Genomic DNA, 57,671 nt, shown 5'->3' with positions numbered 1-57,671 from the left:
CACGCGCCATTATGAAAGATCCTCGATACAGGCGGCCAGCGTGACGATCGCGCTTGCACGGCTCGACCAGAAGCTGCCGTCACTCATCTCAGCGACCGCGACCACCACCTGGGAGGTCGCGAGCCGGATCCGCGTCGAGACGGTGGCGCGGCCCGAGCGCGGCCCGAGACGGAAAACCGCGACATTTGCCTCCGGGTTCTTCTCGTTGAAGACCGCGATGCGCCGGACATGATCGTCCGCGGTCATCGGGCTCTCGGCGGCGACCGTGATCCCGACCGCGTTGCCGTTTTCGACCAGAGGCGGCAGGTCGAGCCGGACGCGGCCGTCGAGAACGTCGGCTCCCCCGGTGAAGGTACGGATCGCTTCATCGAGGCTCGGACGGGCAACGGCCCAGCGCGGCAGGCTGATCACCAGAAGGCCGGTCATGCCGGCCCGAAGAAACTGCCGCCGTCCGACCAAGCCTCCATGAATTCGAAGCGGGTCTTCGCGCATAATCATCCCTTTAGCGTCGTGAGATAGGCGACGATATCCTCGATGTCCTCGCCGGTCAGGATCGGCTTGCTGCGCCAGGCGGTGGCGACGCGCCGGCCTTCCTCTTCCGCGACCCGGTAGTAGGAAGGCATGATGGTATTCGGCGCGAGCCGCTTCATGTCGACTAAGCGCAGCCGGATCTGGCCTTCCGAAAGTCTTGCCCCGACGCCGGTCAGGTCGGGCGCCAGCGTGCCATGCAGATGCGCATCGGGGAACGGCCCGCTGTGGCAGAGCGTGCAGAGGCTGCGCTGCCGGTCCGAGATCAGCGCGGCGCCGCGCGCCGGATCACCCTTGCCGCCGACCAGAGGCTCGATGATCGCATCGCCGGTCACGACGTAGGATCCCGCCTCCTCGCCGGCACCGGGCGAGGCCGCGAGCAGCAATCCCGCAACAGCGAGGCAAGCCGTCCTCATCATCCGAACACTTCGCTGGTGATCGTCCGGAACCAGTCCTCCGCATAGGCCGCTTCCAGTTCGCGGACAGAGGACGGTGCTTCGAGCGGGCTGGTACCGCCCGCACCCTCCACCTCGGCAAGCAGGCCGTCGCGCGGCTGGTAGACGCCTGCGATCGAAATGCCATAGCCGGGCGCGACCAGGCTGTAGCAGGTGTTGATGAGCTTCGGCTGCACCGGCTGCCGCTCCCTGACCAGCGCGACGACCGCCGCAGCGCAGGCTTTTGCCTGGGCGTTGGCGCTGAAGGCGGATTTCGGCATCGCCCCGCCGATCGCCGCGTCGCCGACGACGTGGATCGCCGGCTGCAGGCGGGACTCGAAGGTGACCGGATCGATCGGGCACCAGCCCGTCTGATCGGCGACACCGGCCGACTGCGCGATCCTGCCCGCGCGCTGCGGCGGGATCACGTTGGCGACATTGGCCTTATGGCTGCCGAACTCGGTGACCAGCGTCCTTGTCGTCTGGTCGACTTCCGTCACCCTGCCGCCCGAAGACAGCGGCACCCATTCGATCAAGCCGGGATAGAGCTCTCGCCACGCCGCTTCGAACAGCCGCTGCTTCGAAAAGGCGTCCTTGGCGTCGAGGATGATCAGTTTGGAGCGTGGCTTGCTGGTCTTGAGGTAATGCGCGATCAGGCTTGCGCGCTCGTAGGGGCCGGGCGGGCAGCGGAATGGATTGGCAGGCGCGGAGAGGATGACGACCCCACCGTCCGGCATCGCCGCGAGCTGGTCGCGCAGCAGCAGCGTCTGCGGCCCCGCCTTCCAGGCATGCGGCATGATTTCCGCTGCCGGCTCGTCGTAGCCCGGCAATGCGTCGAAGCGCAGGTCGACGCCAGGTGCCAATACCAGCCTGGCGTAGCCGATGTCAGTACCATCCTCCAGCCGAACGCGCCGGCGCTCGGCATCGACGGAGACAGCGCGCTTGCGGATGAGCCCGATGTCGCCGAACCGGTCATAACCGAAGGTCTGCGCCTCGATGCCGCGCAGCCCTGCAAGCACGGCATTGCTGAACGGGCAGGCCAGATAGGCTGTCTCTGGCTCGATCAGCGTCACGGCAAGGTCGCGATCGAGCTGTTTCAATGCGCGGGCGCAGCTTGCCCCGGCAAAGCCGCCGCCGACCACGACCACTTGGGGCTGCACCTGTGCGCGCACATGCGGCGCGGCAAGGACGGCCGCGGCGACGCTGGCCGCCGCGCCGCCGATCAAGGCTCTACGGCTGGGCATGGCGTGCCGCCTCCGGTTTGGCGAGCCATTCGGCGATGGCGCGCGTCTCTTCCTCGGTATATCCTCTGGCGATACGGTCCATGATCGTCGCCTCGCGCTCACCGGAGCGGAAGGCTTGCATCTGGACGACGATGTCGTCGGCGGCATGACCGTCGAGCGACGGGATGGCCGAGCCGAGCGCCGCCGGCCCGTGACAGCCGGTGCAGGCCGCAGCACCGGGCGCCGCGTCGGCCCATGCCGGCGCGCTGACCACTAGCACCGCAAGCAGGATGGGCGCGAACGATCGTCCGCGCCTGTTCTTTGGGCGCATCATGTCATGCGAGGTCATGGTTCTTCAGCGGCAGCGTGCGGATACGCTTTCCGGTGGCGGCGAAGATCGCATTGAGGACGGCCGGCGCGGCGACCGCGATGGTCGGCTCGCCGACGCCGCCCCAGAAGCCGCCGGACGGCAGGATGATCGTCTCCACATCAGGCATTTCGGCCATGCGCATGACCTCGTAGCTGTCGAAGTTCTCCTGCTCCATGCGGCCGCCATTGACGGTGCATTCGCCGTAGATGCAGGCGGAAAGGCCGTAGACGAAGGAGCCCTCGACCTGCCGCTCAACTTGTGCGGGGTTGACGACATGGCCCGGATCGGTGGCCGCCACGATGCGGTGGATCCTGAGCTGCCCATCGGTGACCGAAACCTCCGCTGCCGCCGCCACATAACTGCCGAAGCCCATGATCTGCGCCAGGCCGCGGTGAACGCCGGCCGCGGGCGGTGTGTCCCAGCCGATCCGTTCAGCAACCGCCTCCAGCACGGCGAGGTGTTTCGGATGCTTGGCCATAAGCTTGCGGCGGAAGGTGAGCGGGTCGACGCCGGCCGCATGGGCGAGTTCGTCCATGAAACACTCGACGTAGAGCGCGTTCTGGTTGAGGTTCACGCCACGCCAGAAGCCTGGCGGGATCGGCGGGTTGCGCATGGCATGGTCGATCCGCAGATTGTCGACCGTGTAGCCCAGTGTGCCTTCCGTGCCACTGAGGACGAGGCCCTGGAAGACGACCGGATCCATGCCGTTCTGCATGCCTTCCGGCCGCACCGCCGCAAGGATCGACTGGCCGGATATACGCATGTGTAGAGCGGTCAGGTTGCCGTCCGCGTCGAGCGCGCCCGTCAGCCGGCACCGCGTGGTCGGGTGATAGGCACCGTGCAGCATGTCCTCTTCACGCGACCAGATGAGCTTTACGGGTGCTCCCGGCACCTGCTTGGCAATGCTGACCGCTTGGCGCACATAGTCCTGGAAGTTGCCGCGCCGGCCGAAGCCGCCGCCGAGATGGATCTTGTGCACCTCGCATTGCTGCACCGGCAGGCCGGCGGCCTCGGCCGCTGCGGCAAGGCTCGCTTCGCCGTTCTGGGTCGGCACCCAAACCTCGCAGCGCTCCGGCGTGTAGAGCGCCGTCGCGTTCATCGGCTCCATGGTTGCGTGGTTCTGATAGGGATAGGCATAAGTCGCCGTGATCGTGCGGCCGGCAGCGGACAAGGCGGCACCCGCGTCACCTTGCTCGGCGCCAATGAAAGCGTCATTTGCGCCCAGGCCCTCTTCGAGCATCGCCGCAATCGAGGCGCTGCTGACTTGCCTGTTGGGACCTTCGTCCCAGACGACAGGCAGGGCATCGAGGGCGGTCTTCGCCCGCCACCACGTGTCGGCGACAACCGCAACAGCGGTTTCGTCGACCTGAACGACGGTGCGCACGCCGGGCATTTCAGCTACCGCAGCTGCGTCGAAGCTCTTCACCTTGCCGCCGAAATACGGGCAGGCCCGGATCGCCGCGTTGAGCATGTTCGGCAGCTTGAGATCGGCGCCGTAGATCTGGCTGCCGTTGAGCTTGTCGGCCGTATCAAGCCGCGGCAGCGGCTTGCCGGCTATGGTCCAATCCTTCGGGTCCTTCAGCGTGACATTAGCCGGCGGCGTCATCCGCGCGGCGGCGGCAGCCAACTGTCCATAAAAGGTGGCGCGATCCGATGCTGCATGCGTGACCATGCCCATCCTTGCGGTGCATTCGCTGGCCGGCACGCCCCATTCGGCGGCCGCAGCGGCAATCAGCATCTCACGCGCAATGGCGCCACCCATACGCACATATTCGTGCGATTCGCGGATGCCGCGGCTGCCACCAGTCGAGAAATTGCCCCACACGCGGTCGCGCGCGAGGTTTTGGGCCGGCGACGGATATTCGGTCGTGACCTTCGACCAGTCGCAATTCAGCTCTTCGGCGACGAGTTGCGCCAGGCCTGTCAGCGTCCCCTGCCCCATCTCGGAGCGGGCGATGCGGATGACCACCGTGTCGTCGGGCCTGATCACCACCCAGGCATTGATCTCCGGCGCGGTCTCGGCGCCTTCGGCAAGTGCGGGCTTGATGAACGGCACGTTGAACCCGAGGGACATGCCGCCGGCCGTGGAGGCCACGCCGATGATGAAGCTGCGGCGGGAGATGGAAATTATCGCGTTCATGACTGTTCTCCTCAACCGCGTTGCGTGGCTTCGCCGCCATTGGCAGCCAGCTTGATCGCGGCGCGCACCCGGTTGTAGGTGCCGCAGCGGCAGATGTTGGTGATCTCGGCGTTGATGTCCTCGTCCGTGGGGTTCGGGTTCTGCATGAGCAGACCAGCCACAGCCATGATCATGCCGGCCTGGCAATAACCGCATTGCGGTACATCGAGCGCCAGCCACGCCTGCTGGACTGGATGCGAACTGTCGGGCGAAAGCCCCTCGATAGTGGTGATCTGCTGATCCGGCCCGACCGCGCTCACCGGAAGCACGCAGGAGCGCGTGGCGGCGCCGTCAATATGGACGGTACAGGCTCCGCAGGCGGCAACCCCGCAACCGTACTTCGTCCCGGTAAGTCCGACTTGTTCGCGGATCACCCATAGCAGCGGCGTGTCTGGGTCGACCTCGATGTCACGTGGCGTGCCGTTGACGATCAATGTGGCCATTGTGCAATCCTTTCGATCAAAGGCTGGCGAGGACCACCGTCCGGATGCCGCCTGGCGTGGCCCGGCGGCAGAGACCGGAAATCCCGGCTAGCGACGAGGCCAAGTTAGCCAGGACCTGTCGCAGAACCTTGTCCCGATGACCGGCAGTTCATCGCAAGCTGTCGCAGGCGAAGCGTTCTGATACACTTCGTTACACTTCTCACGGTTTGTTGATGTCGTGCGAGATTGCCGCCATGGTGCGGAAGGTGATCATCCGTGTAGACGCAAACTAGATATCGTCGATACTGGCCGACTATTTGGCAGCGGCTTTGGAGCATTGCATGGAAGTGGCGCAGCACATCGCGGTCGTCGACGACCACCGGGACATCCGCGACCTCGTCGGGAAATACCTCACCCAGCAGGGTTATCGCGTCAGTGTCGCCGACAGCACCGCCGCGCTCAAGCGGTTGCTCGACCGCAGCCTGCCCGATCTCATCGTGCTCGACGTCATGATGCCCGGCGAGGACGGCATCGCCGCCTGCCGGCACGTGCGCGGGACGGTCGACGTTCCGATCATCTTCCTCACCGCCATGGCCGAGGAGATCGACCGGATCGTGGGCCTCGAGATCGGGGCCGACGACTACCTGACCAAGCCGTTCAATCCGCGGGAACTGCTGGCGCGGATCAAGGCTGTGCTCAGGCGCGTCCACAGCCTGCCGCCGCAGCGCGGCCGTCTCAAGTCGAACGCACTTCGGTTCGACCGCTGGACGCTGAATGTCGGCCGCCGCGAGCTGGTCGGGCTCGACGGCGTGGCTGTCGCGCTCAGCACGGCTGAATTCCGCCTTCTCACCGCCTTCATCGAGCATGTCGGGATCGTGCTTAGCCGGGATCAGCTGCTCGACCTTACGGTCGGGCGCACCGCCGACGGTTTCGACCGGGCCGTCGACAACCAGGTGAGCCGGCTGCGCAAGAAGATCGAGGCGGATCCGAAGAGTCCGATGCTGATCAAGACGCACTGGGGCGGCGGCTACTGCTTTACCGCCGAGGTGGCCCAGGCATGATGCTGTTGTGGAGACGCAGCCTGGCGGCCCGCTTCCTCATGCTGGTGCTGCTTGCGCTCGCCCTGTCGCAGGCGATCACCTTTTTGATCTCATGGGACGAGCGCGGCCAGGCTCTGCACGCGGCGGCCAAGGGCGAGTTCGTCAGCCGCACCTCCTCGCTGGCGCTTCTGCTGGACACCACGCCGCCATCGCTTCGGCCCGACATCCTCAACGTCAGCGGCACGGCCTATACGCGTTTCTGGACCTCGGACGACGGACCGAGCAACCCCCTCGCCTGGCAACAGGAGGCATTTACCCAGCTCGCCAAGCCGCTGCCCGGGATTGCCGGCAAATATGCCGCCTACATGAACGGACAGGCCTCGAACGCAGTCGATGCCGCCGATCCTTCCGTGCCGCCGCGCATGTTGGATTTGTCCGGCAATGGCAGGCCCTTCTCGCGGCCGGCCAAGTTTCTTTATATGGACGCCGCCCCAAACGGCATGGGCCTTTCCGTCCGGCTCGATGACAGCACCTGGCTGAATGCCGCCTACGCCAAGGCAATGCCGAACGCCTTCTGGACGACGCAATCGGCGATATCGCTGGCGCTCACCGCGCTCATCCTGTCCGCCATCGCGATTTTCGGGGCGCAGGCAATCGCGCGTCCGCTGCGACGGCTCGCCAATGCCGCCGAACTGTTCGGCCGTGGCGAGGCCGTGCCGCGGCTGCCGGAATCAGGACCCGACGACATCCGCCAGACCGCCGAGGCGTTCAACCGCATGCAGGAGCGCCTGCAGCGCTTCGTCGAGGACCGCACGCGCATGCTTGCGGCGATCAGCCACGATTTGCGCACGCCGCTGACCTCGCTGCGGCTGCGCGCGGAGTTTGTCCAGGATCACGAACTCCAGGAAAAGATGCTGAAGACCATCGAGGAGATCCAGACGATGACGGAAGCGGCGTTGGCCTTCGCGCGTGAGGACGCTGCGGTAGAGGCGACGCGCACCGTCGACCTTTCAGCACTGGTCGGCAGCCTCTGCGACGATCTCGCGGAGCTGGGCCAAAACGTCACCGTCAATGATGGGCCCAAGGTGCTGTATCGCTGCCGGCCGGACTCGCTGCGCCGGGCGATCCGCAACCTCGTTGAAAATGCCGTCCGTTACGGCGAGCAGGCCCAGGTGAGCCTGATCAGGAGTCCTGACAGCCTGGACATCGTAGTCGAGGACGCCGGTCCCGGCATTCCGCAAGGCGACATGGAACAGGTGTTCGCCCCCTTCTTCCGCCTGGAGCAGTCGCGCAACCGGGAGACCGGCGGCGTTGGGCTCGGCCTGTCAATTGCCCGCGCCATCGCCCGCCACCACGGCGGCGACATCGTGCTGGAGAACCGGAGCGAGGGCCTTCGCGCGATCATCAGGCTGCCACTGATCGACATGGCCAAGCAGCTTGCCCCGGCGCCCACGCCTGAGGCGAAACCTCCGACCGGACTGCGATCCCGAAACCGTCCCGCGATCGGAACTCCCGCGCTGCCGCGCCATAATTAGATCATCGCCGTCGCAGCGAAGGACAAGTGACGACCTGCATCCTCCCCGCACCTCCTCGACCCAGCCGCCGCTCCCGCAGATGAGCGGTTGGTTCCTGCCGGAAGCCTCCGGCCACCAGCGAAGCCCCCCGAACGTTCCGCAAAGGTCATCCGATGAGCCATTCACAAACCACGACACGAACCCACGTTTTCGCCGGAGTTGCGGCCGCATCCCTGCGGCCGTCTGTTATGCGAGCGCGTACGTCGCTGGCTGCGCTCTTGGCTGCCGCCGGCTTGCTGTTGCCGGGCGCCGCTTCCGCGCAGCAGGCCGACGGCGAGCGGCTGTTCCGGCAGCGCTGCGGGACCTGCCACAGCTTGGAGCCCGGCCAGAACAGAACTGGTCCGCATCTGTCGGGCGTCATCGGCCGCAAGGCTGGCAGCGTCGAGGGCGCCCGCTATTCGGCCGCGCTGCGGGAGTCTGATATCGTCTGGGAAGGCGGTACCCTTGATACCTTCCTTGCGGCGCCACGCCAGATGGTTCCGGGCACGTCGATGACAGTGGGCGTTCCCAACGCCGCCCAGCGCGCCGCGATCATCGGCTATCTGGAAGGTGCGGTCGCGCAATAGTGTCCGCTGATGAAGCCAAAGTTGCGTGCCTAGCTCTGTTCAATCGACCCTGCCCGGAGGCGTTTTGTCGGGAGCTTGCCCGTCGACGATGAAGTCACCGCGAGCACGGTGCGTCTCCACATGTCGCCAAGAAGTATCCTAGGCGCTCACATTTTCGTCAGGTGATGTCGTCTGAACGATCGCCCTCGGCGGCGACCCGCTTCTCGACCATCGCTCGTAAAGCATCATTAATACGGTCCTGCCAGCCCGGTCCGTCCCCCTGGAAATAATCCAGGACAGCTCGATCAATCCTGATCGAAACAAGCTCTCTGACACTTGGAGCAGCTGCGGCTTCGCGAACCGGTGGGACCGGCTTCTTGACTGGCTTGAAGGCGGCTTCGGCGGCAGCCATTGGATTTGTCGGTCGGCGCGGAGGATTTGCCATTGATGGTCCTGACTGGAGATAACGGCTGGGAGGAGACATGCAACGCAACGCGCATCGAAATGCCTCGGCCCACTGCCCGAAACAGTAATTAGAACGTCGACGCGAGAGGTGATAGTCTCGCCCTGGATCCTCGGGAGGAGGAAATGCGCGCCATTGCATTGTTTGCCGGCGTGTTGGTGGCTACGCCCTCGATGGCGGCGGAGCAACTGATCTTTTACACCGCCAGTTTTCCAGATGCCACCTCGGTTCAGCTCAGCGTCATGGACAACAGTGTCTCGCCATATGGGGATTATGACTTTGATGTCGCTATTGGCCTGGTCGAGACGGACGCGAACGGCGTCATCAGGTACAAAGATACCGGCAGGCATCATGCACGCGTTCGCTGTCATTATCCGGCATATGTGAGCGTAGGTATGCGAAAATATCCCATAGAAATGTCTCTGAACCGCTCCGCACATGACGACTGGAAAGAAAATCTCTGGAGGATTTTCTGCGCGGCCCCTTCATCCTAATTTCCGTACTCATGGCATTTTCGACAGCACAGCGCCGCGAGTTGATTTTTCAACCCGCGGCGCCGGTCCCGGATTATTTGATGCCGGTGACCGTGATGCGTCCGTTGACGCGGTCGGCTGTGAACTCGATCGACTGACCCGTTTTGACCTTATCGAGCATGCCCTGCTCGGCGACGACGAACACCATCGTCATCGCGGGCATGTCGAGATTGGTCAGCGGCTCGTGCTTGATCGTCAGCTTCTTCTGTTTGGCGTCGACCTTGATGACTTCGCCCTTCACGTATTCCTGCGCAAGCGCGCTCCCGCCGATGGCGAGCACGAGCGCGAGTGCCGAGAGTGTCTTTACCAAGAGTGTCATGATTAGCTTCCTTTGCGGTTTAGCAGTCAGTTGGCGACGGTGATGTCGCCCTTCATGCCGGAATCGTAGTGGCCCGGGACCAGGCAGGCGAAGCCGAATTCGCCGGCATTGGCGAACGTCCAGATGATCTCGCCTCTGGCGCCCGGCGCCAGCCGGATCGCGTTGGGATCGGCGTGCTCCATCTCGGGGAATTTCTCCATCAGCGCCTTGTGCTCCATAATTCCGTCGTGGACGTCCATGACGAACTCGTGATCGATTTGGCCCTTGTTGATGAATTTCAGGCGAACGGTCTCGCCCTTCTTCACTTTGAGGACGGCCGGCTGGAACAACATTTTTCCATCGTCCTTCTCCGACATCGAAATGTTGATGGTCCGCTTTGCCTTGCCAGCTTCGCCAGGGCTGCCGATCGGCATCGTGGCGGCTTTGTCGCCATGGCCTCCGGCGTGGGTTCCACCGGCAAGAGCTGTTCCCGAACTGACCGCCATCAAAACGGCCGCTGCGATTGTACGTTTCATGCTGCACTTTCTCTCATTGTTGAGGTTGAAGGGTTGAGGTTGAGGGGTTTCGGTTTCTCATCCCTGTTTGCCGTGACCGCCGTGCGCTGCCGGGGCCATCGTTTTTGCGTCGCCTGATTTCGTCGGAGCGGGTACATCTCCCTTCCACTCGTAAGCCACGGTTCCCTCCGGATGCTGGTACCATCCCGGATCGGCGTAATCGTTCGAGGCCAGGCCTTCGCGAACCTTCACGACTGAGAACATGCCGCCCATCTCGATGGCGCCGAATTGGCCCCAGCCGCTCATCATCGGAATCGTGTTGTCGGGAAGCGGCATCTCCATCTCGCCCATGTCGGCCATGCCGCGGTCACCCATGGCCATGTATTCTGGCTGGACCCGGCGGATTTTGTCGGTGACTTTCGAGTTGTCGACGCCGATGAACGTGGGCACGTCGTGGCCCATGGCGTTCATTGTGTGGTGCGACTTATGACAATGGATTGCCCAGTCGCCCTCGTATTTGGCTTCGAACTCATAAGCCCGCATGGCGCCGACGGGGATGTCGATCGACACTTCCGGCCACCGCGCCTCCGGCCGAACCCAGCCGCCATCGGTGCAGGTCACCTCGAAGTCGTAGCCATGCATGTGGATCGGATGATTGGTCATGGTCAGGTTGCCGACGCGGACCCTGACCCGGTCGTTTTTCGCCACTGGAAGATGACTGATTCCCGGAAAGACGCGGCTGTTCCAGCCCCAGAGATTGAAATCCGTCATCTCCATGATGCGCGGGACGTATGACCCCGGTTCGATATCGAAGGCGTTCAGCAGGAACACGAAATCGCGGTCCACGCGCATGAATTTCGGGTCTTTGGGATGAATGACGAAGAAGCCCATCATGCCCATCGCCATCTGGACCATTTCGTCGGCATGGGGGTGGTACATGAATGTGCCGCTCTTCACGAGGTCGAACTCGTAGACGAAGGTCTTGCCGGGCGGGATTCCGGGCTGGGTAAGACCGGTCACACCGTCCATGCCGTTGGGCAGGATCATGCCGTGCCAATGGATCGTCGTGTGCTCCGGCAGCTTGTTTGTTACGAAAATGCGGACTCGGTCGCCCTCAACCGCCTCTATGGTCGGACCGGGAGATTGACCGTTGTAGCCCCAGAGATAGGCAGTCATGCCGGGCGACATCTCGCGCTCGACCGGCTCGGCCACGAGGTGGAACTCCTTCACGCCGTTGTTCATGCGATGCGGAAGTGTCCAGCCGTTGAGCGTCACGACCGGCTGGTAGTCCGGTCCGCTCGTCGGGAAGATCGGAGGCTGCATATCAGGGGACTCCATGATTGGAGCGTCGGGCAGCCCCATCGCGGACGTTTTGGTCCATGCAGTGGCGCCGGCGAGCAGGGCTCCCGCGCCTAACAACTGACGTCTTGAAAGCATTTCTCTTCTCCTTGAGATCAGTGGCCTTCGGCGCCTGCTTCGGCGGCGGCCGGTGCGTCGCCGCCCCCGGACGAACTCGCGCCGCCGCCGTGGATGGCGGTTCCGAGATTGACGTCGGCCAGCCAGAAATTGCGCTTGGCGTTGAGGGAAAGCATGATCGAGCTGATTTTCGCGCGTGTGTCCGCCAGCAGCTCGAACGTGTTGGTGATCATGCCGTTGTAGGTGAGGACCGACTCCGCCTCGATCTTTGTTCGCAGCGGCACAACATTGTTCCGATAGTGCCGGGCAATGTCGTAGGTCGAACGGTAGGCGTCATAGGCGGATCTGGCCTCCGACCGGATGTTGACCGCCTTTTCCGCGAGCCGGTTTGCGGCTTGCATGTAGGCAAGTTCGGCCTTGCGCATGCGTGCCTTGCCGGTGTCGAAGATCGGAATGACGAACTCGAGCTCCAGGGTGGGCGAGACACTCGTCTCCGTTCCGCCCTCCTCCGACTCTTCGCGTTCCACCTCCACGCCGGAAAGTAGTTCCAGGTCGCTGACGTAGCGCGTCGCCTCTGTCAGACCATAGGACTTCGCCAGCGCTTCCAGCTCAAGTTTCGCGATCTCGAGGTCGACGCGATTTTTTAGCGCCTCGGCCTCGATCGCGCGTTTGGTCTTGGCCCCCTTGGGCAGGGCTGGAAGCACGTTGGGGACCGAGTAATCGACGTCCGGTCCCCATAGACCCATCAGCCGGGTGAGCTTTTCCTTGGCAGCCCGCGCGGCGAGCCGCGCTTCCGCCGCCTGACCGGTGATCTCGGCATAAAAGACGTGTTCGCGGGCTTGGCCAGTCTTCGTGAAAGCGCCCGTATCCCCAAGTTTTTTAGCGAGTTCGGACGCAGCGTCGGCCGCGGCTTGCGCCTTGTTCAAATAGGAAACGCTCTCCCAGGCCGAGACAGCATTGATCCAGGCCCGCCGCGTATCCGCAGCCAGCCGTAGCGTTTCTTCGGCGGCGCGGAGCTGGGCCTGACGGAAACGTGCATCCGCGACTGCGACGCGCCGCTTGTGGGTCGCCAGCGCAAGTATGTTGCTGACCACCGCTCCTTCAATCGTCCGCACAGGATCAACACCGATCATGCCGACGGAGATCGTCGGATTGACGAGCATCGTCTCCTGCCACATGTCGGCCGCCGACAGGCCGATCTCGGCATAGGCGGCCTGTAGGCCCTTGTTGTTGAGCAAGGCGACCTGCACCGCGGTGTCCGGGCCGATTGTCCTCTTCTGGACAAGGCGCTTCACGCGCTCTGAGAGCGTTCGTGCTTCCTCGCTGGATTGCACCCACACCGTTTGATTGCCGGTCACGGATTCGGCACGCGCCGCGACTGTCGTGAAGCCGGCCATCGGGGCTGACATGCCATCAAGATCGCCGCTGGTCGTGCATCCGGCTGCGATCAGCGGGATGGTCGCCATCGCAGCTATGGTCATGAACCGGCGCGTCATGATCCGGCTCCCGGGTTCGCGGGAGAACGTTCTTGATTGAGACGCCGCCAATTCTGCGGATCGACTGGCTCCCGGTGGCGATAGTCGGCGACGACCGGGTGGTAGTGCACATCACGGACGCCCATTGCGGGATCGGCCGGATTGAAGGCGGGAAGGATGTCCGGCGGCGTGGTTGCCGCACATCCGGTAACTAACAGCGATGCGAGCAGCATCGCGGAGCTTGCGATTTTCATTGTAGACCTGAAGCTTGACGTATGCGTTTGGCCGCGCGGGAACGGATTCCCGACGCAGCGCGCGAATGCCCGACGAGGGCGCGTCAGTTCAGATGTGTTTGGGAGGCCTTATGAGCGCTGTGTATTCGCCAAGCGGCAAAGTGACGGCAATGACGGGCGCAAAGCAGCGGGAGACGACATGCTCCAAGTCAGGGCAGTCGACCGGCACCGCATTCGCCGGCGCGCAATGGACTTCACAGCTCTTGTCGGCGGATTGCTTGGTGCCGTGATGATGCTTCGACGTGTCCGTGTCATCCGTCGCCGTGGCGTCGTGATGGCCCATGTCGTGTGCGGATGTCTCGGCTTGGAGATCTATTCCGGCCTGGAGATCCGCCCCGGCGTGAAAACCCGTCGCATTGGCTGTGGCGAACAGGCCAGGCTGAAGAGCCGACATGACCAGGAACACGACCGCCAGCATTGCTCGGAGCGGTATGTTTCCTAGGATCGTGAATCGACCATGAGTCCTCATCACACCCTTCCGACAATTGTTCGTCTGATTTGTCAAGGTCGTGGCGGCCACTTTGCTGCGGTGCAACCAAAAGTGAACACAACTGCCTGCCAATTCGGTTTTACATCAGGCCCAGCACCGCTGCGGCGACGACCAGATAACGCGCGATCTTCGCGACGGCGACAATTGCGACAAAGCTCCATAGCGGCTCACGCAAAACCCCAGCGACCACGGTCAGGGGATCGCCGATGATCGGCATCCAGCTTAACAGGAGCGACCATTTTCCATAACGGCGATACCAGCTCATGCCACGGTTGAGCATCGCGGGACGCAGCGGAAACCAGGACTTGTCCCGAAAGCGTTCGATCCCTCGACCAAGAGCCCAGTTCACCACCGAACCCAGGACATTGCCTATGCTGGCGACAAGGACCAGCATTGCGGGTGAGAAGGAAGCTGTGGCGAGGAGCCCTGCAAGGGCCGCCTCCGACTGCGCCGGAAGGATGGTCGCCGCGGCGAAGGCGACAGCAAACAGGCCGCCGTAGATGGCAAAGATATCCATCTACGCTTCGCCTTGCGGAGCGGGGTTCAGGGTTGCACATCGATCACGACCATCAGTCCGCCACCGCCCTTCTCTTCGACATTGTTGTTGGTCGTATGATGCCCGATATGGCAGTGGATCAGCCATTTTCCGGGACGACGCGCCTGCCAGACGACATCGTAGCGTTGCCCTGGCCCGACGTTGACCGTGTCGGCAAGGAAACGGGCCGGAACCGGAATCGTCTCGCCGTCGCGGGCGACAACTTCGAATGGACCGCCATGGATGTGCATCGGGTGGATAAACCCATTGTTGGTGCCGATGAAGCGCACTTTCAGAGTTTCGCCGACCTTCATCCTGATTGTGTCCGTTGACGGATAGGCGCGGCCATTGATGGTAAAATAGTTCGGCTGCCCGCCATCCATCGGCATCGAGGGAAAAGTCAGGCCCTCTCGCATCAGCCATTCCTGAAGCTGGATAACATACTCGTGGTCGGCCGCAATCTCGTCCTGAGGATTGGCGGGATCGATGATAAGCGCGCCGTAGAGCCCGAGCGCCTGCTGGCGATCGACATGGTCATGCGAGTGATAGAAATAGGTTCCCGATTGGCCCGCCGTGAATTCGTATCGATAGCTGCCGCCGGGCGGGATCGGCTCCTGCGTGATCTCGGCCGGGCCATCCATTTCGTTCGGCAGGATCAACCCGTGCCAGTGCAGGGTCGTGCTCTCCGGCAGGCGGTTCGTGACGTTGATGCGCACCCGGTCGCCTTGCCGGATATGCAGCCGCGGGCCCGGAACCTGACCGTTGATCGCATAGGCATCGACTTTCACGTCCGGCAGGATCGCCCAGCGGATGACCGACGTTTCCAGATCGAACACCTTCACCCCGTTTTCCATCCTGGCTCCCAGTTCCCGGTCGCCGCGAACCTCCAGGCCATGGCTGGCCGTAACCAGGCGAGGATGCACTGCGGCCATGTCAAGCATTGCTGCAGCCGGCGTGTCGCGGTCCATGATCATGCCGGGCGGCATGATGGCGCCGCCGACGTCTCGCGCACTGAGGGTGAGGTTCACCCAATTGGCCGGAGCGATCATGCCGAGCGCCAGCGCCAGCACGGACACGCCCCCGAAGGCCGCGAGTTGCGGGACGGTTGCATCCGGCTCCATCCCGTGACCGCCATGCCGACCACCCGACCCGCCTCCCCCATTGCCATGGGAGGAGTCGTGGCCGGATCGAGGGACCCTGTGCCCAGCTCCATGCTGATGCGGCTGCATGCCGATGCCGTGGCCAAAGACCATCTCGCCTCCATGCCATCCCGTGAATGCCAACAGCGCAACGACTGCAGCGGACATTGAGAGGCCCCAGGGCAGCACGGCATCGGCCTCACCCACCGAACCTCGCAACCACAGGCTGGCCGCTCCTATCGCCAGAACCGCGATGTTTCCGGCGAGATGATAGCGTGCGTGGTAGAGCGCGCGAATCTCGGCGTTTGCCAAAAAGTCGGCCAGACCCGCGGCAGCGGCGACGGCGCCGGTCACGACGCCCCCGGCAATCAACCATGTGGCTGCGCTCGCCGTTGTCGGCGAAGCCGTAAGCCAATAGGCGAGGTCGGCAAGCAGTGCCGCCACGAAAAACCCGATCGGAAGCGGCACGAGCATAGGATGAAGCGGATGACGGCCGATCCTCGCAAAGGCAGCGATGCCCGCTTCCCCATGCGTCGATCCGTGGCCGGAACCATGATGGCTCACCCCGGGATTTCCGCCCGCCCCGCCATGTCCAGGGTTGGCGTGTTCATCGACGCGCGCGTGAGCGCTGTGGCTTGAGCGATCTCCCGTCGGTTCAGGCTTGTGCTTTTCCTCGTCGTGACTGTGCCCCGCTATCCCGCCTTCCCCAGCCTTCTCGAATCCCGGTTCGCGTTCGGTCATCAGCCCGTGCTTCAGGCCACGGGCCACCATCCATACGTTGGCAGGATATGCAGTGATGAACCCGACGATGACGCCAAGCGACATCACGCCCCAGAACAGGAGCTCGGTCGGCTCCATCGCTCGCATGTCGCTGCCCATCATCAGGAAACTCATGACCGGCGCCATGCCCGCCATCATGAAATTCATGCTGATGAATTCCGGCATGAAGCTCTTGCGGACATTCTCCCAATAGGTGCCGCCCATCATCGATTTCATGAACAGCGACTGGAAGATGAACAGGCCGAAGGCGAATCCGGCAACATACTCAACGATGAGATCGATCCACATCGGCAGCCCAAGCGCGGCGGTGATTGCCGCGGCGAGGATGATGCCGGTGGCGTCGCCGGCAACGCAGTGAATCGTCGAGCCGACGCCTTGCTTCCAGAGCGGCTTGGTGAACGCCTCGTGTTCGCCCGGCCGCGGCTCCTTGTCGGCCAGCACGTAAATCAGCAATCCCAGCGGCCCCATATAGAGGGTGACCAGGATGAAGCCCCATTTCATCACCACGGGTTCGGGATTGTTGCGGAACTGATCCCACGCCACATAAGCGGTACTGAGGCCCGCTAGAACGAACCAGACTGCAAGAAAGTAGTCGACGGGCTGTACGAACACTGCAGAACTCCTGTCGGTTTTCTCTCCACTGACCTAGAGCGACGGACTGTTTCGGCCGCCTCCCTGAAACGCGCCGCGTCATTGGCTGCTCCCCTTGGAAACTCCCGGAGATTCTGGCGGCGAAACCACGCGATAAGTCTTCCAGTTGCTGGAAGGTCAAGAGGCGCCGTCCAGCCTTGGTCGATCCGTCGTTTCCAAGAAGGTCACGCAGAATGAGTTCCATGAGTGTCCCCGCGCCTTGACTCTCCGTTTTATTCGCGGCACTTTTCGATCGAATAGGTCAGACCAATTTACCGATCCGAGTTCAGTTCGATGATGCTGTTGAAGTAGAGCTAGGTAAGAATGCCGATCCAGGCCGTTGAACCGCGCCGACTTTACCGACAGATCGCCGATCAGCTTAGGCAGTTGATCGACGCGGGCGAGTTCGCAGTCGGCGATCGCCTGCCGACGGAGCGCGAACTGGCCGACCAGCTGGGCATCTCCCGGCCGACCGTCCGTGAAGCGCTGATTGCGCTCGAGGTCGAGGGGCGCATACGCATTCGCGTCGGCTCCGGCATCTATGTCACCGACCGGCCGCGTGCTGACGTCTTGACGGCAGAGATGGATGAAGGCCCGTTCGAGCTGTTGCGGGCACGCGAGTTCATTGAAGGGGCGATCGCCGCCGAAGCCGCCCTCCACGTTCGGCCGATCGACATCGAACATATGGACGACGTGCTGCGCCGGATGGAGGACATACCTCACCCGACCAAAACGACGATCGCGCTCGACCGCGAGTTCCATACGATGGTGGCGGGTATTCTCGGAAACGCCGTCCTGGTGCGCTGCATCGGCGAGCTTTTCGACCAGCGCATGAACCCCTATTTCGAACTCCTGTCGAGCTATTTCGAGAACAGGGAATCCTGGCGGGCCGCCGCGGAGGAGCATCGCGCGGTGCGCGACGCGATCGCGGCGCGCCAGCCCGAACGGGCGAAGGCCGCCATGCAGGAACATCTGCGGCAGTCGCAGCTGAGATTCTCACGCAATTTCGGTGAGAAATCCGTGGCCAGGGAGGTCGCGGAATAGGAAGCGGCCGACCGGGAGGATCCTGTCGGCAATGGTCCAAATTCAATCACGGGCAAATCCAATCACAGGGAGGAATATGATGTTGAGAAAATACGCCGTTCTGCTCGGCACGATCGCCGCAATCGCTCTGCCCATGGCTTCGGCCTCTGCACAGACCGCTCTGAAATGGGCTCATGTTTACGAAACGTCCGAACCCTTCCACACGGAGTCCGTCTGGGCGGCGGAAGAGATCAAAAAGCGCACCGACGGCCGCTATACGATCGACGTCTTTCCGGCCTCGCAACTCGGCAAGGAAGCCGACATCAACCAGGGGCTGACCCTCGGCACGGTCGACATCATCATCTCCGGATCGAGCTTCGCCGCCCGCGAATATCCGCCGATCGGCGTGACCTACTTCCCGTTCATCTTCCGCGATGCGGATCATCTGCTCGCTTACACCAAGAGCGACAAATACAAGGAATTGACCGGCGGCTACGAAGAGGCGTCCGGCCATCACATCACAGCGACCACCTACTACGGCACGCGTCACACGACCTCCAACCGGCCGATCGAGAAATGCGCCGACATGCAGGGTCTGAAGATCCGCGTGCCTGATGTGCCGGCCTATCTCGCCATGCCGCGCGCCTGCGGCGCGAACACCGCGCCGATCGCCTTCGCCGAGGTCTATCTCGCCTTGCAGCAAGGCACGGTGGAAGCGCAGGAAAACCCGCTGACGACCATCGACGCCAAGAAGTTCTACGAAGTGCAAAAGCACATAATCCTGACCGGGCACATCGTCGATCATCTCAACACGATCGTGTCGCAATCGCGCTGGTCGCAATTGTCGGACGAGGACAAGGCGATCTTCACCGAAGTAATGCAGGAAGCGGCCGCGCGAGCGACGAAGGTCATCGTCGATCGCGAGAAGGCCCTGGTTGAAACCTTCAAGGAGCGCGGCCTCACCGTCACCGAAGTCGATCGCGCTGATTTCGAAAAGAACGTGATGGAGAAGGTGACGTTCGAGGAGTTCGGCTACCGCAAGGAAGACTGGGAGGCGATCCGCGCCGTCAAGTAACCTGCATCAATCCGGGCCCGGCGCGACAAGCGCGTCGGGTCTGTTGAGCCCGCTGTCCCAACAGTGTCCGGAGCTTGCCGATGACCCAAGAAGTCCACACCCAGGTCACCCCCGAAGAACTGGCGCATGCATTCGAGGAAGAAACCCAGCCCGTCGATCTATCGCGATACGCGGTGGAGGACTGGGTCACGCTCGCCGTGTTCTGGGGCATGTCGTTCTGCGTCTTCCTGCAGTTCTTCACGCGCTACGTCATGAACAACAGTTTTGCCTGGACCGAGGAGATCGCCATCAACTGCCTCGTCGTCGTGGTCTTCCTGGGCTCGGTCATGTGCACGCGCACCACGCGCCACATCCATGTCGACGTGCTCTATCATTATCTCCCCGCAGGCGTGGGGCGCTACCTGGCGCTTGCGGTCAATCTGATCACCATTTGCTTCTTCGCCTATATGTCCTGGCTTCTCTGGCGCTATGTCGGCATCGTCCACCGGGAACGGATGGTCACCATCAACCTGCCGCGCAACGTCGTCTTCTACGCCGTATTCGCCGGTTTCGTGCTGATGATGCTGCGCGCTATCCAGGTATTCATCGGCAACATCCGCCGCGGCTACTCGGCGCTGGAGCGCCCCGCCGCGTTCGACGGACTGGGGGAATAGGCCATGCTGCTTCTGATCGGAGCCTTTCTCGTCCTGATGCTTGTCGGCGTGCCGGTCGCAGTGTCGATGGCGGTGTCGTCGCTGCTCTACCTCGTCTTCTATGGCGTGGCGCCCGACATCATTGCCGCGCAGCGCATGATCGCCGGGGTCGAGAGCTTTCCGCTGCTTGCCGTGCCATTCTTCATCTTCGCCGGCAATCTCATGAATATCGCCGGCGTGACCGGGCGGATCTATTCCTTTGCGCTCGCACTTGTCGGCTGGATGAAGGGCGGCCTCGCCCAGGTGAACATCATCGGATCGGTGGTCTTCGCCGGAATGTCGGGCGCAGCCCTTGCCGACGCCGCCGGCATCGGCACCATCGAGATCAAGGCGATGCGCGACCATGGCTATCCCGTGGAGGCGGCCGTCGGCGTCACCGCGGCCTCCTCGACGCTCGGCCCGATCTTCCCGCCGTCACTTCCCTTCGTCATCTACGGCATGATGGCCAACGTCTCGATCGGCGCGCTGTTCATGGCCGGCATCCTGCCAGGCGTTGTCATGACGGTGCTGATGATGGTGACAGTCGCGATCTTCGCCTACCGCCGAGGCTGGGGCTCGGACACGCCGTTCAAATTGAGCCGGCTCGCCGCCGCCTCGATCGAGGTGGCCGTCGTGTGCTGCTTTCCGTTGGCCGTTTATGTCCTTGTCCAGATGGGACTGTCGCTCAATGTTGCCGTCGGCATCGCGCTCGTCGTCCTGATCGCCTGCGACTGGTATTTCGACTTCTCGGCCGTTATGGCGCTGATGACACCAATCATCCTGATCGGCGGCATGACCATGGGCTGGTTCACGCCGACCGAAGCGGCCATGGCCGCCGTTATCTGGTCGTTGTTTCTGGGGCTCGTGCGCTATCGCACGATGACATTCGCAGCCTTGGCGAAGGCCAGTTTCGACACGATCGAAACGACCGCGTCGGTGCTCTTCATCGTCACCGCAGCGTCGATCTTCGCCTGGTTGCTCACGGTCAGTCAGGCGGCGCAGCTCTTTTCGGTCTTCATCACGTCGCTGACCGAAAACAAATGGGTGTTCCTGATCCTGGTGAACATCCTGATGCTGGTGGTCGGCTGTTTCCTCGATACGATCGCCGCGATCACGATCCTCGTTCCGATCCTCCTGCCGATCGTGGTGCTCTATGGAATCGATCCGGTGCATTTCGGCCTGATCATGACGCTCAATCTGATGATTGGCCTACTTCATCCGCCGCTCGGCATGGTGCTGTTCGTCCTCTCGCGGGTCGCCAAGCTGTCGGTCGAGCGTACGACCATGGCAATTCTGCCGTGGCTCGTCCCGCTGATCGCCGCGCTGATCCTGATCACCTTCATCCCCGCCATCACGCTATGGCTGCCAACGCAAATGGGACTGATCCGATGATCGATAGGGCAGTCGCCGCGACGCTGTTCGGCCCTGAGGATCTGCGGGTCGTCGAGCACCCGCTCGGCCCCCTCGCGCCGGGGATGGTTCGCGTGCGCTTTGGCGCAGGCGGCATCTGCGGTTCCGACCTGCACTATTTCCGTCATGCGCGGACCGGCGATTTTGTCGTCACATCGCCGCTGGTGCTCGGCCACGAGGTCGCCGGAGAGATCGTCGAAATCAACGCGGACGCGCCTGGGCTGGCCGTCGGCGATCGCGTGGCGGTCAATCCGTCGCGCTGGTGCGGACGATGCCCGCGATGCGCGGAGGGCCGCGCCAATCTCTGCGAGAACATCTATTTCATGGGATCGGCGTCGAAAACGCCGCACATGCAAGGTGGTTTTGCCAGCCTGTTCGACGCCACGCCCGCGCAATGCGTCAAGGTCCCGCATGATGTCGCCTACCAAGCGGCGGCACTCGCAGAGCCGCTCGCCGTCAGCCTGCACGCTGTGGCACGGGCCGGCGATATCGCCGGCCGCAACGTCATCCTGTTCGGCGCCGGTCCCATCGGGCTTCTGACCATGCTCGCCGCCAGGCTCAAGGGATGTGGCGACGTCACCGTCGTCGACATAGCAGCGGCGCCGCTCGCCTTCGCCAGCAAACTTGGGGCAAACAGGACGATCGACCTGTTTGCCGGCGACGAGGAGCTCAAGGCGCTCGCGTCCGACAAGGCGATCGATATCGCGTTCGAGATTTCAGGCACCGCAGCGGGCCTCGCGGCGGCGATCGCCAGCGTCCGGCGCGGCGGCACGGTCGTTCAGGTCGGCAATCTTCCGGGCGGTCAGATCCCCGTGGCGGCCAATGCGGTGATGGCCAAGGAAATCAACCTGAACGGCACGTTCCGTTTCGGCGCGGAATTCAACCAGGCGGTCGACCTCATCGTCGGCGGAGATATAGACGTCCTGAAGCTGGTAACCGCCGAACGCCCCCTTGCCTCGGCCCGCGATGCGTTTGCCCTGGCCGCCGACCGCTCGCAGAGCGTCAAGGTCGTGCTGACCGCCGACTGAGGTTTCCCGGCGCCTGCCACCAGCAGTTATCAACCGCTCCAGACTCAGCGCACCGACCCGCCTTCCTCCGCCTGCTTGCGCACCCGCGCAAACTGCAGCCCGGCGACGCCGGCGGCCGCTGCAAGCGCCAGGCCGATCGGAATGAGGCTTGAGGGCTGGTCGGCCTTTTTGAGCACCGCCACCACGTCATATCCGACGTCCAGCCCGATGCGCTTGGCGTAGGATCCGAAATCGACGTTGCTGATCATCAGCGCGTCGCCCGCTTGCGTGATGGTAAGACCGATGTCGCGCAGCCGCTTCAGCGGTTCGCCCGGCTCGCCGAGCGGCACGTTGACCGTCTTGCGCACATCTTCGCCCATGATGTCGACACCCTCTACGACAAAATTGATGCGGCCATCGGCCGGCGTTTGCCCGACCGCTGACAAGAACTCGCTCGCCGGCAATTCTTCGTAAGGCGGCGACACCTGGTTGAGCCACCAGTCCGGCCGAAACAGCGTGAAGCAGATGAGAAGCAGGGCCGCACTTTCCCACAGGCGGCTTCTCGTCACGAACCAGTTCATCGTCGCGGCCGAAAACAGCAATATTGCAATCAGCGACACGGTTGCGACCCATATCGTCTGGGGCCAGGTATCGACTCCGATCAGCAGGATCGCCGGATTGAAGATGAAAACGAACGGCAGGATCGCCGTACGCAGCGAATAGAGTGCGCCCTGGAAACCAGTGGCGATCGGATCCTCCTTGGAAATCGCCGCCGCCGCGAAGGCCGCCAGCCCGACGGGTGGGGTGATGTCGGCCATGATGCCGAAGTAGAAGACGAACAGGTGGACCGCGATCAGCGGGATTGGCAATCCGGCCTGCGCGCCGAGATCGACCACGACCGGCGCCATCAGTGTGGCGACCAGGATGTAGTTAGCGGTGGTCGGAATACCCATGCCGAGCACAAGACTGATCGCGGCGATCAGGATCAGCATCAGGATGACGTTGCCGCCGGAGATGAGTTCGACGAGTTCCGTCATCATCAGGCCGAGACCGGTCAGCGTGATCGTGCCGACGACGATGCCGGCGGTGGCGGTCGCGATACCGATGCCGATCATGTTGCGGGCGCCAAGCGCCAGCCCGTCGATCACGTCGTCCCAGGCGGCACGGGCTGAGGCGGCGAGGTTTTCGTTACGGAATACCGCCATCAGCGGCTTGCGGGTGGCGACGATGCCGAGGATTGAAACGGTCGCCCAGAACGCGGAGAGGCCGGGCGACATCTGCTCGACCATCAGGCACCACAGAAGCACGGCGATTGGGATGAGGAAATCGAGCCCGGTCCGCGTGACGTCCCAGGCACGCGGCAGTTCCAGGATTGGCGCGTTCGGATCGTCGAGTGCGAGGTCCGGATAGCGGGAGGAATACCAGACGGAGGCGACATAGAGAGCCACGCCGCCGATTGCGAGCACCGGCGGCGCCGCCCCACCGAAGACAGCCTGGATAGCAAGAATGCCGTAATAGACGATGCAGACGGCGAGAATGCTGCCGGACAGCCCCAGCCCCATCCGCAGCATTCGTTCTCTTGCCGGCGTCGGACGCTGCGGGATCGTCTTCAGGTCCATCTTTATCGCTTCGAGATGAACCATGTAGAGCAGTGCTATGTAGGAAAAAACCGCCGGCAACAGCGCGTGCTTGACGATCTCCGAATAGGGAATGCCAACATATTCGACCATCAGGAAGGCAGCCGCGCCCATGACGGGCGGCATGATCTGGCCGTTGATCGAGGCCGCGGCCTCGATGGCGCCCGCCTTGACGCCGGAAAGGCCGGTGCGCTTCATCAACGGGATGGTGAAGATGCCGCCTGAAACCACATTGGAGACGGACGAGCCGGACACGACGCCATTAAGAGCCGACGAGACCACCGCGACTTTTGCCGGGCCGCCGCGCAGATGGCCGAGCAGGGCGATGGAGATCTGCATCATCCAGTTGCCGGCGCCTGCCTTTTCCAGAAGCGTGCCGAACAGGACGAAAAGAAAGACGAAGCTCGTCGATACGCCAAGTGCAATCCCGAAGACGCCTTCGGTGGTCAGCCATTGATGGTTGAGAAACTTGGTGAGTGATGCACCGCGATGCTGGATCACGTCCGGCATGTACTGGCCGGCAAAGGTGTAGAAGATGAAGACGCATGCCACGACTACCATCGGAAGGCCGAGCGCGCGGCGCGTCGCCTCGAGGAGCAACAAAATACCAACAGTGCCGGTAATGAGATCGAGCGTGGTCGGCTGGCCCGGCCGTCCGGAAAGCTGGACGTAAAAGAGAAAGAGATAAGCGCCGGCAAATCCGCCGACTACGGCCAGCACCCAGTCGAGCAGCGGCACACGATCGCGGGGCGAGGATCTCAGCGCCGGATAGGCGAGGAAGGTCAAGAACAGCGCGAAGCCGAGATGGATGGCGCGCGCTTCCGTATCATTGAGGATGCCGAAGCCGAACACGAACGGCAAAGGCGAGGCGTACCAGAGCTGGAAAAGCGACCACGCAACGGCAACCCAGAGCAGGATTCGAGCGACTGTTCCGCTGGGATGCCTGCCACCGGTATCGGCCTCCGCGACAAGCTGTTCGAGCTCACCGAGATCGACGCCGGCCGGTTGTTCCTTGACTTCGCTCATGACGCCTCCTGCTGCGGATGGCCCGGCGGGTCCGTTGGACCCGCCGGGCTGTCGTCAATCACGAAGCTTACTTCAGCCAGCCCTTCTCCTTAAAATATTTTTCAGCACCTGGATGCAGCGGCGCGGAATTTCCTTCCGACACCATCTTGGCCGGCTCGAGATGGGCGAAAGCCGGGTGCAGCGACTTGAACTCGTCGAAGTTCTCGAACACGGCCCTGGTCAATTGATAGACGCTCTCGTCGGGAACCTTGGCCGAAGTAACCAGCGTGGCGAGCACACCGAAAGTCCCGGTATCATCGGGATTATTTGCGTAGAGACCGCCCGGAATGATCGCCTTGGCGTAGTAAGGATTCTCCGCGACAAGCTTGTCCACCACCTCTCCAGTCAACGGCACCAGCTTGGCACCGCAGGTGGTCGTCGGATCCTGGATGTTCGCTGAGGGATGACCGACGCCGTAGAAGAACCCGTCGATCTTGCCGTCGCAGAGCGCCGGGCCGTGCTCGTCAGCCTTCAACTCCGATGCGAGCGAAAAGTCGGCCAACGTCCAACCCATCGCACCAAGCAGGCGTTCCATGGAAGAGCGCGTTCCGGAACCGGGATTGCCGACGTTGAAGCGTTTGCCCTTGAAGTCCTCGAATTTCGTCACGCCGGCATTCGGATGCGCGAGGACCGTGAACGGCTCCGGATGAATCGAGAAAACCGCGCGCAGGTCGGAATGGGCGCCGCCGTCCTTGAATGATTCCAGCCCCTTATAGGCGTTGAACTGGACGTCGGACTGCGCCATGCCGAAGTCGAGTTCGCCTTCCTTGATCGTGTTCACGTTGAATGCCGATCCGCCGGTCGATTCGACCGAGCAGCGGATGCCGTGTGTCTTGCGATCCTTGTTGAGCAGGCGGCAGATAGCACCGCCGGCGGCATAGTAGACGCCGGTGACGCCACCGGTCCCGATGGTAACGAAATTCTGCTGCGCCATTGCGCTGGCCGAAAACAGCAGCGCGGCCGACAAGGCGGCGATCTGCGCTCCATGGCGTGCAATCCGGGCATGTATCATCTGGTTCTCCCTTGGTACTTTGCGTGCCGTCGCGGCCGTCCGGTGTGTTGGTGTCAAGGCACGTCGATGCATGCTACGATTGTTGCGCTTTATCAATCAAGGGAAATGCTTGTTACAATGAATACGCGGGAGATGGGTTTCGACGCGCTTCTGGCGCGCATACTATCCGAACTCCCCGAACTAAGCTCGGAACTGCGCAAGGCGGCGCGGTTCCTGGTCGATCACCCGGACGAGGTGGCGCTGGTTTCCATGCGGGTGCTGGCCTCGCGATCAGAGGTGACGCCGACGACTTTCGTGCGGCTGGCGCGACGGCTGGGCTTCGGCGACTGGGCGGCGCTGCGCAAGCCGTTCGAAGACCGGCTGCGCTCCGGCAAGGCGCCTTTCGCGGCAAGGGCCGATGCACTTGTCATGCGCGGGTCGGAGGCAATCTTCGCGGAATCGCTGAGAACGACGATGGCCAATTTGGCAGTGGCCGAAACGGTCAATGACAGCGACGAAATCGCAAAGGCTTGCGCGATCCTCGAGAAGGCGCAGCATATACGCGTCGCCGGGTTCCGAAGCTGCCGCGCGCCCGCCCACGCGCTCGTCTATCTCTGCCGAATGTTTCGACGCGAGATCACGCTGCTCGGCGGCGACGGCGGTGCGATCGAGGCGGAACTCGCAGCGCTCGGAAAGAGGGACGCGGTCGTCGCGATCGGCTTTTTGCCTTATTCGCGTGAACTCGGGCCGGTGGTGGAGGCTGCACAACGACACAGCGTCCCGATCGTCGCGATCGCCGACAGCATGGCTGCTCCGATCGCGCGGCATGCCGACGTTACCTTGCGTTTCTCGACCGACAGCCCCTCCTTCTTCCCGTCGGTAACCGCAGCTATGGCTATTGTGGAAGCGCTGGCTGCAACGATGCTGGCGCGCAGCGGAACGGCGGCCGCGGCTCGTGTCAGGGAGACGGAACTGGAGTTACAGGCGTTCGGGGCCTATCTGCCGGAATGAGGAGCGCTGGGCTATGCCACCGCAGCGTCTATCGCGTCGCCGAGCCGTTCGACAACCGCGTCGATTGCTGCGGCGTCTATGATGAAGGGGGGCGCAAGCAGCACATGATCGCCGCGCATGCCGTCGATCGTGCCTCCCGCGGGATAGACGAGCAGGCCGCGCGCCATCGCCTCGCGCTTGATCTTCGCATTGAGCTTCAGCTTCGGGTCAAAGGGCGCCTTGGTCGAGCGGTCCTCGACCAGCTCCACACCCATGAAAAGACCGCGCCCGCGAATGTCGCCGACATGCGCATGATTGCCGAACCGTTCGCTCAATCGCCGCGAAAGATGTGCGCCCATCGCCCGAACGTTGGCGAGCAGATCGTCGCGAGCGATCACCTCCTGGACGGCCAGCGCCGCTGCGCAGGCCATGGGGTGGCACATATAAGTGTGGCCGTGCTGGAAGAAGCCGGAGCCTTCGGCAAAAGCGTCGAAGATGCGGCGCGAAAGCAGCACTGCGCCAATGGGCTGGTAGCCTCCGCCGAGGCCTTTGGCGATCGTCATCAGGTCGGGCGCGACGCCGTCCTGCTCGCAGGCGTGCAGCGTGCCGGTGCGGCCCATCCCGCACATCACCTCGTCGAGGATGAGGAGCACACCGTAGCGGTCGCAGATTTCGCGGATGCGCCTGAAATAGCCGGGAACGGCAGGCACCGCCCCTGCTGTCGCGCCGACGACAGGTTCCGCGACGAAGGCCATCACTGTGTCCGCACCGAGTTCGAGAATCTTATCCTCGAGCGCCTGAGCGGCGCGTAGGCCGTAGGCTTCCTCGCTCTCACCGGCTTGCTGGTAGCGGTAGGCATAACATGGGTCGATGTGATGCGTATCGATCAGCAACGGGCGGAATTGGGCGCGGCGCCACTCATTACCCCCGGCGGCGAGAGCGCCGAGCGTGTTGCCGTGATAGCTCTGTCGGCGGCCGATGACCTTTCGCCGCTCGGGCCTGCCGGTCTCGACGAAAAACTGCCGTGCCATCTTGAGCGCCGCCTCCACCGCTTCGGAGCCGCCGGACACGAAATAGGCGTGGCTTATGCCTTGCGGCGCGCCGGCGACGAGCTTGTCGGCCAATGTCTCGGCCGGCTCATTGGCGAAGAAGCTGGTGTGGGCATAGGCGAGACTGTCGGCCTGTGCGTGGAGCGCGGCGGTCACGTCGGGATGACCGTGGCCGAGGCAGGAAACCGCCGCGCCGCCCGACGCGTCGATATAGGCGCGACCATCGCGGTCGAAGAGTTCTACACCCTTGCCGCCAGCCACGACGGGCAGGGTCGCATGGATCTGGCGATGCAGGATATGTGTCATGCTTTTCTCGATTGACGATGGCGCAATTTGAAGCGAACCTATCATGCAACATATGTTACATGATGCGCAATACTGAAACAGTTGGACTACATCTATGACCGTTGACAGCGACGTGACCGGCCCCGGACTCGTGGCGCCAACGGCGATCGCCGTTGCGCCGAATGGTGGGCGGCGTGGCAAGGAAGATCACCCTGCCCTGCCGATCGGGCCCGAGGAATTGGCCCGGACCGCCGCCGCCTGCCTCGAAGCGGGCGCCGCCATGATCCATGCCCATGTCCGCGATCGCGACGGCGGCCATTTGCTCGACGCACATGCCTATCGCGAGACGACGAAAGCGATACGTGATGCGGTGGGCGAGCGGTTGATCATTCAGATTACCAGCGAAGCGATCGGTCGATACCAACCGGCCGAGCAGATGGCGGTGGTGCGCGCTACCCGCCCCGAGGCGGTTTCGCTGGCGCTGCGAGAACTGGTGCCGGACGCTGCCCATGAGACCGCCTTCGCGGAGTTCCTATGGTGGCTGAAGAGCGAGCGGATCGCCCCTCAGATAATCCTTTACGCGCCCGAAGAGGCGTCGGCCCTAGCCGCCTTGCAGCAGCGCGGGCTGGTGCCTTTCGACGACATCCCGGTGCTCTACGTGCTCGGCCGCTACACGCCGGGACAGGTTTCGCGTCCGGCCGACCTGCTTCCCTTCCTTGCGCAGGACCGACCGCGCTTCGCCCACTGGATGGTCTGCGCCTTCGGTCGGAACGAGATCGCCTGCGTGACGGCCGGTGCGCTGCTGGGCGGTCATGCTCGCGTTGGCTTCGAGAATAATTTTGCTCTAACCGACGGCACAATCGCCAAGGACAATGCCGCGCTCATAAGTGCAACCAAACGCGCCCTGACCGCTTGCGGCATCCGGACCGCCCAGGCCGACGACCTGCGTGCCGCCTGGTCGATCCAACGGTAGCTATCGCCCGCACACCCCACCGACCGCGGCAAGCCCCCGATACGTAAGCGATCCGTAAGCTGCCTTCCGTCATACTTTCCCGACAAGTGAGATGGGCTACGAGCCCGAGGATGCGAGGTTGGTATGCAGAATCTGCAATCATATGTACTCCCGCCATGACAGAACGGCCAAGCCGCGGTCTCGATGGTTCGTCACACTTGTCAAAAATCTCTTTGCTACGCTGCAACCGAACCGTTTGACCGACGTTAGAATTCCGGTGGCGTTGGGAGGCATTTATGCAGACATATCTCGTCGAGCGAATGGAGGGCGATGACGTGGTCACGGTGCGTATTGTCAACGCGCCGAGCCCGTTCAAAGCCGCGGCGTTGTCCACAGATCGAAATGTTACCGTCCGAACGTGGGAAAAAGACTGGATCCGAGTAACCGACGAGAATCGGGGGCATATTTTCGCGTACTGCTTTGCTTCTGACGAAGATTCCGACAGCAGCCGGCATGGTCCGCCAAAAGCACCGGAAAAACCAAGAAAAACCCAAAAAGCTGATCAGAGAGCCGGGTAGCGCAAACTACCGATCTTTTGCTCCTCGCTGTGTCGCGCAAGTTACGAGAGCTCGCGATCTCGACGGACAGCGGGTGCCGATTGCCGCAGCTTGCGTCATGTCGACAGAACCGCGGGCACCATGAGCTGCGCCTAAAGGGATGGGTGCGCCCGCTGGGACGACAGCCGAAACCAAATAACCCGGCCGTTTGGCGAACATAGCGGCTTCATCAGAATGATCGATGAAAACATTTCGGCCGGGGGCGATAAGTGACTTTAATCTTAGCGTGAGCCACTCATGTCTCCAGCGAATTTGGGATCAGAAAAGGTGCGTCTGGATCTAGGGGCGGACTGTCAACCGGCGTCCTCCCATAGATGGTCAAACGTCCCGGATTACGCGCTTGACCAAGGCGGCCCGGTGCTGCGCCCATATCAACGGATGGGCGCCGATTTTGCGAATGTTGCCGTCTTCGACCATCTGAGAAACGTCACCAGACAATATCCCGACAAGCTTGCGATCAGCGACGGCACCAACCGCCTGACCTATTCCGAGCTTTTCCGGGCTGTCGAAATGCTGTCGCACCGGATTGCAGCCACCGTTCCCGACGGGCAGGCGGTCGGAATCCTTCAGGCCAACTCGATCTGGTACCCTGTGGCGATGCTGGCGAGCATGGCTGTCGGGCGGCCTTCGGTGCCGCTCAACACGAGAGATCCCGGTTCGCGCACCAATGAGATCGTTGCTGCCGCGCGGCTCTCGGCCATCATAGGCGACGGAAATGTCCGCCCAGCCGCTTTGACGCAGGAGGCCCACTGGATCGATGTGACCACCAGCGTTGCGCCGCAAGCTCAACCGATACACCAGTCCCGTTCCGTCTCCGTCGATGCGCCAGCAATAGTGCTCTATACTTCAGGCAGCACCGGCCGACCCAAAGGAATCGTCAATAGCCAGCGCAGTCTGCTGTGGCGGGTTCAGCAATACGTCGACGCATGCCACATCAACTCGGATGATGTTTTCCTGCCCTTGACCGGGCCGGCCACAATCGCCGGTTGCCGGGAGGTTCTCGCCGCCCTTCTCACCGGCGCCACTTTGCATCTTCTCGAGGTCGAAGCAGTCGGCTTGCGCGCCGTTCGCGGCCGAGTGAAATCCGAAGGCGTGACGATTACCTATCTGGTGCCGGCGCTGCTTCGCGCGCTCATGGCGGACAAGCCTGCTGACGCTTTCCGCTCACTCAGAGTGGCCCGGATTGGGGGCGAGAAGGTGTCGTGGACCGATATCGCCCTGCTGCGCAAAGCCGTTTCGAAGACTTGCCTGATCCAGATCGGTTACTCGTCTACAGAGACAACCGGCTCGCAATGGTTCTTGCCGCCGGACTGGCCGGAGCAAGGCGCCTCGGTTCCTGTCGGGTGGCTGCTTCCTGGAATAACCTTCGCGATTGTCGACGAAAGGGGGGACCCCGTTCAGCCCGGCAGGAGCGGAGAACTCTTGATAAGAAGCCCGTATGTCCTGCTTGGACAATGGGAGAACGGAGCCGTCATGCCCTTGGCATCGGATCCGGAGGATCCAGATCTTCGGATCTTCGCAACGGGTGACCTCGTCCAGCTCGACAGTCATGGCCTGCTGCGGATCGTCGGCCGCAAGGGACGCCAGATAAAAATCAATGGTCGGCGCGTCGAACCCGCCGAGCTCGAACGGGTATTGCGCTACGCGCCTTCGGTGGAGGATGCGGTGGCAATCGTGACGGCGGCAAATGAGCTTGTCGCTTTCGCCGTTCCCCGGCATTGGGCCGGGGCAGCCTTTTCAGACGAGCTTCGACAGCTTGTCAGAACGAAGCTGCCGCCACCGCTGCGTCCCCTGCGCTTGCATACGGTCGCCGAGATTCCTCGCTTGGCGAGCGGTAAGGTCGACTTGGCAGCGCTGGCGGAGATGGATCTCTCGGCCAGAAGGACAGTGCCGGCCGCGCAGCCACCCAATTCAGGAAGAGAGTTGAAGACCCATCAGATAGTGCGGGATGCCTGGACCAAGATCCTCAACACGCGCGTGGCCGCAGGACGCTGGGACGATGCAGGAGGAGATTCGCTGAAGCTGCTGCATTGCGTCATGGAGATCGAAAGCGCCATCGGGCAGGAACTCGGTCTTGGGGACTTCACCGTCGGCATGAGCGTGGACGAAATGGTCAAGGCCGTCGTGTCGGCGCAAGCAGGCGACCAGCGCACGCAGGAGCACGACCCGCCAATTCTTTTCCTGTTCCCGGGATCGGTCGGCTATGGCCCGAGCCTCGCTGCCTTTGCAGCCGCGATGGGCAAGGTCGCCAGAGTGGCCCCCATCAGGTACCCCGCCCTGCCTATGATATTGCGCGGCCAAAACACCCTCGCCACCATTGCCGATGCTGCGGTCGAGCAGATCCGCCGCGCTCAGCCAGCGGGTCACATACGACTTCTCGGCCATTCGCTCGGTGGCGCGGTCGCATTCGAAGCCGCGGCACGACTTCTGGCTGCTGGACGATCCGTGAAATTCGTGGGAATCCTGGACACAAGCCTCATCGGCGAACGCAGCGACCACTGGGAGACGTTTACCCGGACATTCGATCGCATCCGGACCAACCGCATATCCGCCTACCGGATGGCTTGCCGCGCCCTTGCAAAAATCACAGTCAAAATGGGGTTGGAGGCGCAGCTCACCCGAATCCTCGATCGCTATGCCCAGGGCCAGTTCAATGCGACGAGCTTCAGGACCAAACTGGAACTGCAGGAGGTTTTGCGGGCGCGAGCGTTCTTTCAGTGGCTGGCGGGACCGAAGCCGGCACTGCCGATTACCGGCACCTTGTTCCGCTGCGCTCGGCCAGGAATGCCACCAGCCATCGGATGGGATCGTGCATTCGCACATCTGGACGTGATTCCGATCGTGGGCAGCCACATCGACCTGGTCATAGAACCTCACCTCGCCACCAACCGCCCCCTGATCGAGAAGGCCGTGGCGCAGACCTATTCTTCAACCGAGTCTCGCAAACGGGAGTACGGGTCATCGACGTGATCTCTGGATTCAGCAAGGACGCCCTTGTGCTCGATGCCCGCGTGGAGATCGATCGCATCGTGGAAGGTTTGCGCGAGCAGGTTTTCGGCACATTGCGGCGACGTGGCGCGGTTGTCGGCCTCTCCGGAGGCATCGACAGCTCCGTTGTCGCGGCGTTGTGCGCACGCGCGTTCGGGAAAGACAAGGTCCTCGGGATATTCATGCCGGAGCGTCATTCCTCCGACGACTCGCTCAGGCTCGGCCGCCGTGTCGCCGCGCAGCTTGGCATCGATACGGCGCTGGAGGACATAACATCCGCCCTCGAGGCCGTCGGCGCCTACAGTCGACAGGTCGAGGCGATCCAGACCGTCGTTCCCCGGTACGGGGACGGCTGGAAATGCAAACTGGTGCTCGCGTCGGTTCTCGAGGGCAACGGGCTCAACATCACACGTCTCACGGTTCAGGACCCAGCGGGCAGGACCGACACGGTGCGTCTGTCGCCGGCAGCCTATCTGCAGATCGTCGCTGCAACCAACTACAAGCAGCGCCTGCGCAAGATGACCGAGTACTACCATGCGGACCGCCTCAACTACGCTGTGGCAGGGACGCCAAACCGGCTGGAGCATGACCAAGGATTTTTCGTCAAGCAGGGCGACGGAATTGCCGACCTGATGCCGATCGTCCACCTCTACAAGACCCAGGTCTACCAGCTGGCTGAATACCTTGGGGTGGATGAAGAGGTCCGGCGGCGGCCGCCGACCACGGACACTTTCTCCATGGCCCAAAGCCAGGAGGAATTCTATTTCGCGCTGCCTTACAATCTGATGGATCTGTGCCTCTACGGCCTGAACCACGGAATTTCTGCCGAGGAGGTCGCGGCAGCTGCCGGCCTCACAACGGCCCAGGCTCAGAAAGTCTTCAAGGACATCGACAGCAAACGCCGTGCCGCTCGCTATCTTCACGCACGGCCTTTGCTGTCTGCCGCAATGAGCGGGGGCTAGGCAATGTGCGGCATCGCCGGAATCGTGTCGCTGAGTGGCGCCGTGGCGCCACCTTCGCGCGAAGCGCTGATGCGCATGGCTGGCGCGCTCGCGCATCGCGGCCCGGACGAGCGCGGTCTTTACCGCGACAAACGCGCCGGATTGGCGCATGCCCGCCTGTCTGTCGTCGATCTCTCCAATGGCCAGCAGCCACTCGCGGACGCAGGCGGCACGACTTGGATCGTCTTCAACGGCGAAATCTTCAACTACCTCGAACTGCGTGAGAAGTTGATCGCCCTCGGCCACCGCTTCCGCACCCACAGCGATACGGAGGTCATCGTCCACGCCTATCGCGAGTGGGGCGAGACCGCCTTCGAGCGGATGAACGGGCAATGGGCGGTCGCGATCTGGGACTCCGCAGCGGGCCGTCTCGTATTGTCGCGCGATCGGTTCGGCATCTGCCCCTTGCACTTCTGCGAGCATGGGGGGCGGCTTTACTTTGCCAGCGAAGTGAAAGCCATTTTCGCGGCCGACATAGCCATCCCCCGTGCCCTCGATCCGGCCGGCATCGATCAGACTTTCACGCTCTGGACAGTCGTGCCGCCGCAAGGCGTATTTCAGGGAATCAGCGAGCTCACCCCGGGGCATGTTCGCATTTACGACCGGGACACCGTTCGCGAGCGGGCCTTCTGGAAGCCTTGCTACCCTGAAATTTCCGGTCCGCGCGGTAACGAATTCACCGGCTCGCTCGATGACGCGGTGGATCAGGTGCGCGGCGCGCTGGAGGCTGCGACGGCGCTCAGGATCGTGCAGGCCGACGTGCCTGTTGGTTGCTATCTGTCGGGCGGGCTCGACAGCTCTCTAGTCGCCACACTGGGAAGGCGCTACGCCGGCGAGCGGTTCCAGACCTTCTCCCTGCGCTTTGCCGACACCGAGTATGACGAGACCCGTTTCCAGCGTCTGGTCACCGGCGCAATCGGAAGCGAGCACCATGAGGTGGTGGTTTCGCGCAGCGACATCGCTGAGGTCTTTCCCGAGGTGATCTACCACACCGAGCGTCCAATCCTGAGGACCGCGCCTGCGCCGCTGTTCCTGCTCTCGAGGCTGGTGCGAGAACACGGCATCAAGGTGGTGCTGACCGGCGAAGGAGCCGACGAAATGTTCGCTGGCTACGACCTGTTCCGCGAAGGTAAGGTCCGCCGTTTCTGGGGCCGCCAGCCCGCTTCGACACGACGCTCGCGGCTGCTGGAGCGTCTCTACCCCTACCTCAGCCGCTCGCCGGTGCATCAGCAAGCAATGGCGCGCCAGTTCTTCGGGCGCGATATCCAGGCCTACGACGCGCCCGGCTTCGCGCATGACACGCGCTGGCGCACCACTGGCGCTATCAAGCGATTGTTCACCGCCGACATGCGCGCCGAATCCGAGCGCCGCAATGCCGTATCCGAGCTGATCGCCCGCCTGCCGGCGGAATTTCCGCGATGGGACTCTCTGGCGCAGGACCAGTATCTCGAGATCCAGACGCTAATGTCGGGATATCTGCTTTCCTCACAGGGGGACAGGATGCTCATGGCCCACTCTATCGAGGGGCGCTTCCCGTTCCTGGATGATGAACTTGTGAGGCTCGCGAATTCGCTTCCGGCAGCCTACAAGCTGCGCGTCCTCGACGAAAAGCACGTGTTGAAGCGCGCCGCGAAAGCGATCGTGCCGGAGGAAATCGTAGCCCGCAAGAAGCAGCCGTACCGGGCGCCCAACGCACTTTGCTTCATTGCCGATGATGCCCCGGCCTATGTCCGCGAAGCACTTTCGGAGACGGCGCTGCGCGCCGCGAACGTCTTCGATGCGAAGTCGGTGACGCGCCTGCTGGACAAGTGTCGAGCCAGGACAGGGGACGGCGATCTCTCCAACTCCGACAACATGGCGCTGGTCGGCGTGCTCTCGACCCAGATCCTTCACCAGCAGTTTGTCGCAAGCCGCCCCGGTGGAGCTCGCAAGGTCGACCTCACCGTCGACATCGACCACGAGCATCGCGAAGAGGTGCTGGCATGATGCATGACGCAGTACCGCTGCTGCATGACTATCTCGCCTACTCCGCCAGCCGGGCCGGCGGGAAAGTGGCGCTGGTGTGCGGCGGCCAACGTGTCACCTATAGCGAGATCGAAGCGCGCTCCAACGCCATCGCGCAACACCTGGCCACGGCTGGGATCGCACGCGGCGATCGCGTGATGATCTTCGCCGACAACACCGTCGAGACGGTCGTCGCCTTCTGGGCGGTGCTCAAGGCGAATGCCGTGGTGTGCATCGTCAATCCGCTCACCAAGAGCGACAAGCTCGACTACCTGCTCAACGACTGCCGGCCGACGGCACTGATCACGGACAGGCACCTTCACTCGGTCTTCAGCGAACCGGCGCGCAACTGCCCGTCATTGCGGCGGATAATTATCTCCGGACCGGTAGACGACGCCCAAATGACGGGATTGCCACACGCGGTGCGCTGGGACATCGCGGTCGCCACCAGCGGCAGCGCACCGCCGGCGCGCCGCTGCATCGATATCGATCTCGCCGCCATCATCTACACCTCCGGGTCGACGGGCGAACCCAAGGGCGTGATGCTGACGCACAGGAACATGATCACCGCGTGTACGTCGATCGCCTCATACTTGAAGCTACGCGACGACGAGGTGATCCTCAACGTCCTGCCCCTCGCCTTCGATTACGGCCTGTACCAGATGATCATGGCGTTTCGCACCGGCGCTCGGCTGGTGCTTGAACGTTCGTTCGCGTTCCCGGCGCAGATCCTCGGGCTAATCAAGGAAGAGAGGGTGACAGGCTTTCCCGGCGTGCCGACCATCTTCGCCGCACTCTCGGATCTCAAATCGCTGAAAGATCAAGATTTTTCAAGCATTCGCTATGTCACGAACACTGCAGCCGCCCTGCCGCTCAAGCATATTCTCATGCTCCAGGAGCTGTTTTCGGATGCGCGCATCTATTCAATGTACGGCCTCACCGAATGCAAGCGCTGCACCTACCTGCCGCCGGAAGACCTTGAGCGAAAGCCGTTGAGCGTTGGGATCGCCATCCCGAACACGGAAATGTGGATTGTCGACGAGCATGACAGGCGGGTCGCCCCCGATGTCGTCGGCCAGCTCGTCATCCGCGGAGCGACGGTGATGAAAGGCTATTGGGGCAAGCCGGAGGCTACGGCCAGGAAACTCAAACCCGGTCCGCTGCCAGGCGAGCAGGTCCTGTACACCGGCGACTACTGCCGGATGGACGCCGAGGGTTACCTTTACTTCGTCGGTCGCGGCGACGAGATCATAAAATCACGAGGGGAGAAGGTCGCGCCCAGGGAAGTGGAAAACGTACTGCTGGATATTCCCGGCGTGCGGGAAGCTGCGGTCATTGGCGTTCCGGACGAGCTGCTCGGGCAAGCGGTCAAGGCGTTTGTCGTGATGGAGCAAGGAAGGGTCATTGGCGAGCGGCAATTGCAGAAAGAATGCCAGAAACGATTGGAGAACTTCATGGTTCCGAAGTCTATCGTGATCGTACCCAGCCTACCGATGACAGACACCGGAAAACTTAAGAAAACGGCCCTGTCATGAGGCGGTTTCTGGATGAAATTGACCCGCATTTATCTTTTGTATCGGAGGAGAATACAATGTTGTCTACCAAGGATAGAGCCGAAACCTGCAAGGACCAGATCCGCGCGTTCCTGGCGTCGAATTTCTACATAGCCGATGCGGATGCTCTGGAGAGCGACACGTCCCTTCTCGACCAAGGCATCGTGGACTCGACCGGGGTACTTGAGGTTATCGGCTTTATCGAGGAGACCTTCGGCATCATAGTCGAAGACAGCGAGCTCCTGCCGGAGAACCTCGATTCGATCCAAGGGATTGCGCAATACGTCCTCCGCAAGAAGAACTGATCGCGGAAATCTTGCGTAGCGCTGCGCTTTGCCCGCTGCAGATCGACCGGGCCTGCCGCAGTCGCGGCGTGGCTCAGGCTTGCGACATGGTATGCGCCACAACCACCCTGCCCTCGCCGGCCTCGTTCTTGACCGCGCGTATGGTTTCGTAGGCCCTGGAACGCTCCAACAGGCTCATGACTTGCCGGTCCTGGCCGAGTCCGACCTCGAAGAGCAGGATGCCTCCGCGCCGCAAGTAACGTGGCGCGTCCTTGATCACCCGCATATGGATGCTCAGGCCATAGGGGCCAGCCGCAAACGCTTCACGCGGCTCGAGCTCGGTCAAATGCGCACGGTCGCCCTCAAGCCGCTTGTCCGAAATATAAGGCGGATTGCAGACGATCACGTCGATCGTGCCCTCAAGTTCCAAGCCTGAGAAAGCGCTGAACAAATCGCCCTGAAGCACCGACACGCGATCCGCCATGCCGTGATGAGCGACGTTGCGGCGCGCGATTTCGACGGATCCATCGGTGAGGTCGCTCGCCCAGACGCGCGCGGTGGGAGCGTAGTGCGCGATGGCGCACGCCAGATTGCCGGCCCCACAGCACATGTCGACGACGCGCGGCGCCGGCATGTTCATTTGACTGAGAACATCGAGAGCCGTCGCACCGAGCAACTCCGTCTCAGGCCGAGGAACGAGCGCACCGGGCGCAATTAGCAACTCCAGCCCCATGAAGACGGTGCGGCCTTTGCTGTAGGCGTCGGCGACATTGATCTCTTCGCTCACGACAGACCTGCCTTCCTGAATTTACCGATACCCGACAACTGCGTATCAATTAAGTGTATCTCAAATTCATTAAATTCTCGATGGGCAGATCGAAAAACACTCGCTGCCATAGGCTTTGAAGACATCATGCAACAAAGAGTGATCACAAGCCTCTCATCTGTCGCATGGTTGGGAATATTGTCTCATCATTGGGAGTATTCCCTATTCGCTCCCGGTTATCCCCAGCCTCGCACGACCAATTCCCGAATTCTCTGACCTGCGCCACGATTTTGCTACATTTTGATCAAATGGCACATACGTGAGCAACTCGTAATGTTTCAGTAGCTAACGGAACGCAACCGCTTTCCGCAAGGCAAGAGGATTTACCCATCATCGTTACCAATAAGATTGCGCGGCTTCTCCGCGCGAAAGACCGCAGCTCATGAAGTCAACGCAAGGGCGCTCGCCCGATCTACGTTCTGCTATGTTCGGTTCAATGCACGGACTGGTTGGCGTCGGCGTTTTCTCGGCAGTGATAAACGTTCTCGCCTTGACCGGCTCCGTCTACATGCTCCAGATCTACGATCGCGTGCTGCCTTCGCAGAGCGTGCCGACCCTTGTCGGATTTACGATCGGGATGCTGGGCCTCTACGCGGTCTACGGGCTTCTCGATTTCGTCCGGCTTCGCCTGTTGGTCCGCATCGGCAGCCGCCTGCATAGAAATCTTCAGCAAAAGGCGTTCGCTGCCTCGCTTTCCTTGCCGCTCACTGCAGGGCAGGATGCGAACCGGGTGCAGCCGCTTCGCGACCTGGACCAGCTGCGCGGCTTTCTTTCCGGACTGGGGCCAACAGTCGTCTTCGACGCTCCCTGGATACCGTTTTACATGGTGGTCATCTATCTGCTGCACCCTGCGCTTGGTGTGCTGGCAACGCTTGGCGCGGCCGCTGTCGTACTTTTGACGGTTGTCGCGGAAGTCGTTGCCCGCAAGCCCGCCGCACGTGCGTCTGAAACGCTCGTGGCACAGCGGCTTCTTGCCGATTCCGGCCGCCGCAACGCCGAGGTTGTCCAGGCGATGGGCCTTTCCGCCCAGCTCGGTCGGCGCTGGAATGAGATCAGTCATCTCTATCTCAAGAACCAGGAACAGCTCTCCGATGTCGTCGGCGCAGCAAGTTCATTGTCGAAAACACTCCGAATGGCGCTGCAATCGTCCGTTCTGGGGCTGGGCGCCTATCTTGTCATCGGCGGCGAGGCTTCGCCCGGTGTGATCATCGCATCGTCCATATTGCTGGGCCGCTCGTTGGCGCCGGTTGACGTGGCGATCGCAAACTGGAGAGGATTTCTGGCCACCCGGCGAAGCTATTCCGATCTGGCGGCAGCGTTGGACGCTTTCGGCAGCCAGAACGACCCTATGGAACTGCCGCGCCCGCAGACACAGCTTGTCGTCGAGGAACTGACGGTCGCGCCACCAAGCCTGCAGAGACCAACGCTCGTCAACGTAAGCTTTCGCTTGTCGAGTGGCGCGGGGTTGGCGATCGTCGGCCCGAGCGGCTCCGGCAAAACGACGCTCGTGCGTGCTTTGGTCGGGGCCTGGAAGCCGCTTCGCGGAACGGTAAGGTTGGACGGCGCCTCGCTCGATCAATGGAATTCGGAGCTGCTCGGCGCTCACATCGGCTATCTGCCCCAGGACGTTGAGCTCTTCGACGGAACGATCGCAGACAACATTTCAAGGTTCGGCGGCAAGAGCGATGCCAAAGGCGTGCTGGCGGCCGCCAGGGCTGCGGGTGTGGACAAGATGATCATGCGGCTGCCGGAAGGTTTTCAAACGCGCGTCGGCGAAGGCGGAGCGGCCCTGTCGGCTGGTCAGAGGCAGCTGGTCGGGCTCGCCAGAGCACTTTATGGCGATCCATTCCTTGTCGTTCTCGACGAACCAAATTCCAATCTGGATGCCGACGGCGACGTTGCCCTGGCCGGGGCAATCCTGGCGGTGCGCCAACGCGGCGGCATCGCAATCGTCGTTGCGCATCGTCCGTCAGCTCTCGTCAACATCGATCAAGTGCTCGTCTTGTCGAATGGCATGCTCCATTCCTTTGGCTCGCGCGAAGACGTTCTGGCAAATGTGATCCGGCCCTTCCCGCGGCCAAATACTGTCGTCCCGCTGCAGCAAGGTGCAAGCGGGCATGCGTGAGGGATTGCCAGTGTCTAACATGACCATGTCGTCTCATGTTGCGGCCGGTGGCGAAAGCCAATCGGTTGGGGCAAAGCCAGAGCCGAATGGCATCCGGACCGATCTGCTCTTGGGTCTGGCCGCACATTGTCGTTCCGCCGTGGAAAGGTGCAGGCAGGCATATGTGAGGTATCGCTCTACCGCGACCGTATCATCATATGCCGCGGTCGGTAGCGAAAGCCAACCGATCCCGACGAACCCAACCGAAGAGCCGGATGGTATCAGGGCCAACCTGCTTCTGGGCCTGGCGACCACCTTCCTGCTGATCGTCGGCGGAGGGCTCTGGCTGGGATTGACCAAGATCGCCGGCGCGGTGATTGCGCCCGCCACCGTGGTGGTCGAAAGCAACATAAAGAAAGTCCAGCATCAAACCGGCGGCACCGTCGGTGGCATCTTTGCCCAGGACGGAGATCATGTGCGTGCCGGCGATGTGTTGGTCAGGCTGGACGATACGTTGACGCGAGCAAACCTGCAGATAGTCAGCGAGGAGCTCAATCGCGCCACCATTCGTCTGGCGCGGCTGGAGGCAGAGCGGCAGGGCCTGCCGGAAATGCAACTTCCGCCCGGCGTTCGCGCCCAGATGGGCGACCCGCAACTGGCGGCACTTGTCCGTGGCGAGCGCGCCGTGTTCGAAACCCGTGCTGCGGCGCTGGCTGGCCAGAAGGCACAATTGCAAAGCCGCTCGAAACAGTTGGAACGTCAGATCGACGGGCTCAAGGCGCAGCAGGCGGCGATGGACGAGTCACTGGATCTGCTGACGCGGAACCTTGCTGACGTCGAGTCTCTCTACTCGAAGAAATTGATCTCCAAAGAGCGGCTGAGCAATGTCAGCTTGGAGAAGAGCCGGACTCGCGGCGAGTCCGGACGCCTTGTCGCGGCAATTGCGGAGGTCCAAGCCCGCATCAGTGAGACTGACCTTCAGGTGCTTCAGCTCGATGAGCAAATGCGGAGCGAGGTAACGAGCGAACTTCGCGAAACGGAAGCCAAGCAGACCGAACTCAATGAGCGCAAAGTCGTGGCGGAAGACGAGCTCGCCAGGACAGATATCCGCGCGCCACAGTCGGGAACGGTACAAGAATCCTCCATCCACACCGTCGGAGGCGTGATTGCCCCCGGGGAAGTGCTCATGATGATTGTGCCCGATGCCGACAATCTGGTCGTGGACGCCCTCGTTTCTCCAGAGCGTATCGATGACGTACGTCCTGGACAGCGGGTTTCAATCCGCTTTCCGGCCTTCGATGTAGGAACGACACCCGTTTGCCAAGGCTCGGTCAAACGCATCTCTGCAGATCTGATTAAAGATCAGCAACGTCAGCTTTCTTACTTTTCGACGCGCATCAACGTCGAAAATGCAGCGACCTGCCTGACAGGAGCGAAAATACTCAAACCCGGCATGCCCGCCGAAGTTCACATAAGCACCGACGAGCGCAATGTCTGGTCCTATTTGCTGAAACCCTTCACCGACCAGGTTTCCAGAGCCTTCAAACAGTGACGCAATCGACAATCCAGACAGGACCAAGGTGCAGGCGGTCTATTGGACCGCCGCACTTTCAAGGGCACTGCTGAACCTTACCTCGATCGTATCTCCCGGTGCCACCTCGGTGTCCTCTCCGGCTGACTGTTTGCGCCATTCCTCACCGACCTTGCGGATGATCGTGATCTGAGCCTGGATGCTCTCGCCGGCAACCGGCAGCGGCTGGGCGGACGCTCCTGTGGGTTGCAACTTCTGGCTGGCGGCGCGAAGTCTTGCGGTGGTATCGGCAAGGCGCACGTTGGTATCCTTCAGCTCGGTCAAGAGACCGATCCTTCTCAGGTTGTTATTGCGCTCGTGCTGCCTGGCGAAATCGTCCTGCTGGCGTCGTGTTGTCATGAGCTCGACCGACGTTTCGAGCGCGCGGCTGGACGACAGAAGCACACCGCGCCGGACATCTGCGAGCCTGTCGTTGGTCAGATTGCCTGCTTTATGTGCTTTTGTTACCCGTGCCAGATCGTCCTCGTCCGCTTTCACGGCTTCCACCTCGGCCTGTTCGCGCTTGAGCAGGACTTCGATTTGCGCTGCAGCATCCTTGGCGCTCTTTTCGAGGTAGTTTTGCTCCTGCTGGAAGTTGTCCAGCGAAAGCTTGAGCCCTTCTGCTTCAGCCTGGGCGATCGCTGACACAAAAGCGGTCGATAGGGGTGACCCTTTTGGTGCTTGCATGTCGAATTTCGCCTCGTTCTGGAGTTCGGCGCGAAGGCGGGCGCTATGAAAGTGATCTCTGGTGTATTCTCCCCAAAGCGATTCATAGTCGCGCCGCAGATCCACCGGATCGGGGCCGACCTGGTTCGCCCGCGACCGCAACAGGCTGAAACCGCCAGACACTGCGATCGCCTGCCGCACCGTCATGAGCGGCCGGTAGGCCTGCTGCCCGGGAGTGAGCACGTCGCCGGTCACGTAGATCGGGCGATAGTCTGCTATCACTGCGGTCACGTCGCTCGGCTTGATGACGATCATTTGCTCTCGCCCATCAGGCAGGCGCTGGTGGAAGATCTTGGTTGGCAAGATCGTCTCCATCCGCGTCTGCAATTCGGCTGGCGTCAGACCGCCGACCGAAACCATCCCGACTTCGGGAAGCGCGATCGTGCCGTCCATCTGGACCGTGGCCCGCTGCGTTCGTTCGGGGATGGAGGCAATTCCTATCTCGACGGTGTCGCCGGCGGAAAGTCGATAAGCGACCCGCGTCTCCGCTGCGGCCGCCATATCCACGGCAGAAAACATACCAAGCGCGGCGAGAAGGATTCGATTAATGAGGGTCATTGGCGACAATCTCCTTCTGCTTCGATCCTGATTCTTCAGCCCAATCGAGACGGGCGACGAATTCGTGCACCGGCCCGCCAGGCACGCCCCAGTTGCTCGACCAGATCACCTGTGAGCCGTCTGGCGAAGGCGAAGCATGGGTCTCGCTCCAATAGTCGAACGGAGCGTTCCGCGTTTGCACGATACGCCGAACCTCTCCACTTCCGTCGATGCGCAGCGCGATCACTTCTCGCGCATACGGCGCCCAGTCCGGATTGGCTGATATCTCGTCAGGATTGCCGCCATAACTGAGGAACGCCCAACTGGGCCTGCCCAGTGCACGCAGCGATGCATGCTCGGCCTCACCGAACTTCATAAGCGAGGTGACCTTCCCGTCGGAGAGCCTCCGCTTGATCACCTGATATTTGTCGGGATCGGCTTTGCTGATGCCTACATAGACTTCGCTGCCATCCTCATCGATTGTCAGATCGCCGTGACCGGGTCGATGATGCTCCGTCCACCTTTGGCGCAACGTGCCATCAACGGCGAAAATGCCTCTTTGTTCAGTGCCGTCCGACAGGTCTTGAAAGCAAAGGATATTCGTCCCGAGGGGGGAGATCGTGCAGGCGCTGTTGTTTCCGGCAAGCTGAGCCAGATCGATGTCCGGAAATTTCCGCCGCTGGTTGAGGTCGTATGCAAAGACAACCATCGCGCCATCCGCACGGATAGCGCGCACCGCTATGCGATCACCGTCACGGCTTGGATTGCCTTTGGACGGCCCGAACCTCAGCTCGTTATAATTTGTCGCGACAAACAGCACATCTTCGCGATTGGTCCGAGGCGCCCAGGTCGAGATCTTCCGATCCTGAACGCAGATCATCAAGTCGGCATTTCGCGGGTGCCATTCACATTGGTCCGATCTATTGCGGCGAAATAGCGGGGCATACGTTTGCCCGTCGAAGAAGCACATACCATTGCAGCCGTTGGTGATGACGAGCAGGCTTTGGTCCGCATTCCAGGCTTGGGCGCTCGAGTAACGGTGGCTGCAATATTTTTCGCCGCATGCAATCCCATTGCCAAGCACTCCCGGCTTGGTAATGCGGGTGAAGACCGTCCCAAACGCGGGGTCTGTCGCCGGGCGCAAATAATCGGGTAAATCCATCGTTACCGGCGCAGTAAACTGTGCCGACACGCTGCTTTGCTGACCTCCGGCCGTAGGCAGACCCAACGACATGGCAGCGGCAATCAACAGCGGAGCCAATGCACGCGGGTGAAAGGTCATGTCATATAGCTCATTTCGTGTCGGACGCGACCTTCGCTGAGGCGCGCCTCCCACCATCCGATGGTTCGCTCCAACCCTTCACGCAGGCTGGTCTGCGCCCGCCACCCGGTCTTACCTTCGAGGCGCGAAGAATCGGCCAGCAGGGCACGGACCTCGGAATTCTGTGGCCGCAGGCGGCGTTCGTCGCGATGGACGGGCTTTTTGGTGCCGCTCAGCTCGAGCACCAGATCCAAAATGTCCGAGATCGTCACGGCGCGTTGGCTCCCGGCATTGTAGGGGCGACCAAATTCAAGCTCGGCCGAACCTGCTGTCAGGAACGCCGCGGCAGTGTCTTCCACAAAGGTGAGGTCGCGGATCGGGCTTGTGTCCCCGACCATGATCGCCGGGCAATTCTTGTCGAGGACTTGCCTTATGATGGTCGGTACGATGGCCCGTTCACTCTGACGCGGGCCGTACGTATTGAACGGCCTCACGATGACCACGGGGGTGTCGAACGACCTGGCGAAGGACTCCGCCATCATGTCTGCGCCGATCTTGGATGCCGAATATGGTGACTGGCCCTGCAGTGGATGGGATTCATTGATGGGCATCGTCAAGGCAGTGCCATAAACCTCGCTGGTCGAAGTGTGCACCACACGCTCGGTCTCCCATTGGCGCGCCGCTTCGAGGACGTTCACCGTGCCCAGTATGTTGGTCTCCACATAGGACTGGGCGGCCGCATACGAATATGGAATCGCAATGAGTGCGGCGAGATGAAACACGACGGCCTGGCCACGCACGATCCGGTTCAGGAACGCACTGTCGCGAACGTCGCCGCGGACAAGATTCAGCTGGCTTCGAATAGTGTCCGGCAAATCATCGAGCCAGCCATGACTGTCGAAGGAATTGTAGAGGGCCAGCGCAGTGACATCCGCCCCGTTACGGACGAGCGCTTCAGTGAGATGCGACCCGATGAACCCATCGGCGCCCGTGACCAGAACTTTTCTGCCCCTGTAATTCATGACTGTGCGTTCCCCCTATGACGTGAAGCGCTGACCTTGCAAACCCAACGGAGCGCGGCCATGCCCAAGCTGCTCTCACATGCCGATCGGCGGCGTGACCGGGCCGATCGGCGGCGGTGAAACCAGGCCGATGACCGCCAGAAAACCGCGCACCATCCAAACGATATCGGAGGCGACCGTGCGCTGCGGATAATAGGCAAGGTCAAGCCTGGCCTTGGCAGGGAACAGAACCTCACGGTAGAAAAGTAGCGGATCCTCGGATCGCGGATAAAAATGGGCTTCATGCCGGAAGAGAACCTGGGCCGGACCCAGCAAGCCCGGCTTGTATTGCAGAACGGCCTCAAAGCCGCCGCGGAAACAATCGGCGAAGACAAGGCTCTCCGGTCGCGGTCCGACAATTGCCATGTCGCCTCTTAAGACATTCCACAGTTGCGGAAGCTCGTCGAACTTGGTGAGTGCCAGAAACCGCCCTATCGTCGTCATACGACTGTCGCCGGCCATGGTCAGCGCCAGGCCGCCGGCGTCGCATCGCACGGCGAATTTGCGGAACTTGTACATGCGGAATGGCCGCCCACCAGCACCCACGCGGGTCTGCGCAAAGAAGACAGGCCGGCCGCCTTCCAGTAAGAGCGCCAGGGCGATCACCAGCATCAGCGGAGCGAAGACGATGACGGCTGCCGTAGCGATGATGAGATCAATTGCCCGTCTCGCGAAGCCATGGGCGGCGCTCGAGACAATGGGTCGATGAATGGATAAATCCAAGGCATTCATGCTGCTGTTCCTGCTTGGGCGCAGCTGTTGATCGCAGTGGCAAGCGCTACCGCCACTGATTCGACCACAGGCGCGGTGATTTGGGGATGCAGCGGCACCGTGAGCTCACGCTGGGCAAAGTCTTCTGTCCGCGGCAAATGGGTGCCGGGAAAAAGCTCGCGATAGAGAGTCATTTGGTGCACCGGCGGATAGTGAATGGTGGTTTGTATTCCTTGCCTGCGCAATTCGTCGATGACGTCTTGCCTGTCGGCGTAACGTGGCAAAAGGACAGGCATGATATGGTAAGCCGACGTCCGCGGCTCGTGGAACGGGACAGTTACGGCCGGACAATGTTTTGCGATGAGACGTCGATACAGTATGACCAGTATGCGCCTGATCTCGTTCCACTCCTGCAGGTTCTGCAGCTGGACCAATCCGATGGCAGCCCGCATCTCATCCATGCGATAGTTGAATCCGAGCATGGTGACATCATACTGCGGCGTGCGACTGTTCAGTCTCTGATGTGTCCCCGTGGTCATGCCGTGACCACGGGCCTGACGGATTGTCTCAAGCAGCTTGCGATCTCGGGCGATCACGGCTCCACCTTCCGCCGTGGTCATATTCTTGTTGCCATAAAAGCTGAAGGCGGCCGCGGCACCAAATGTACCCACCTCCTTCAAGCCGGGCGCATGCGCGGCATCCTCGATGATCTGCAGCCCCCGGGCGCGGGCGAATTTCTGCCATTCTTCCCGATTGGCTAGGTAGCCGGCAAAATGTACGAGAATGACCGCTTTGGTGCGCGCGGTGCATCGCGCTTCGGCTTCCACGATCGACATCAGCGGCACGTCGGCGGACTCGATGTCGACAAAGACCGGAGTGGCACCGACGTAGAGGACCGCGTTTGCGGTCGCGACGAAAGTCATCGACGGGACCAGCACTTCGTCGCCTGGTCCGATACCGAGTGCATGCAAAATGAGATGAAGCGCTGCGGTACAAGAACTGACCGCGACGCAATCATCCGCACCATGCATGGCGGCAAAAGCCTCTTCAAAGGCCTTCACCTGCTCTCCCATGGTCAGCCATCCGCTATCGACGACCTTGGACAAAGCTGCCTTCTCCGGCACACCCAAAATTGGGGCACTGACCAAGAGCATCATAACCTCCTAGACTGTTAGACTACGGGATTGGCTTCGTGATCTCGTCATGCGGCCGTGGCAGTGACCTCGATCGAGGCCGACTGGTCTTCCCAGGAAATGGCTTGTGCGTTCTGGAAGTCGTCGACGCGCCCGATATCGAGCCAGAGACCATCATGCTTGTACACGTGGACGGGTGTTCCGTTTTGCATCATCTGCAGCATCAGGTCGTCGAACCCGAAGGGAATGCCGGATGGAATAAACGGCAGAACGTCTGGATTCATGCAGTAGATTCCCATGCTGACAAGGTGCGAAAGCGTCGGCTTTTCGCGAAAGACCTGAACGGTGTTATCGACTTCGTCGATGACGCCGAAGTCCATCTTGATCAGGCGGCAGGCTGTGGCGATCGTTACCGGGTCGGTGTGCTTGCGATGGGCTGCCACAAATCGACTGAGGCTCAAATCGGTGAGGACATCGCCATTGAGAACTATGAACGGTTCTGTCAGCTCATCCCGGATCAACGAGAGCGGGCCGATGGTGCCGAGCGGCTCCATCTCTTGCGTATATCGAATTTTCAGGTTCCACTGCGAGCCATCCCCACACACCGTGCGGATCAAGTGGCCGAGATACCCGGTTGTGATGTAGACCTCCTGGATACCATTGCGTCGCAGCCACTTCAGAAGCATCTCGAGAACCGGCCGGGCACCAATCGGCATGAGCGGCTTTGGCAAGACCGATGTGAAGGGGCGAAGGCGTGTGCCCATTCCGCCACATTGAATCACTGCTTTCATCTGAATTCTCCCCATGTTCACTCGGCCTGAGCGCTGTCGTCACGGCCGCAGCATCCGAAAGTCACTTTCTTGTTCTCTTACAAAGACCGATGGGATTCCCGCCGGCCCTTATCCGGACATTGCATCTGGATGGTATGTGGCCGTCGGGGTTGATGTCGTCGTGCATTCGAATGGTAGCGATCTAGACATTATGGTGTTCAATGGCCGTGCTGATCGACGAAGGCTGGCGCCGGTCGCAAAGGCAGGTTCGGAGCGGGATTCAGCGAACAGTTCTTGGCCGGTCAGCTTGTGGCCATGAGACCGACAAAACCCAAATGAGTGCTTGCAGTGAGCCAAGTGTCCATCAATGCCGGAACGACCTACAACAACCCGGCGATTGCGAGATATCGGCTTCGAAGCGCGCTGTTGGACACGGATCTTGGCGGTTGAGAACGGATATTCGGCAAGTCAGCGGATTCCGATCGCAGGGCTTAAAATAAGAGGAGCGTTTCCGGTTATTTAGGGTTATATTAGCAATCTGACGCTTGCGGTGTTGGGGCACAGCAGGTGTTGACTGGATAAATCGACGAGTGGTCGGCCATGACCTTAAGGCCATCACCGTTCAATGGTTCCAGGTTTCGTTGGGGTAGTTCAATGTATCGAATCGTCATCGCCGACGATCACGGCTTGTATCGTCGTGGCCTGCGGTTGGCACTGACCGCAGGCATTCCAGGTGTAGAGATATTTGAGGCATCGTGTTTCGATGCCGTACTTAGTCTGCTGGCGGAACAGGCGTCCGTTGATCTTGCGATCCTGGACCTGAACATGCCGGGATTGTTCAATCAGGAAGTGCTCGGTGGCATTCTATCGGCCTATCCCGATACCCGATTTGCGATCGTTTCCGGAAACGATTCACGCTCGGAGATCCTCACGGCTCTGTCGATCGGACTTCACGGCTATATCGTAAAGTCGCAAAGGGACGAGGAGGTCGTCATGGCCGTCAACGAAATCCTTTCGGGCCGCATCTATGTCCCTGCCCTTCTGTCACGCCCGGGTGCAGCGCTAGCGACCCACGCACCTACTCCCGCCGAGCAAATCCCACAGCGACGTACCACCAGCGGCAATCTTGGCAGGCTGACCTCGAGGCAAAAGGAGGTCCTGAAGCTGATGGCAGAAGGGTATTCCAACAAGGAAATCGCGCGCGATCTGGAAATCGCCGAAGCGACAACGAAGATCCATGCCGCTGCGGTTCTGCGCGAGCTTGGGGTGCGGAATCGGACAGAGGCTGCCGTTATGCTGAAGACCTGGCTAACGGGCAACATCAACAATATCAATTAGAGCGCCGCGCGTCCTTTTGGATTTTCCAAAAATCGGCTCGATTTCTGGAAGCATGATGCGTTTAGGGACCGATTTCCTTGCGTGACAGCTTTAGCGAATATTGCAGCCCGTGATCCGATATTTCCAGCTTGGGGGAGTGACCGACAAGCGGCGCCCCATCCACCCCGATTATCATGGACCCGAAACCATGACGGACAACTTTTGCGGTCTGCCGCCGCCCCGATTCCACCCACTCGAACACGATGTCACTGCCCGGATCTTCCGATGCGAATGTCCAGCTTACCTCGACCCGGCCATTTGGATCGCCAAGCGCTCCATGTTTCAGGGAATTGGTCGTCAGCTCGTGAACAACCATCGCAAAGCTCTCGGCGGCGCCGCCTGATATCACGACAGAGGGACCGCTCACCGATATGTCGCGGGTTCCCATATAAGGTTGCAGCTCCAGGACAACGAGATCATGGAGCATCCCCGTCGCATTGCCGTTGCGTGAAAGCAGCAAATGCGTTGCCTCGAGCGCACGGATCCGGTCGATGAGCGTCTCTTTGTACTTGGCGACATTCTTCTCGGGAACATCGACCATGTTCACGAGCGCCGTGATAACCGGGAATAGGTTGCTGAACCTGTGGCGTTGTTCCAGCATAATGCGCTCCCGCTTCTTTGCCGCGGCGCGCAGCAGGGTAGTTTGTCGTCGCTCGGTCAGATCAGCGGCCACTCCGAGCCGCTGTAGACGATCATCATACTTCTCTTCTCTTCCGCGCAAGGCAACCCAGCGGATATGTCCATCCGGTCGCCGGACGCGAATCTCGACGTCGTAATTCGTGACCGATGAAGGCTTTCTCGATGCCAACAGCTTTGGCCAGTCCGCCGGATGAATGACTGCCGTCAGGTCCTCCAGACGGCGGCTAGCGGCCGGAGCCAGGCCGAGAATGTCCCAGAACGCGCCCGAACCGGTGACGATCCCGTCTTTAAGGTCGATCCGCCACGTGGCCAGGCGTCCAGCAGACAAAGCGAGATCCAGCCACTCCTTCTGAGCCCGAAGCGCTTCGTGTACAGCCCGTCGTTCCGAAATATCGTCGACCACCACGAAGATGCTTTCTGAGAGAACCCCGTCGGGCACTGACGAAGACAGGGTTAGCCGAGACCAGAATGCCGTACCGTCCTTTCGTGTCAGACGGACCTCCGAAGCAAACGAAGAAATGTCATTACCCAGCCCCGCCAACAACGGCTCCAAGGCGCCGCGGTCGTCCGGATGAACGAGTGTCTTGAGCCGTAATTTGGCAAGCTCCTCCTCCTCGTAACCTGTCATCTCACAGAGGCGTCTGTTGGATTGCAGCAACTCACCTTGCTTGTTGGTGTTTGCGAAACCCATAGCAGCGCGTTCGAACGCCCAACGATAGCGGCTTTCGGTTGCTTCGACGGCAGCAAGTCTCGCTTCGGCTACTTCCAGTACATCACGCAAGTCCTGCCGCAGCCGATTGAACGTCATGGCAATCACTGCGCCCGAAACCAGAAGCAGGATGGCGCGCGCCCAATCTTCGCTGGAGATCTGACCATGCAGGGTACCCCGCACCCATAGGCCGGCTGCCACCATCAGAATCGTCGCGGCAAGCGCAGGTCCCCGATCTTCAAGATAGGAAATAATAATAATAGCTGGAATAAACTCTAAAAAACTTGAGCCTCCTCCGATATATACTGAAGCTTTTATTTCGAATATTATAGTAGCAACTAATACCGACGCGGAGGCTATATGAGTTAGCAATCTGCCTGGCGGGTCCGAATTCGTCCTGCGCGACTGCGAGTTCATAGACATAGGCTACAACCTTTTAACTAGGCCGTCGAGACTAGAGCAGAAAACGTACAACCTAGTACGACTGCCGGATTGCCATACCGCTGTCACAGCGCGCATTTTATCTGGCGGGGGGAGCATGACTTGGTCAGAACTCCTCATAATATATAGAGTTTCAAGGTGATAGGGCCATTTTTTTAGCCCTATACACAAAAGACTGCCTGTAAATCCCGAATAACTTATTTCGGGGTGATTAAACTTTGGGGAGATCAAAAAAATGACTCTGATCGACAGACACAGTGATGCTGTTGCGCGCAACCGATACATTGTAGTAGGCGCCAAGTATGCCCCTGAGGCGTATAGCCCAGAGATGCTGCGGCCCTCATATCCTTATCCTCCAACTCGTGCATCTGATCGGCCCGATGCAGGCGGCGACGAACCAAGGAGACGCAGCCTCGAATCCATCACCGGCATGCTTGATCGCATCGGCTGCGGCTATCTCGTGCTGAACCGCGAACGAAAAGTGATCGAGTGGAACGCAGCCGCTCAGACCACGCTGGAGCGCCAGGGCGAAGCGGCTGAAACAGCCAGTGAGCTTTCGATCGCCCTGAGGCGGCTGGTCGCCAACGTTCCGGCCCATTTCCTGCCGGGTTCACTGTCATGGGTGGTGATCCGCAGTGCAGGCGACAGGCCGGTAATACTGAAAGAGAACGGAGTTGTCGCGCCTGACGGAACCAGCATCGTGGCATTGCTGGACCGCGAGAACAGGTCGGGGCCAAATCCGCAGACGCTGCAAAGGATGTTTGGCTTGACGAGCGCGGAAACCCACCTGGCGCTGCGCTTGGCCCAGGGCGATGCCCCGTTGGAGATCGCCCGCAGCTGGCGCCTCAGCCGCACCACGATCCGCTCACAGCTTGCCTCGCTCTTCGCCAAGACCGAAACGAGACGTCAGGCGGAATTGGTGGCTCTTCTGGGACGCATTTCGGTCTTACCATAGGGCTCGCCGTTTGGATCCAGGCACCGGACGTCGCATCCAGACGACCGGTATTGGGGCCTTTCAACATAGCCTAGCTAGTCGCGCGTTGCGTCGCGGGCAGAATGTCCTTGCGTCCTGGAGTTGAATGAACGAGTTAGCTATATCATGCCATCCGAAGATGACCGATTGCCGCGCGCCGGCGCGGGGAACCGCGGCGGATCGGATGTGCCTATAGCTAGGTTGAAGCCTGACCTCTTCAGCCTCCTGTTCAAGGGGTGCAAGGCCGAGCGCTACAGTGCCGGACAGCATCTCTTCATGCAGGAAGATAGTTCCGATCGCGTCTACGGCGTCATAAGCGGCACGATAGAGATATCCCTCTATTCGCCCGGCGGCCGCAAGCTTGTCGCCAACATCGAACTGTTGCAGAGCCTCGTGGGAGAAATCGGCGCTCTCGACGGAGGGCCCCGCACGGCGACCGCCATATGCCTTACCGATTGTGAGCTGGTTTCGGTCAGTCGCGCGAAGCTTTTCGAGCGGATCGACGAGCACCCGCCGCTGGCGCGCGCGCTGATCGAATTGCTTTGCGCGCGCCTGCGCTGGGTCAGTGGCGAAATGGGCGACCATGCCTTGCTCAAGATCGAGACGCGGCTGGCCAAGCGGCTGATTTTCCTGTCCGGCCTGATAGCCGACGCTGAGGGCTGGATACCGATCTCGCAAGCCGATGTCGCGGAGTTCCTCGGCGCAACGCGCGAATCGATCAACAAGACGCTGAACTACTGGCGAAGCCGGTCCTTTATCGCGATAAAGAGGGGTGGCATTCGCATCACAGACAAGCAGGCCTTGCACGATATTGCCGATTTAGAGGACGATTGAATCCGTCGCCCACTGTTCACAGCCGGGAGATGAGATAGCGCATTGCCGAACGGCTCGGCATGAAGAAATAGCCGCCGCCGCGCGTGGTCACGAAATCAGGAAGCTCTTCGATCACGACGCCTCCACCCGGCAACGGGATCGTGAACCGGCCGCCTCCGTTCTGCGCGCCGATCGTTGGATCCTTTTCTTCCTGCAGGCCGTGGAAGGAGACGGCCGAAACCCAGCTCTGCTGGATGAACTCGTATTGACGTTCGATATCGGCGTTCAGGCACATGAAAAGCAAACCCTTCTCCTCGTCCCGTTCATAGGTGCGGCCGACGCGCAGGATACGGTGACGCTTGTTGATTCTGATCTGGCTGTCGTGATCCTCGCTCAGCGAGTCGCGCGGGTTGGAGCGCCTCACATGCGAGCCCAGTGGGCAATGCAGCCCCTGCGGATCTTCCTTCCCGAACGAGAAATCATTGTCCGGCTCACGCTTACCGCGCCCGTTCGGATTGCGCACGAGCGATGTCCCGTCCTGCCAACGTCCGACCATCTTGGCGGCGATCCAGTGTGGATCTATGGATCCATGCCCTTTGAGCTGCTGTTTTTTCGCCTCTGCCCTGCAGTACGCGCGGAACGTCTCGACGTGTTGCTGAATCTGGCGCACGACGACGAAGGAGCCATTCCTGCCGAAATCCCTCATAACGGCCGCCGCGCCGAACAGGGCGGCGGTTCCACCGTCCAGCGCGGGCAATATGCCGCCGCGATCGAGCGATGAGGGCACTGTCGGCGTTGGCGGGTAGAAGCCGAGCTCGTCCTTGTATCCGAAAAGGAACTCCCCCGGCGCCACGACATGCATGGGCGCGACCGGCGCATTCGCGCGCGGCGTGCCGCTGACCACCGGCTGCGAAATGCCGTCCGCGAAGCCGAAATGCTCGAACGCCTGCTTTCCCTTGCGATGTATGACGAGCGGCAATTCCACAACGATCGTGATCCCCGCCGTCTTGCTGTGTTTTTCGAACTCCGCGACATCCTGCTTCAGCGTGTCCAGATCGGCCGCGTAGCAAACGACTGCCGCGTCCACCGGCTTCTCCAGCGAACCCCATTCCCAATGCTCCGGTGCGCTCGACCCGACATCGTCAAGCGCCCGGCTTCTGGCCGGGCTGGCTATGCCCTGACGAAAGGCAGACGGAAACGTCGCCAATGCTCCCTCCGGGCTAGTGTCCTCCAGGCCGAGCCGCGCCAGGCCATCGGGGCCAAACATGGTCATCATCGCACGCTCTTTGGGAAGCTGGTTTGCGAAGCTCGTCCGTTTGGCGACGAACTCCAGCCATGCCTTGCGCTTCGCCCTTGAAAGCCCCTCCGGAATACGCACTGCAATCATCCGTGCGTGTGGCAGCGGGCCGAGGGGTCCAAAGAAGATGGTCTGGATCTCACCGGCTTCCAGCGCACCGGCTGGCCGCGGCAGCGAGCCGAACAGACCGAGCCAGTCGCGCGCCTCACTCTCGGTGGCCGCCTTGGCAATGCCGCGGCGTATCAGCGAGTTGATCCGGATTCGGCCGGTGTTCAGCTTGGGGTAGGCTGAATACCAGAACAGCGTCGGTATCTGTTGTCGCCTTGCCCAGCGCTTGAAGCGGTCGCCGTCGGTCGCGCCGTCGAGAAAAAGCGCGCGAGTGCGCGGAAAGCCAATTGTGTTGCTCCACACGCCCGTCAGGCCGCTATGCGCCTTGTTTATGAAATCTTCGAGATAGCTTTCCCAACTGCCGCCGAAATTGCTGAAGAACATCAGCTTGTCGGTCCCTGGCAGTTTCACCCAGCGCGCGAAATGGATCGTATTGATGTCGGCAAGATGACCCGGCCGGAAGATATTCTTTGCCGAGATCGAAATGAGATAAAACGACAGGCGCAGCGCCCATCGCCGCAGGATTCCCGGCTTCATGACCGAAATCGCCGTCAAATTGTTCTGCAGAGTGTGATTCTCGCGCGAGATGACCGCTTCCAGGCGAGCAGGATTTATTGAGGTATCTTGCGGCACGTCGCGTTTTTCGAGACGTCGCAGCCCGAGATAGAGAAGCAGCGCGATGAACAGGATAAGCAGTGTCACCCCCACGAGAGTCAACACCAGGGACGTACCCGCGACCAGCAAGATTCGGGAAAAACCGGTCGGGGAGTCGAAAACGAGACTGTAGGTGATCCACCAGCAGGCGAGCAGGCCAACAAACACAGAAGCGAGTACCGCCGGTGCTCTCAGCGTGCTTGTGACGGCCCTCCAGAAGCTTCCCGCAGGTTGCTCCAGAAGACTTTCAGCTGGCTCGAACGCCCAGCCATAGGACCCCCGCGCCGCGAGACGATTTCGAACCGCGGCCAGCGTTGCGCCGGCATTCTCATCCGCCGGATGGTCTATTTCCGCGATGATCTTGCGCACGGCGTTCTCCAGATCGGCTTCGGCTCGTATCCGGGCAACCGAATGTCCGGGCGTGCCGGAAAACACCAGCCCGGCATTGCTGCCGAACAATTGTGAAATTTTCACCGCACGCTTGCGCATGAACTCTTTAAGCGGTTCGTCGTGACCGAGGCCGCACCCCTCCTCGAAGATACTGCGGAGAAAGTGACCGGTTTCCGCCGCGAAACTATCGATGACTTCCTCGTCGGAGCCGTCGCCGGAAAATTCCAGCACGAGATGTGCCTCGTCATCATCCCGCTCGTCGGCGGGATCGGCCTTGCAGGCAACAGCGAGGCTGGCGAAATGAATGGTCCCGTTCGCGTCGAGCGCGGCGGCGATCTCGCCACCGGCAGGGTTGCCGAGCGCCGCAACATTTTCACGCAGGGCGGCCAGGGAGACCCCACGATCGATCTTGCAGACCACAGTGACCATCGCGTGTCGAACGGTCTCGGAAAGAGGCGAGATATCGAAATCGACCTTCAGGCTTTCGGGGTATGCACCCAATGATCTAAGGCGACCGGCCCTGCCAGCGGCACGCCGGACCCCAGGCTTTGCGAAGAGCGCACGAAAAGCTTCGGCAATCTGGATCCGCGCCAGCGCAGCGCCGATGCACTGATGAATACCATGGCCGAAGACGAGATAATCGCTGGCAGGACGGTCCATGTCGAACTCGTTCGGCCGCTGGACGGCATCAGGATCGAACATCGCCGACAATGTCGCCGGCATCACGGCCGTACCTGCCTTTACCAGCCGCTCGCGGCGAGTTCCCCTGGCGATCACGGTGTCCTGGGTGGTGTAGCGGAAGGGACCGATCCAGATAGGCTTGAACCGCATCGCTTCCAGGATCGCGCGACCGAGCCTTTCATCGTCACCCACGGCTATGGCGCCTTCCACCGCTGCCTGCGCCTCCGGCCGGGAAAGAACCACGTCGAGGCAATTGCTGCCTGCGAGAAGATTTGTTGGCGCGAAGCCGGCGATCATGCCGAGCATGATGGAATGGATTTCTTTAAGGCTTGTGGCAGGCTGGCTGCGGTCGAGCATTTCCACCAGACGACCGAGCGGTGTCTGGAGACTACCCCGGCCTTCGCGGATCGTCTCGATCGAGCGGTCGATGGCCTTCACCATGTGGCCCGCCGCGACGATGGCGAGTTCGCGAGCTACAGGACCGCCGAAAGGGTCGGCGAAGAACAAACCGCTCAACGCATTTGCCCAGTTCGCGAATTCGGCATCGTCATCGATCACAATCCCAAAATAATCCCGGCAGATGCGCACCGGAACAACCTTGAGGAGATCGCGCACCACATCGAAGCCCGGTCCGGCTGTCAGCATGATCTCGCGCGAATGGCGGGCGGCGATGGGTCTTGCCACACGTTCCACCTCGTCGACCGGGAAGGCGCTGAGGATGGTCGATTTCATCCGGCGATATGCCGGCCCATCCTGCATGCCGAGAATGAAATTCGTCCCGCCGGCAATCTCCGTCATTTCGAGGCCATACGGCGTCTGGAAAATATCCTGCCGCTCCAAGATTTCACGGACGTCCTCGTTCCTGGTCACGAGCAGGATGTTGCCGAGCTTCAACATCGGCCAGAAGCGCCGCAGAAGCGCCAGCATCCAGCGGGGATTCTGAAGCAGGCGATTTGTCAGGCGGCCGATCAGGCTCGTGGAGCGAAGGCGCTCGACGTCGAAGGCAGGCAATTCCGCCGCCGGCCGCTGATCTTTCTGAGCCCGGCGAACGCCGTCGTAGTATTTGGTGATGATCATCGCTTCAGGCCCCCGGCATCCCGGCCGACGGGATGCCCAACGATTTGATCTACGTTTGCTCGCCTCCGGCGTATGTGAGCTGGTTCACAGTTTTTTGCCGCCCCATTCTCATTGCACCCTCTCGAAGTTCTCTATGAGGAAAGCGTTCGCCGACTTTTCGGTAAACGGTATCCAGTCCACCTGCTGGCGCGAAAAATCAGGATGGCGCGTCTGGAAGATCGCGCGTTCCGCACGCGCCTCGGCGTCGCGTCCGCTGCGCGCGAGCGCGCCTATCTTGAGGAATCGGGAGTAGAAATAACCGGGAGACAACTCGAGCGAGCGATCGGCGG

At 61.4% G+C, this 57,671-nt stretch carries 50 protein-coding genes (2 of these 50 cut by a window edge); 23 read left to right on the top strand and 27 right to left on the bottom strand.

Annotated elements, in window-relative coordinates:
• The 7 genes in view from soxZ to ABID19_RS17670 are tightly spaced (at most 11 nt apart) and all read right to left on the bottom strand, a layout consistent with a single transcriptional unit that may run on beyond the window.
• Positions 1-10, bottom strand: the beginning of a protein-coding gene (gene soxZ, locus ABID19_RS17700) for a thiosulfate oxidation carrier complex protein SoxZ (protein ID WP_354492277.1). The gene continues 311 nt to the left of window position 1, outside the view; the window shows 10 of its 321 coding nt (coding positions 1-10); the start codon lies at positions 8-10; its stop codon lies beyond the left edge, outside the window.
• A complete protein-coding gene (locus ABID19_RS17695; protein WP_435528738.1) occupies positions 10-498 on the bottom strand; it encodes a SoxY-related AACIE arm protein in 489 nt (162 codons plus the stop codon). The genes soxZ and ABID19_RS17695 overlap by 1 nt, the downstream gene beginning before the upstream one ends.
• Entirely contained in the window at positions 495-947 is a 453-nt protein-coding gene (soxX, locus tag ABID19_RS17690) for a sulfur oxidation c-type cytochrome SoxX (protein WP_354492275.1), read from the bottom strand. The genes ABID19_RS17695 and soxX overlap by 4 nt, the downstream gene beginning before the upstream one ends.
• On the bottom strand, positions 944-2,206 hold the full coding sequence (locus tag ABID19_RS17685; RefSeq protein ID WP_354492274.1) for an NAD(P)/FAD-dependent oxidoreductase: 1,263 nt from the start codon (positions 2,204-2,206) through the stop codon (positions 944-946). Before ABID19_RS17685 ends, soxX begins: the two co-directional genes overlap by 4 nt.
• Positions 2,193-2,534, bottom strand: a complete 342-nt coding sequence (locus ABID19_RS17680; protein WP_354492273.1) for a c-type cytochrome — start codon at positions 2,532-2,534, stop codon at positions 2,193-2,195. Before ABID19_RS17680 ends, ABID19_RS17685 begins: the two co-directional genes overlap by 14 nt.
• A complete protein-coding gene (locus ABID19_RS17675) occupies positions 2,521-4,695 on the bottom strand; it encodes a xanthine dehydrogenase family protein molybdopterin-binding subunit (RefSeq protein ID WP_354492272.1) in 2,175 nt (724 codons plus the stop codon). Before ABID19_RS17675 ends, ABID19_RS17680 begins: the two co-directional genes overlap by 14 nt.
• A gap of 11 nt (positions 4,696-4,706) precedes the next feature.
• On the bottom strand, positions 4,707-5,177 hold the full coding sequence (locus tag ABID19_RS17670) for a (2Fe-2S)-binding protein (RefSeq protein WP_354492271.1): 471 nt from the start codon (positions 5,175-5,177) through the stop codon (positions 4,707-4,709).
• Between the two features lie 320 nt (positions 5,178-5,497).
• On the opposite strand from ABID19_RS17670, the gene ABID19_RS17665 reads away from it, so the two are divergent.
• From ABID19_RS17665 to ABID19_RS17655, 3 genes are all read left to right on the top strand, one after another.
• Positions 5,498-6,217, top strand: a complete 720-nt coding sequence (locus tag ABID19_RS17665) for a response regulator (protein WP_095485165.1) — start codon at positions 5,498-5,500, stop codon at positions 6,215-6,217.
• Positions 6,214-7,731 (top strand): ATP-binding protein, encoded by a 1,518-nt coding sequence (locus ABID19_RS17660; protein WP_354492270.1) that lies wholly within the window; start codon positions 6,214-6,216, stop codon positions 7,729-7,731. The genes ABID19_RS17665 and ABID19_RS17660 overlap by 4 nt, the downstream gene beginning before the upstream one ends.
• A gap of 227 nt (positions 7,732-7,958) precedes the next feature.
• Entirely contained in the window at positions 7,959-8,336 is a 378-nt protein-coding gene (locus ABID19_RS17655) for a c-type cytochrome (protein ID WP_354492269.1), read from the top strand.
• Positions 8,337-8,493: 157 nt separating this feature from the next.
• Here ABID19_RS17655 and ABID19_RS17650 read toward each other — a convergent pair whose 3' ends face one another.
• On the bottom strand, positions 8,494-8,760 hold the full coding sequence (locus ABID19_RS17650; RefSeq protein ID WP_354492558.1) for a BrnA antitoxin family protein: 267 nt from the start codon (positions 8,758-8,760) through the stop codon (positions 8,494-8,496).
• A gap of 143 nt (positions 8,761-8,903) precedes the next feature.
• On the opposite strand from ABID19_RS17650, the gene ABID19_RS17645 reads away from it, so the two are divergent.
• Positions 8,904-9,272, top strand: coding sequence for a hypothetical protein (locus tag ABID19_RS17645; RefSeq protein WP_354492268.1), 369 nt, complete (start codon positions 8,904-8,906; stop codon positions 9,270-9,272).
• Between the two features lie 73 nt (positions 9,273-9,345).
• Here the strand turns inward: ABID19_RS17645 and ABID19_RS17640 are convergent, their stop codons facing one another.
• From ABID19_RS17640 to ABID19_RS17625, 4 genes are read right to left on the bottom strand one after another with little or no spacing between them, the layout of a single operon-like run.
• Positions 9,346-9,630: a copper-binding protein gene (locus ABID19_RS17640; RefSeq protein ID WP_354492267.1), complete on the bottom strand. Its 285-nt coding sequence runs from the start codon at positions 9,628-9,630 to the stop codon at positions 9,346-9,348.
• 26 nt (positions 9,631-9,656) lie between these two features.
• Entirely contained in the window at positions 9,657-10,145 is a 489-nt protein-coding gene (locus ABID19_RS17635; protein ID WP_354492266.1) for a cupredoxin domain-containing protein, read from the bottom strand.
• A gap of 57 nt (positions 10,146-10,202) precedes the next feature.
• Positions 10,203-11,561, bottom strand: a complete 1,359-nt coding sequence (locus ABID19_RS17630) for a multicopper oxidase family protein (protein ID WP_352930070.1) — start codon at positions 11,559-11,561, stop codon at positions 10,203-10,205.
• Positions 11,562-11,578: 17 nt separating this feature from the next.
• Positions 11,579-13,036 carry a TolC family protein gene (locus ABID19_RS17625; RefSeq protein ID WP_354492265.1) on the bottom strand — a complete coding sequence of 486 codons (1,458 nt, stop codon included), beginning with the start codon at positions 13,034-13,036 and terminating at the stop codon, positions 11,579-11,581.
• Between the two features lie 156 nt (positions 13,037-13,192).
• Here ABID19_RS17625 and ABID19_RS17620 point away from each other — a divergent pair, with 156 nt between their 5' ends.
• Positions 13,193-13,750, top strand: a complete 558-nt coding sequence (locus tag ABID19_RS17620) for a hypothetical protein (RefSeq protein ID WP_354492264.1) — start codon at positions 13,193-13,195, stop codon at positions 13,748-13,750.
• Positions 13,751-13,877: 127 nt separating this feature from the next.
• Here ABID19_RS17620 and ABID19_RS17615 read toward each other — a convergent pair whose 3' ends face one another.
• Together ABID19_RS17615 and ABID19_RS17610 are read right to left on the bottom strand one after the other, a co-directional pair.
• Entirely contained in the window at positions 13,878-14,315 is a 438-nt protein-coding gene (locus ABID19_RS17615) for a YqaA family protein (protein WP_354492263.1), read from the bottom strand.
• A 26-nt stretch (positions 14,316-14,341) separates the two neighbouring features.
• Positions 14,342-16,864: a DUF4396 domain-containing protein gene (locus ABID19_RS17610; protein WP_354492262.1), complete on the bottom strand. Its 2,523-nt coding sequence runs from the start codon at positions 16,862-16,864 to the stop codon at positions 14,342-14,344.
• 342 nt (positions 16,865-17,206) lie between these two features.
• Here ABID19_RS17610 and ABID19_RS17605 point away from each other — a divergent pair, with 342 nt between their 5' ends.
• The 5 genes from ABID19_RS17605 (at position 17,207) to ABID19_RS17585 (ending at position 22,089) form a co-directional block, all read left to right on the top strand.
• Positions 17,207-17,926: a FadR/GntR family transcriptional regulator gene (locus ABID19_RS17605; RefSeq protein WP_352930057.1), complete on the top strand. Its 720-nt coding sequence runs from the start codon at positions 17,207-17,209 to the stop codon at positions 17,924-17,926.
• A gap of 79 nt (positions 17,927-18,005) precedes the next feature.
• A complete protein-coding gene (locus ABID19_RS17600; protein WP_352930054.1) occupies positions 18,006-18,980 on the top strand; it encodes a sialic acid TRAP transporter substrate-binding protein SiaP in 975 nt (324 codons plus the stop codon).
• Between the two features lie 80 nt (positions 18,981-19,060).
• On the top strand, positions 19,061-19,633 hold the full coding sequence (locus ABID19_RS17595) for a TRAP transporter small permease (RefSeq protein WP_352930053.1): 573 nt from the start codon (positions 19,061-19,063) through the stop codon (positions 19,631-19,633).
• A 3-nt stretch (positions 19,634-19,636) separates the two neighbouring features.
• Entirely contained in the window at positions 19,637-21,043 is a 1,407-nt protein-coding gene (locus ABID19_RS17590; protein WP_354492261.1) for a TRAP transporter large permease, read from the top strand.
• Complete coding sequence (locus ABID19_RS17585; RefSeq protein ID WP_354492260.1) at positions 21,040-22,089, top strand: L-idonate 5-dehydrogenase; 1,050 nt, start codon at positions 21,040-21,042, stop codon at positions 22,087-22,089. The genes ABID19_RS17590 and ABID19_RS17585 overlap by 4 nt, the downstream gene beginning before the upstream one ends.
• A gap of 44 nt (positions 22,090-22,133) precedes the next feature.
• Here the strand turns inward: ABID19_RS17585 and ABID19_RS17580 are convergent, their stop codons facing one another.
• Both ABID19_RS17580 and ABID19_RS17575 read right to left on the bottom strand, forming a co-directional pair.
• Complete coding sequence (locus tag ABID19_RS17580) at positions 22,134-24,731, bottom strand: TRAP transporter permease (RefSeq protein ID WP_354492259.1); 2,598 nt, start codon at positions 24,729-24,731, stop codon at positions 22,134-22,136.
• A 67-nt stretch (positions 24,732-24,798) separates the two neighbouring features.
• Positions 24,799-25,782, bottom strand: a complete 984-nt coding sequence (locus ABID19_RS17575) for a TAXI family TRAP transporter solute-binding subunit (RefSeq protein ID WP_354492258.1) — start codon at positions 25,780-25,782, stop codon at positions 24,799-24,801.
• Positions 25,783-25,899: 117 nt separating this feature from the next.
• On the opposite strand from ABID19_RS17575, the gene ABID19_RS17570 reads away from it, so the two are divergent.
• Positions 25,900-26,772, top strand: coding sequence for a MurR/RpiR family transcriptional regulator (locus ABID19_RS17570; protein WP_354492257.1), 873 nt, complete (start codon positions 25,900-25,902; stop codon positions 26,770-26,772).
• Between the two features lie 11 nt (positions 26,773-26,783).
• Here the strand turns inward: ABID19_RS17570 and ABID19_RS17565 are convergent, their stop codons facing one another.
• The gene (locus ABID19_RS17565; RefSeq protein ID WP_354492256.1) at positions 26,784-28,106 is read right to left on the bottom strand and encodes an aspartate aminotransferase family protein; all 1,323 of its coding nucleotides are present in this window, start codon (positions 28,104-28,106) and stop codon (positions 26,784-26,786) included.
• Positions 28,107-28,200: 94 nt separating this feature from the next.
• Here ABID19_RS17565 and ABID19_RS17560 point away from each other — a divergent pair, with 94 nt between their 5' ends.
• From ABID19_RS17560 to ABID19_RS17530, 7 genes are all read left to right on the top strand, one after another.
• Positions 28,201-29,058, top strand: coding sequence for a beta-keto acid cleavage family enzyme (locus ABID19_RS17560; RefSeq protein WP_354492255.1), 858 nt, complete (start codon positions 28,201-28,203; stop codon positions 29,056-29,058).
• A 275-nt stretch (positions 29,059-29,333) separates the two neighbouring features.
• Complete coding sequence (locus ABID19_RS17555; protein ID WP_354492254.1) at positions 29,334-29,615, top strand: hypothetical protein; 282 nt, start codon at positions 29,334-29,336, stop codon at positions 29,613-29,615.
• Positions 29,616-29,891: 276 nt separating this feature from the next.
• Positions 29,892-32,624: an AMP-binding protein gene (locus ABID19_RS17550; RefSeq protein WP_354492253.1), complete on the top strand. Its 2,733-nt coding sequence runs from the start codon at positions 29,892-29,894 to the stop codon at positions 32,622-32,624.
• Positions 32,615-33,604 (top strand): NAD(+) synthase, encoded by a 990-nt coding sequence (gene nadE, locus ABID19_RS17545; RefSeq protein ID WP_435528751.1) that lies wholly within the window; start codon positions 32,615-32,617, stop codon positions 33,602-33,604. The genes ABID19_RS17550 and nadE overlap by 10 nt, the downstream gene beginning before the upstream one ends.
• A gap of 3 nt (positions 33,605-33,607) precedes the next feature.
• Positions 33,608-35,629, top strand: a complete 2,022-nt coding sequence (asnB, locus tag ABID19_RS17540; RefSeq protein ID WP_354492251.1) for an asparagine synthase (glutamine-hydrolyzing) — start codon at positions 33,608-33,610, stop codon at positions 35,627-35,629.
• Positions 35,626-37,182 (top strand): class I adenylate-forming enzyme family protein, encoded by a 1,557-nt coding sequence (locus ABID19_RS17535; RefSeq protein WP_354492250.1) that lies wholly within the window; start codon positions 35,626-35,628, stop codon positions 37,180-37,182. The genes asnB and ABID19_RS17535 overlap by 4 nt, the downstream gene beginning before the upstream one ends.
• A 56-nt stretch (positions 37,183-37,238) precedes the next feature.
• Complete coding sequence (locus tag ABID19_RS17530; RefSeq protein WP_352930017.1) at positions 37,239-37,505, top strand: acyl carrier protein; 267 nt, start codon at positions 37,239-37,241, stop codon at positions 37,503-37,505.
• Positions 37,506-37,578: 73 nt separating this feature from the next.
• Here ABID19_RS17530 and ABID19_RS17525 read toward each other — a convergent pair whose 3' ends face one another.
• Positions 37,579-38,271, bottom strand: a complete 693-nt coding sequence (locus ABID19_RS17525) for a N5-glutamine methyltransferase family protein (protein ID WP_354492249.1) — start codon at positions 38,269-38,271, stop codon at positions 37,579-37,581.
• A 421-nt stretch (positions 38,272-38,692) separates the two neighbouring features.
• On the opposite strand from ABID19_RS17525, the gene ABID19_RS17520 reads away from it, so the two are divergent.
• Entirely contained in the window at positions 38,693-40,435 is a 1,743-nt protein-coding gene (locus ABID19_RS17520) for a type I secretion system permease/ATPase (protein WP_354492248.1), read from the top strand.
• A gap of 19 nt (positions 40,436-40,454) precedes the next feature.
• A complete protein-coding gene (locus ABID19_RS17515) occupies positions 40,455-41,966 on the top strand; it encodes an HlyD family type I secretion periplasmic adaptor subunit (RefSeq protein ID WP_354492557.1) in 1,512 nt (503 codons plus the stop codon).
• 39 nt (positions 41,967-42,005) lie between these two features.
• Here ABID19_RS17515 and ABID19_RS17510 read toward each other — a convergent pair whose 3' ends face one another.
• From ABID19_RS17510 to ABID19_RS17485, 6 genes are all read right to left on the bottom strand, one after another.
• The gene (locus tag ABID19_RS17510; RefSeq protein ID WP_354492556.1) at positions 42,006-43,268 is read right to left on the bottom strand and encodes a polysaccharide biosynthesis/export family protein; all 1,263 of its coding nucleotides are present in this window, start codon (positions 43,266-43,268) and stop codon (positions 42,006-42,008) included.
• Positions 43,255-44,529, bottom strand: coding sequence for a hypothetical protein (locus ABID19_RS17505; RefSeq protein ID WP_354492247.1), 1,275 nt, complete (start codon positions 44,527-44,529; stop codon positions 43,255-43,257). Before ABID19_RS17505 ends, ABID19_RS17510 begins: the two co-directional genes overlap by 14 nt.
• Entirely contained in the window at positions 44,526-45,530 is a 1,005-nt protein-coding gene (locus ABID19_RS17500) for an SDR family NAD(P)-dependent oxidoreductase (RefSeq protein WP_354492246.1), read from the bottom strand. Before ABID19_RS17500 ends, ABID19_RS17505 begins: the two co-directional genes overlap by 4 nt.
• Positions 45,531-45,605: 75 nt before the next feature.
• Entirely contained in the window at positions 45,606-46,301 is a 696-nt protein-coding gene (locus tag ABID19_RS17495; RefSeq protein ID WP_354492245.1) for a sugar transferase, read from the bottom strand.
• A complete protein-coding gene (locus tag ABID19_RS17490) occupies positions 46,298-47,434 on the bottom strand; it encodes a DegT/DnrJ/EryC1/StrS family aminotransferase (protein ID WP_354492244.1) in 1,137 nt (378 codons plus the stop codon). Before ABID19_RS17490 ends, ABID19_RS17495 begins: the two co-directional genes overlap by 4 nt.
• Positions 47,435-47,481: 47 nt before the next feature.
• Complete coding sequence (locus ABID19_RS17485; RefSeq protein ID WP_354492243.1) at positions 47,482-48,204, bottom strand: nucleotidyltransferase family protein; 723 nt, start codon at positions 48,202-48,204, stop codon at positions 47,482-47,484.
• Positions 48,205-48,837: 633 nt separating this feature from the next.
• On the opposite strand from ABID19_RS17485, the gene ABID19_RS17480 reads away from it, so the two are divergent.
• On the top strand, positions 48,838-49,521 hold the full coding sequence (locus ABID19_RS17480; RefSeq protein ID WP_354492555.1) for a response regulator transcription factor: 684 nt from the start codon (positions 48,838-48,840) through the stop codon (positions 49,519-49,521).
• Positions 49,522-49,582: 61 nt separating this feature from the next.
• Here ABID19_RS17480 and ABID19_RS17475 read toward each other — a convergent pair whose 3' ends face one another.
• Positions 49,583-51,112: a PAS domain S-box protein gene (locus tag ABID19_RS17475; RefSeq protein ID WP_354492242.1), complete on the bottom strand. Its 1,530-nt coding sequence runs from the start codon at positions 51,110-51,112 to the stop codon at positions 49,583-49,585.
• A 472-nt stretch (positions 51,113-51,584) separates the two neighbouring features.
• On the opposite strand from ABID19_RS17475, the gene ABID19_RS17470 reads away from it, so the two are divergent.
• A complete protein-coding gene (locus tag ABID19_RS17470; protein ID WP_354492241.1) occupies positions 51,585-52,304 on the top strand; it encodes a helix-turn-helix transcriptional regulator in 720 nt (239 codons plus the stop codon).
• 204 nt (positions 52,305-52,508) lie between these two features.
• A complete protein-coding gene (locus ABID19_RS17465; protein ID WP_354492240.1) occupies positions 52,509-53,156 on the top strand; it encodes a Crp/Fnr family transcriptional regulator in 648 nt (215 codons plus the stop codon).
• 16 nt (positions 53,157-53,172) lie between these two features.
• Here the strand turns inward: ABID19_RS17465 and ABID19_RS17460 are convergent, their stop codons facing one another.
• On the bottom strand, positions 53,173-57,342 hold the full coding sequence (locus tag ABID19_RS17460; protein ID WP_354492239.1) for a cytochrome P450: 4,170 nt from the start codon (positions 57,340-57,342) through the stop codon (positions 53,173-53,175).
• A gap of 108 nt (positions 57,343-57,450) precedes the next feature.
• A protein-coding gene (locus ABID19_RS17455) for an adenylate/guanylate cyclase domain-containing protein (RefSeq protein ID WP_354492238.1) crosses the window boundary here: on the bottom strand, positions 57,451-57,671 show its end. Its footprint extends 1,549 nt past the window's final position; 221 of the gene's 1,770 nt are visible here — the last part of the coding sequence; its start codon lies off the right edge, out of view; its stop codon occupies positions 57,451-57,453.

Origin of the sequence: Mesorhizobium robiniae, assembly GCF_040545535.1 — a bacterium.
GTDB lineage: Bacteria > Pseudomonadota > Alphaproteobacteria > Rhizobiales > Rhizobiaceae > Mesorhizobium > Mesorhizobium robiniae.
This window is presented reverse-complemented; position numbering and strand designations above follow the sequence as displayed.

Excerpts from the sequence above, each read along its gene's own strand:
- ABID19_RS17695 (WP_435528738.1), bottom strand. The coding sequence starts at position 498 with ATGATTATGCGCGAAGACCCGCTTCGAATTCATGGAGGCTTGGTCGGA.
- soxX (WP_354492275.1), bottom strand. The coding sequence starts at position 947 with ATGATGAGGACGGCTTGCCTCGCTGTTGCGGGATTGCTGCTCGCGGCC.
- ABID19_RS17685 (WP_354492274.1), bottom strand. The coding sequence starts at position 2,206 with ATGCCCAGCCGTAGAGCCTTGATCGGCGGCGCGGCGGCCAGCGTCGCC.
- ABID19_RS17680 (WP_354492273.1), bottom strand. The coding sequence starts at position 2,534 with ATGACCTCGCATGACATGATGCGCCCAAAGAACAGGCGCGGACGATCG.
- ABID19_RS17675 (WP_354492272.1), bottom strand. The coding sequence starts at position 4,695 with ATGAACGCGATAATTTCCATCTCCCGCCGCAGCTTCATCATCGGCGTG.
- ABID19_RS17670 (WP_354492271.1), bottom strand. The coding sequence starts at position 5,177 with ATGGCCACATTGATCGTCAACGGCACGCCACGTGACATCGAGGTCGAC.
- ABID19_RS17665 (WP_095485165.1), top strand. The coding sequence starts at position 5,498 with ATGGAAGTGGCGCAGCACATCGCGGTCGTCGACGACCACCGGGACATC.
- ABID19_RS17660 (WP_354492270.1), top strand. The coding sequence starts at position 6,214 with ATGATGCTGTTGTGGAGACGCAGCCTGGCGGCCCGCTTCCTCATGCTG.
- ABID19_RS17655 (WP_354492269.1), top strand. The coding sequence starts at position 7,959 with ATGCGAGCGCGTACGTCGCTGGCTGCGCTCTTGGCTGCCGCCGGCTTG.
- ABID19_RS17650 (WP_354492558.1), bottom strand. The coding sequence starts at position 8,760 with ATGGCAAATCCTCCGCGCCGACCGACAAATCCAATGGCTGCCGCCGAA.
- ABID19_RS17645 (WP_354492268.1), top strand. The coding sequence starts at position 8,904 with ATGCGCGCCATTGCATTGTTTGCCGGCGTGTTGGTGGCTACGCCCTCG.
- ABID19_RS17640 (WP_354492267.1), bottom strand. The coding sequence starts at position 9,630 with ATGACACTCTTGGTAAAGACACTCTCGGCACTCGCGCTCGTGCTCGCC.
- ABID19_RS17635 (WP_354492266.1), bottom strand. The coding sequence starts at position 10,145 with ATGAAACGTACAATCGCAGCGGCCGTTTTGATGGCGGTCAGTTCGGGA.
- ABID19_RS17630 (WP_352930070.1), bottom strand. The coding sequence starts at position 11,561 with ATGCTTTCAAGACGTCAGTTGTTAGGCGCGGGAGCCCTGCTCGCCGGC.
- ABID19_RS17625 (WP_354492265.1), bottom strand. The coding sequence starts at position 13,036 with ATGACGCGCCGGTTCATGACCATAGCTGCGATGGCGACCATCCCGCTG.
- ABID19_RS17620 (WP_354492264.1), top strand. The coding sequence starts at position 13,193 with ATGTCCGGCGGCGTGGTTGCCGCACATCCGGTAACTAACAGCGATGCG.
- ABID19_RS17615 (WP_354492263.1), bottom strand. The coding sequence starts at position 14,315 with ATGGATATCTTTGCCATCTACGGCGGCCTGTTTGCTGTCGCCTTCGCC.
- ABID19_RS17605 (WP_352930057.1), top strand. The coding sequence starts at position 17,207 with ATGCCGATCCAGGCCGTTGAACCGCGCCGACTTTACCGACAGATCGCC.
- ABID19_RS17600 (WP_352930054.1), top strand. The coding sequence starts at position 18,006 with ATGTTGAGAAAATACGCCGTTCTGCTCGGCACGATCGCCGCAATCGCT.
- ABID19_RS17595 (WP_352930053.1), top strand. The coding sequence starts at position 19,061 with ATGACCCAAGAAGTCCACACCCAGGTCACCCCCGAAGAACTGGCGCAT.
- ABID19_RS17590 (WP_354492261.1), top strand. The coding sequence starts at position 19,637 with ATGCTGCTTCTGATCGGAGCCTTTCTCGTCCTGATGCTTGTCGGCGTG.
- ABID19_RS17585 (WP_354492260.1), top strand. The coding sequence starts at position 21,040 with ATGATCGATAGGGCAGTCGCCGCGACGCTGTTCGGCCCTGAGGATCTG.
- ABID19_RS17580 (WP_354492259.1), bottom strand. The coding sequence starts at position 24,731 with ATGAGCGAAGTCAAGGAACAACCGGCCGGCGTCGATCTCGGTGAGCTC.
- ABID19_RS17575 (WP_354492258.1), bottom strand. The coding sequence starts at position 25,782 with ATGATACATGCCCGGATTGCACGCCATGGAGCGCAGATCGCCGCCTTG.
- ABID19_RS17570 (WP_354492257.1), top strand. The coding sequence starts at position 25,900 with ATGAATACGCGGGAGATGGGTTTCGACGCGCTTCTGGCGCGCATACTA.
- ABID19_RS17565 (WP_354492256.1), bottom strand. The coding sequence starts at position 28,106 with ATGACACATATCCTGCATCGCCAGATCCATGCGACCCTGCCCGTCGTG.
- ABID19_RS17560 (WP_354492255.1), top strand. The coding sequence starts at position 28,201 with ATGACCGTTGACAGCGACGTGACCGGCCCCGGACTCGTGGCGCCAACG.
- ABID19_RS17555 (WP_354492254.1), top strand. The coding sequence starts at position 29,334 with ATGCAGACATATCTCGTCGAGCGAATGGAGGGCGATGACGTGGTCACG.
- ABID19_RS17550 (WP_354492253.1), top strand. The coding sequence starts at position 29,892 with ATGTCTCCAGCGAATTTGGGATCAGAAAAGGTGCGTCTGGATCTAGGG.
- asnB (WP_354492251.1), top strand. The coding sequence starts at position 33,608 with ATGTGCGGCATCGCCGGAATCGTGTCGCTGAGTGGCGCCGTGGCGCCA.
- ABID19_RS17535 (WP_354492250.1), top strand. The coding sequence starts at position 35,626 with ATGATGCATGACGCAGTACCGCTGCTGCATGACTATCTCGCCTACTCC.
- ABID19_RS17530 (WP_352930017.1), top strand. The coding sequence starts at position 37,239 with ATGTTGTCTACCAAGGATAGAGCCGAAACCTGCAAGGACCAGATCCGC.
- ABID19_RS17520 (WP_354492248.1), top strand. The coding sequence starts at position 38,693 with ATGAAGTCAACGCAAGGGCGCTCGCCCGATCTACGTTCTGCTATGTTC.
- ABID19_RS17515 (WP_354492557.1), top strand. The coding sequence starts at position 40,455 with ATGACCATGTCGTCTCATGTTGCGGCCGGTGGCGAAAGCCAATCGGTT.
- ABID19_RS17510 (WP_354492556.1), bottom strand. The coding sequence starts at position 43,268 with ATGACCCTCATTAATCGAATCCTTCTCGCCGCGCTTGGTATGTTTTCT.
- ABID19_RS17505 (WP_354492247.1), bottom strand. The coding sequence starts at position 44,529 with ATGACCTTTCACCCGCGTGCATTGGCTCCGCTGTTGATTGCCGCTGCC.
- ABID19_RS17500 (WP_354492246.1), bottom strand. The coding sequence starts at position 45,530 with ATGAATTACAGGGGCAGAAAAGTTCTGGTCACGGGCGCCGATGGGTTC.
- ABID19_RS17495 (WP_354492245.1), bottom strand. The coding sequence starts at position 46,301 with ATGAATGCCTTGGATTTATCCATTCATCGACCCATTGTCTCGAGCGCC.
- ABID19_RS17490 (WP_354492244.1), bottom strand. The coding sequence starts at position 47,434 with ATGCTCTTGGTCAGTGCCCCAATTTTGGGTGTGCCGGAGAAGGCAGCT.
- ABID19_RS17485 (WP_354492243.1), bottom strand. The coding sequence starts at position 48,204 with ATGAAAGCAGTGATTCAATGTGGCGGAATGGGCACACGCCTTCGCCCC.
- ABID19_RS17480 (WP_354492555.1), top strand. The coding sequence starts at position 48,838 with ATGTATCGAATCGTCATCGCCGACGATCACGGCTTGTATCGTCGTGGC.
- ABID19_RS17475 (WP_354492242.1), bottom strand. The coding sequence starts at position 51,112 with ATGGTGGCAGCCGGCCTATGGGTGCGGGGTACCCTGCATGGTCAGATC.
- ABID19_RS17470 (WP_354492241.1), top strand. The coding sequence starts at position 51,585 with ATGACTCTGATCGACAGACACAGTGATGCTGTTGCGCGCAACCGATAC.
- ABID19_RS17460 (WP_354492239.1), bottom strand. The coding sequence starts at position 57,342 with ATGATCATCACCAAATACTACGACGGCGTTCGCCGGGCTCAGAAAGAT.